39 protein-coding genes, 1 tRNA gene and 1 pseudogene are annotated in these 51,569 nt (G+C 66.0%); 31 read left to right on the top strand and 10 right to left on the bottom strand.

Features of this window, described 5'->3' with window-relative positions:
- Positions 1-167: 167 nt before the first annotated feature.
- Positions 168-3,575, bottom strand: coding sequence for a bifunctional proline dehydrogenase/L-glutamate gamma-semialdehyde dehydrogenase (locus BI49514_RS13900; protein ID WP_101547080.1), 3,408 nt, complete (start codon positions 3,573-3,575; stop codon positions 168-170).
- A gap of 154 nt (positions 3,576-3,729) precedes the next feature.
- On the opposite strand from BI49514_RS13900, the gene BI49514_RS13895 reads away from it, so the two are divergent.
- From BI49514_RS13895 to BI49514_RS13880, 4 genes are all read left to right on the top strand, one after another.
- Complete coding sequence (locus tag BI49514_RS13895; protein WP_101547079.1) at positions 3,730-5,271, top strand: FCD domain-containing protein; 1,542 nt, start codon at positions 3,730-3,732, stop codon at positions 5,269-5,271.
- 51 nt (positions 5,272-5,322) lie between these two features.
- Complete coding sequence (udk, locus tag BI49514_RS13890) at positions 5,323-5,934, top strand: uridine kinase (protein ID WP_101547078.1); 612 nt, start codon at positions 5,323-5,325, stop codon at positions 5,932-5,934.
- Between the two features lie 86 nt (positions 5,935-6,020).
- Entirely contained in the window at positions 6,021-7,616 is a 1,596-nt protein-coding gene (locus BI49514_RS13885) for an HNH endonuclease (RefSeq protein WP_101547077.1), read from the top strand.
- 171 nt (positions 7,617-7,787) lie between these two features.
- Positions 7,788-8,252, top strand: a complete 465-nt coding sequence (locus BI49514_RS13880) for a hypothetical protein (RefSeq protein WP_101547076.1) — start codon at positions 7,788-7,790, stop codon at positions 8,250-8,252.
- Positions 8,253-9,905: 1,653 nt separating this feature from the next.
- Here BI49514_RS13880 and BI49514_RS13865 read toward each other — a convergent pair.
- Entirely contained in the window at positions 9,906-11,840 is a 1,935-nt protein-coding gene (locus tag BI49514_RS13865) for an FAD-dependent monooxygenase (protein ID WP_101547073.1), read from the bottom strand.
- A gap of 259 nt (positions 11,841-12,099) precedes the next feature.
- Here BI49514_RS13865 and BI49514_RS13860 point away from each other — a divergent pair, with 259 nt between their 5' ends.
- From BI49514_RS13860 to BI49514_RS13835, 6 genes are read left to right on the top strand one after another with little or no spacing between them, the layout of a single operon-like run.
- Positions 12,100-13,590 (top strand): fumarylacetoacetate hydrolase family protein, encoded by a 1,491-nt coding sequence (locus BI49514_RS13860; RefSeq protein WP_101547072.1) that lies wholly within the window; start codon positions 12,100-12,102, stop codon positions 13,588-13,590.
- On the top strand, positions 13,587-14,309 hold the full coding sequence (locus BI49514_RS13855; RefSeq protein ID WP_244195012.1) for a GntR family transcriptional regulator: 723 nt from the start codon (positions 13,587-13,589) through the stop codon (positions 14,307-14,309). The genes BI49514_RS13860 and BI49514_RS13855 overlap by 4 nt, the downstream gene beginning before the upstream one ends.
- Complete coding sequence (locus BI49514_RS13850) at positions 14,306-15,811, top strand: aldehyde dehydrogenase (protein ID WP_101547070.1); 1,506 nt, start codon at positions 14,306-14,308, stop codon at positions 15,809-15,811. Before BI49514_RS13855 ends, BI49514_RS13850 begins: the two co-directional genes overlap by 4 nt.
- Before the next feature lie 7 nt (positions 15,812-15,818).
- The gene (gene hpaD / locus BI49514_RS13845; protein ID WP_101547069.1) at positions 15,819-16,955 is read left to right on the top strand and encodes a 3,4-dihydroxyphenylacetate 2,3-dioxygenase; all 1,137 of its coding nucleotides are present in this window, start codon (positions 15,819-15,821) and stop codon (positions 16,953-16,955) included.
- An 11-nt stretch (positions 16,956-16,966) separates the two neighbouring features.
- Positions 16,967-17,752, top strand: coding sequence for a fumarylacetoacetate hydrolase family protein (locus tag BI49514_RS13840; protein ID WP_101547068.1), 786 nt, complete (start codon positions 16,967-16,969; stop codon positions 17,750-17,752).
- Complete coding sequence (locus BI49514_RS13835; RefSeq protein WP_101547067.1) at positions 17,737-18,525, top strand: HpcH/HpaI aldolase family protein; 789 nt, start codon at positions 17,737-17,739, stop codon at positions 18,523-18,525. The genes BI49514_RS13840 and BI49514_RS13835 overlap by 16 nt, the downstream gene beginning before the upstream one ends.
- A 60-nt stretch (positions 18,526-18,585) precedes the next feature.
- Here BI49514_RS13835 and BI49514_RS13830 read toward each other — a convergent pair whose 3' ends face one another.
- Positions 18,586-20,529 carry an LPXTG cell wall anchor domain-containing protein gene (locus BI49514_RS13830; protein ID WP_101547066.1) on the bottom strand — a complete coding sequence of 648 codons (1,944 nt, stop codon included), beginning with the start codon at positions 20,527-20,529 and terminating at the stop codon, positions 18,586-18,588.
- Between the two features lie 661 nt (positions 20,530-21,190).
- Between BI49514_RS13830 and BI49514_RS13825 the strand changes: the two genes are divergently transcribed.
- Together BI49514_RS13825 and BI49514_RS13820 are read left to right on the top strand one after the other, a co-directional pair.
- Complete coding sequence (locus BI49514_RS13825; protein ID WP_244195013.1) at positions 21,191-22,612, top strand: PrsW family intramembrane metalloprotease; 1,422 nt, start codon at positions 21,191-21,193, stop codon at positions 22,610-22,612.
- Positions 22,613-22,621: 9 nt separating this feature from the next.
- Complete coding sequence (locus tag BI49514_RS13820; protein ID WP_101547065.1) at positions 22,622-23,812, top strand: MarP family serine protease; 1,191 nt, start codon at positions 22,622-22,624, stop codon at positions 23,810-23,812.
- Positions 23,813-23,818: 6 nt separating this feature from the next.
- Here BI49514_RS13820 and BI49514_RS13815 read toward each other — a convergent pair whose 3' ends face one another.
- The 3 genes from BI49514_RS13815 to upp all read right to left on the bottom strand — a co-directional run bounded on the left by BI49514_RS13815 (position 23,819) and on the right by upp (position 26,581).
- Positions 23,819-24,760, bottom strand: coding sequence for an endonuclease/exonuclease/phosphatase family protein (locus tag BI49514_RS13815; protein ID WP_101547064.1), 942 nt, complete (start codon positions 24,758-24,760; stop codon positions 23,819-23,821).
- A 75-nt stretch (positions 24,761-24,835) separates the two neighbouring features.
- Entirely contained in the window at positions 24,836-25,654 is an 819-nt protein-coding gene (locus tag BI49514_RS13810) for a winged helix-turn-helix transcriptional regulator (protein ID WP_101547063.1), read from the bottom strand.
- 288 nt (positions 25,655-25,942) lie between these two features.
- Positions 25,943-26,581 (bottom strand): uracil phosphoribosyltransferase, encoded by a 639-nt coding sequence (upp, locus tag BI49514_RS13805; protein WP_101547062.1) that lies wholly within the window; start codon positions 26,579-26,581, stop codon positions 25,943-25,945.
- 73 nt (positions 26,582-26,654) lie between these two features.
- On the opposite strand from upp, the gene BI49514_RS13800 reads away from it, so the two are divergent.
- From BI49514_RS13800 to allB, 12 genes are all read left to right on the top strand, one after another.
- A complete protein-coding gene (locus tag BI49514_RS13800) occupies positions 26,655-27,206 on the top strand; it encodes a tRNA adenosine deaminase-associated protein (protein WP_101547061.1) in 552 nt (183 codons plus the stop codon).
- Positions 27,207-27,238: 32 nt separating this feature from the next.
- Positions 27,239-27,670, top strand: coding sequence for a nucleoside deaminase (locus tag BI49514_RS13795; RefSeq protein WP_101547060.1), 432 nt, complete (start codon positions 27,239-27,241; stop codon positions 27,668-27,670).
- Between the two features lie 63 nt (positions 27,671-27,733).
- Positions 27,734-27,824, top strand: a tRNA-Ser gene (locus BI49514_RS13790).
- 287 nt (positions 27,825-28,111) lie between these two features.
- The gene (locus BI49514_RS13785) at positions 28,112-29,572 is read left to right on the top strand and encodes an NCS2 family permease (protein WP_101547059.1); all 1,461 of its coding nucleotides are present in this window, start codon (positions 28,112-28,114) and stop codon (positions 29,570-29,572) included.
- Positions 29,573-29,767: 195 nt separating this feature from the next.
- Positions 29,768-31,225, top strand: a complete 1,458-nt coding sequence (locus tag BI49514_RS13780; RefSeq protein ID WP_101547058.1) for a xanthine dehydrogenase small subunit — start codon at positions 29,768-29,770, stop codon at positions 31,223-31,225.
- Positions 31,225-33,603, top strand: a complete 2,379-nt coding sequence (gene xdhB / locus BI49514_RS13775) for a xanthine dehydrogenase molybdopterin binding subunit (RefSeq protein ID WP_101547057.1) — start codon at positions 31,225-31,227, stop codon at positions 33,601-33,603. The genes BI49514_RS13780 and xdhB overlap by 1 nt, the downstream gene beginning before the upstream one ends.
- A complete protein-coding gene (gene xdhC, locus BI49514_RS13770; protein ID WP_167443917.1) occupies positions 33,600-34,385 on the top strand; it encodes a xanthine dehydrogenase accessory protein XdhC in 786 nt (261 codons plus the stop codon). The genes xdhB and xdhC overlap by 4 nt, the downstream gene beginning before the upstream one ends.
- Before the next feature lie 32 nt (positions 34,386-34,417).
- The gene (gene guaD / locus BI49514_RS13765) at positions 34,418-35,701 is read left to right on the top strand and encodes a guanine deaminase (protein ID WP_101547056.1); all 1,284 of its coding nucleotides are present in this window, start codon (positions 34,418-34,420) and stop codon (positions 35,699-35,701) included.
- Between the two features lie 166 nt (positions 35,702-35,867).
- A complete protein-coding gene (locus BI49514_RS13760; RefSeq protein WP_101547055.1) occupies positions 35,868-36,692 on the top strand; it encodes a TIM barrel protein in 825 nt (274 codons plus the stop codon).
- A 17-nt stretch (positions 36,693-36,709) separates the two neighbouring features.
- On the top strand, positions 36,710-37,615 hold the full coding sequence (locus tag BI49514_RS13755) for a 2-hydroxy-3-oxopropionate reductase (protein WP_257904133.1): 906 nt from the start codon (positions 36,710-36,712) through the stop codon (positions 37,613-37,615).
- Positions 37,616-37,706: 91 nt separating this feature from the next.
- Positions 37,707-39,500, top strand: coding sequence for a glyoxylate carboligase (gcl, locus tag BI49514_RS13750; protein ID WP_101547053.1), 1,794 nt, complete (start codon positions 37,707-37,709; stop codon positions 39,498-39,500).
- A 111-nt stretch (positions 39,501-39,611) separates the two neighbouring features.
- Positions 39,612-40,967 carry an allantoinase AllB gene (allB, locus tag BI49514_RS13745; RefSeq protein ID WP_101547052.1) on the top strand — a complete coding sequence of 452 codons (1,356 nt, stop codon included), beginning with the start codon at positions 39,612-39,614 and terminating at the stop codon, positions 40,965-40,967.
- Positions 40,968-41,030: 63 nt separating this feature from the next.
- Here allB and BI49514_RS13740 read toward each other — a convergent pair whose 3' ends face one another.
- Together BI49514_RS13740 and BI49514_RS13735 are read right to left on the bottom strand one after the other, a co-directional pair.
- Positions 41,031-41,510 (bottom strand): peroxiredoxin, encoded by a 480-nt coding sequence (locus tag BI49514_RS13740; RefSeq protein WP_101547051.1) that lies wholly within the window; start codon positions 41,508-41,510, stop codon positions 41,031-41,033.
- Positions 41,507-42,700 carry a glycerate kinase gene (locus tag BI49514_RS13735; protein WP_101547050.1) on the bottom strand — a complete coding sequence of 398 codons (1,194 nt, stop codon included), beginning with the start codon at positions 42,698-42,700 and terminating at the stop codon, positions 41,507-41,509. Before BI49514_RS13735 ends, BI49514_RS13740 begins: the two co-directional genes overlap by 4 nt.
- 199 nt (positions 42,701-42,899) lie before the next feature.
- Between BI49514_RS13735 and uraD the strand changes: the two genes are divergently transcribed.
- From uraD to aceE, 4 genes are all read left to right on the top strand, one after another.
- On the top strand, positions 42,900-43,391 hold the full coding sequence (gene uraD / locus BI49514_RS13730; protein ID WP_101547049.1) for a 2-oxo-4-hydroxy-4-carboxy-5-ureidoimidazoline decarboxylase: 492 nt from the start codon (positions 42,900-42,902) through the stop codon (positions 43,389-43,391).
- Positions 43,388-43,711, top strand: a complete 324-nt coding sequence (uraH, locus tag BI49514_RS13725) for a hydroxyisourate hydrolase (RefSeq protein ID WP_062861137.1) — start codon at positions 43,388-43,390, stop codon at positions 43,709-43,711. The genes uraD and uraH overlap by 4 nt, the downstream gene beginning before the upstream one ends.
- A 155-nt stretch (positions 43,712-43,866) precedes the next feature.
- Positions 43,867-44,754 carry a factor-independent urate hydroxylase gene (gene pucL, locus BI49514_RS13720; RefSeq protein ID WP_101547048.1) on the top strand — a complete coding sequence of 296 codons (888 nt, stop codon included), beginning with the start codon at positions 43,867-43,869 and terminating at the stop codon, positions 44,752-44,754.
- 94 nt (positions 44,755-44,848) lie between these two features.
- A complete protein-coding gene (aceE, locus tag BI49514_RS13715) occupies positions 44,849-47,596 on the top strand; it encodes a pyruvate dehydrogenase (acetyl-transferring), homodimeric type (RefSeq protein WP_101547047.1) in 2,748 nt (915 codons plus the stop codon).
- A 19-nt stretch (positions 47,597-47,615) separates the two neighbouring features.
- Here aceE and BI49514_RS13710 read toward each other — a convergent pair whose 3' ends face one another.
- Positions 47,616-48,395, bottom strand: coding sequence for an IclR family transcriptional regulator (locus BI49514_RS13710; protein WP_101547046.1), 780 nt, complete (start codon positions 48,393-48,395; stop codon positions 47,616-47,618).
- Positions 48,396-48,775: 380 nt separating this feature from the next.
- On the opposite strand from BI49514_RS13710, the gene BI49514_RS13705 reads away from it, so the two are divergent.
- Both BI49514_RS13705 and BI49514_RS13700 read left to right on the top strand, forming a co-directional pair.
- Complete coding sequence (locus tag BI49514_RS13705; RefSeq protein WP_101547045.1) at positions 48,776-50,083, top strand: DUF6986 family protein; 1,308 nt, start codon at positions 48,776-48,778, stop codon at positions 50,081-50,083.
- A 33-nt stretch (positions 50,084-50,116) separates the two neighbouring features.
- A complete protein-coding gene (locus BI49514_RS13700) occupies positions 50,117-50,941 on the top strand; it encodes a bifunctional allantoicase/(S)-ureidoglycine aminohydrolase (RefSeq protein ID WP_101547044.1) in 825 nt (274 codons plus the stop codon).
- A gap of 72 nt (positions 50,942-51,013) precedes the next feature.
- On the opposite strand, the pseudogene BI49514_RS13695 reads toward BI49514_RS13700, so the two are convergent.
- Positions 51,014-51,276, bottom strand: a pseudogene (locus tag BI49514_RS13695) (IS30 family transposase); the annotation flags it as partial.
- Between the two features lie 48 nt (positions 51,277-51,324).
- Between BI49514_RS13695 and BI49514_RS17100 the strand changes: the two are divergent.
- Entirely contained in the window at positions 51,325-51,453 is a 129-nt protein-coding gene (locus BI49514_RS17100; RefSeq protein WP_257904134.1) for a hypothetical protein, read from the top strand.
- Positions 51,454-51,569: the final 116 nt, after the last annotated feature.

Raw genomic sequence — 51,569 nt, 5'->3', positions numbered from 1 at the left:
CGAAGAAGTCGAAGAGGGAGCTCAAGCGCAAGCTCAAATGGTATCTCGCGCGTCGAGTTTTCAAGGTTCTCAACGGGCTAGAAACAATTCCCACGTCGGCTTGACAGACATAGAAGGATCGGCCCAGCAACCTGGCGCAAGGTTGCTGGGCCGCCGTCAGGTAGCAATTAGGAGGTGAGGGTGGCGGCGAGCTTGTGGAAGTCACGGCTCGGGTTGCCGAAGCGGTGCAGAGTCATCGACACCGCCTGCTCCTGCACGTAGTACCGCAGCTCCACCCGACCCGAGGTGGTCACCGGCTCATCGATGATCGCGACCTCCGGGCGAGGCGCGGCCGCGGCCAGCAGCTCGTCCTCGAACCGACCGAGGACACGGATGCGGGCACCCACCGTATCGTCATACCGGCCCTGGCCGACCATCTCGGCGAACAGATCCGGCGACTCCGTGCGGGCCGGGACACCGGCGTTCGTCACGGCGATCTTCACCTCGGCGGGCACATCCTCGGCGACGGACAGCTGCACCGTCGACCGCACCGTGGCGGCGGCATGGAGGGAGCGTTCGAGATCGAACAGGCTCGCCTCGGCAGTGACACGCAAGGTGACCGGGCGAGGACGGTAGCGGAAGATGTTCGCCTCCGCGCGCAGTCCCGTGTGGTCCTTCGCGGCACCGAATTCGGCCTCGTACCAGCGCTTGTCATCGGCCTTCGCCGCCTCGAGATCCTGGTTGCCCGTGTCGGTGAAGTGGCCGAAGAGCATAAGGTAGTTCGGGCCGCCCGCCTTCGAACCCAAGCCCACCGAGGATTGCTTCCACCCGCCGAAGGACTGCCGGCGCACGATCGCTCCGGTGATGCCGCGGTTGACGTAGGCGTTGCCGACCTCGACGCGGTCGAGCCAGGTGGCTACCTCCTCGGGGTCGAGGGAATGGATGCCGCCGGTGAGGCCGAAGTCCACGGCGTTCTGGAACTCGATGGCCTCATCGAGATCCTTGGCATGCATGAGACCGAGCACCGGACCGAAGACCTCGGTGAGGTGGAAGAAGGAACCGGGCTTGACTCCGTCCTTGATTCCCGGGCTCCACAGGCGCCCGGTATCGTCGAGCTGCTTGGGCTCGAGCAGCCAGGATTCGCCGGGTTCGAGCGACGTCAGTGCCCGACGCAGCTTGTCCGACGGGTCCTCGGTCAGCGGGCCCATGGTCGATGCGAGGTTCGACGGCCAATCGACGACCATCGACGAGGCGGCATCGACGAGCTGGCGACGGTAGCGCTCGGAACCGTAGGTCGATCCGACCATGATCCCCAACGAGGCGGCCGAACACTTTTGCCCGGCATGTCCGAAGGCCGAGTACACGAGGTCGGCCATGGCGAGATCTCGGTCCGCCGCAGGGGTGATGACCAGGGCGTTCTTGCCCGAGGTCTCCGCATTGACGTGGAGTTCGGGACGGAAGGACTTGAACATCGCCGCGGTCTCCGAGGCACCCGTGAGGATGACCCGGTCGACATCGGGATGCGAGACGAGATGCTGGCCGAGCTCCCGCTCGACCGGTGCGCACAGCTGCAGCACGTCCTTGGGCACTCCGGCCTGCCACAGGCAGTCGATGATGAGCGCCGAACAATGCGGGGTCGGCTTCGACGGCTTATGGATGACAGCGGATCCGGCCGCCAGCGCCGCCACGGTGCCGCCGGTGGGGATCGCCACGGGGAAGTTCCATGGAGGAGTGATGACGACCATCTCATCGGGAGTGAACTCCGCACCCTCGAGGCTCTCGAGCTCGAGTGAGTTCAGCGCGTAGTAGCGGATGAAGTCGATGGCCTCGGACACCTCGGGATCGGACTGCGACGGCATCTTGCCGACCTCGGCGGCCTCGACGGCGATGAACTCGCCGCGACGGGCAGCGAAGATGTCCGCGGCGCGGTGGAGGATCTCGGCGCGACCGGCGGCACCGAGGGCCCGCCAGTCGGCGGCCGCGGCGCGACCGCGGGCAATCATCTCATCGAGTTCATCCGTGGATTCGACCTTGGGCGCGTTCGGGCGGTCGTCGAGGTAGCCGGGGGCGGTCGCCTCGGCGATGATGCTGCGCACCCACTCCTGGTTGGCCGGCAGGGACGGGTCGGTGTCGGGTTCATTGAAGAACTGGGTCGGCACCACGGTCTCGCCGAGTGTTTCGGTTGACCGGTTCTGGTGGCGGTTCGGGGCCGGTGCGGTCTCGCCTTCGGTGTCGAGGATCGATTCGAGCTGGTTGACCGACGCGGTGAACCGGTCGGCTTCGCGCTTGAACACGTCGTTGCCGTTGGCGAGGTCGAAGATTCCGGACATGAAGTTCTCGGACGCAGAGTTCTCTTCAAGCCTGCGCACGAGGTAGGAGATCGCGACGTCGAACTCGTTCGGATGCACGGCCGGAACGTAGAGGAGGAGGTCTCCGACGTCCTCGGTCACGGCGGCGGCCTGCTCGCTGGCCATGCCCTGGAGCATCTCGAACTCGACACGATCGGTCACCGAGCGTTCGACGGAGAGGTGGTGGGCGAAGGCGATGTCGAAGAGGTTGTGGCCGGCCACACCGATGCGCAGGCCCTTCATCCGCTCCGGGGTGAACAGCCAGTGCAGGACCCGCTTGTAGTTCGCATCCGTGGACTGCTTCGAATCGCACGTCGTGGCAGGCCAACCCGCGATCTCGGCATGCACCGTCTCCATCGCGAGGTTCGCGCCCTTGACGAGGCGGACCTTGATCCCGACCCCGCCGTTCTCGACACGGCGGGAAGCGAATTCGCTCAGCCGCTGCACCGCGCCGAGCGCATCGGGCTGGTAGGCCTGGATGACGATTCCGGCCTCGAGATCCTTGAACTCCGGTTCGGAGAGCAGGCGCGTGAATACCGCGATCGTCAGTTCGAGGTCCTGGTACTCCTCCATATCGAGGTTGACGAACTTCGCACCGGTCGGGGCTTTCGCGGCCTGCTGGTAGAGCGGACGGAGGCGGTCGACGACGTAGTCGACGGTCTCGTCGAAGGCCCACATCGAGATCTGCGAGGCCACGGAGGAGACCTTCACCGACACATAGTCGACATCGTCGCGGGCGAGCAGCCGGTGGGTCTGCTCCAGGTGGTTGTCGGCTTCGCCGTCACCGAGCACGGCCTCGCCGAGGAGGTTGATGTTGAGCCGGTGACCGTCGGCGGTGAGCGCGGCGACGGTCTTGCCGAACTGCTTGTCCCGGGCGTCGACGACCATATGCCCGACCATCTGACGCAGACGAGTGCGGGCGGCGGGCACGACGACCTGCGGGGCGATCTTGCCCAGTGCGGCACCGGCCTTGATCTGTGCACGGTCGAGGTACGACATCGTCTCGGGTGCCAGCTTGCCGACCTCGGTCAAGGCGTCGGCGGCGGCGTGGACATCGTCAGTGCGCACGACCCGGTCGACGAACCCGACGGTGAAGTCGAGGCCGTTGTCGTCGGAGAGGACGGCGGAGAGGCGTTCGGCCGCGGGGTTCTTCGCCGTGGTCATCGACGTCGACACTCGCAGCCATCGGCGGACGGTGTCGATCGACTGGGCAGTGAGCGTGGCGAGGTCGGTTTCGGTGTGCAGCAACTGTGCTCCTTCGGTGCTCGGATTCTGTGCTCTCACGTATCGGCGCTGACCGTGGAGTCTGGGTGTGAGATCAGTATGCGCCGCCGTACGGAAGGGGTGAAGAGGTGCCGCGCGTGCATAGGAATGTTTGAGTCAGAAGTCCTAAGATGGGGAGATGTATTCCCCGCAGTTCCGCCGCGACGCCGTGGCCCGGCTGTCGACGTCGACCCTCGCCGAGGTGGCCGCGCTCACGGGCGCATCACCGTCGACCCTGCGTCGCTGGGCAAGCCGATCCGATCTTGAGGATCGTCCCCGCAGCGGCCGTCCGCCGATCCAGGAGACCGCCGACCGAGTCGTCGAAGCGCTCGTGGCGACCGCGGGCGCGAGGATCTCCGGGCGGGACTATTCGACCCGGGCGCTCGCCGAAGCGACGGGGTTGAGCCAGAGTATCGTCTCGCGTTCTGTCCGCGGGCTGACCATCCCCGTCACCGAGGTGGCCGGAGGTTCCGAACTCATCCTCGCAGCCAGCGGATTCCCGCTCGTCATCATAGGAATCCGCAGAATCGATGCAGGTGGGGCAGGTAGCCGTGACGAGTCCGCGACGATCGTGCCGCCTCGGCGGGTCCAACGACGCATCGCCGGAATCACCGCGGCCCTGCGGATTGCGGGAGTCGGGCGCTGGGCACAGCGCTTCGACAGCGAACATCGGCAGGTACCCACTTCCGAACTGCTCGGCCTGCTGGACGGTGACGGTGACTTCCTCGTCTTCGACCCCCTCGGCGAGGTCCCTGACGACCTCTCCGACGGGCCGGGAGCCCGGGCAACGGTGTGCGCGGATTTCGACGATTTCGTCGGCGCACTCAAGAGCCGCCTCGGCGAGTGTCAGGACATTCCCGGGTCCCTGCTCGATCTGCTGGCCGACCGCGTCCGGCACGGACTCGAAGGAGTGCTGTGGCGGGAATCGGCCCCGTACGACCCACAGAGAAGTTCCATGACTTCTGACTCAATGGAGATATCGTCGTGGCTGCCGAAGGAGACGCGATCGATCACCGAACACCTGGCGATCGCACTGCGTGAGGAGATCATCGATTCCGGATACGAACCCGGCGATCGGATCAATCCGCGCCTGCTGTCGCGTCGCATGCAGGTGCCCAGGGCCTCGGTCGACGCGGCGCTGCGACGGATGGTCGATGACAAGGTCCTCGACGGCTCTCGCGGCGGTGCACGGATCCCCTTGATCACGACGGTCGACGTGCTCGACCTCTACGCCGCGCGCATGGCCATCGGTGAGGTCGTGCTCCGGTCCTTGGCCCTGCGTCCGCAGCGCTACCTGGTGCCGGTGCAGCTTGCTCTGCGGCAGGTCGAAGCCTCGGCGCCGACACGCAGCGGAATCGACGTCGAGGACGCCGACCTCCATTTCCAGCAGGAGCTGGCCCGGGCATCGGGACTGCGGGAATCGGCGCGTGCCTTCGAGGCCCTGACTCTGCGGCTGCGTCTGTTCATCTCTATCCTGCAGCTCGACTATTCTCCGGCCAGCGACCGCATCGTCAGCGACGACCGTGCCATGTTCAGCGCGCTGAGCCGGGCAGACGCGAAGACGGCGATCGAGGTCTGGCGCGGCAAGGTCGACAATGCGGTGAGGCATATGGCCGGTCTGCTCGGCAGGCGGCGCTTCGACCAGGAGCTGTGGACTCAGCTGACCCGCAGCCTCGGATGAGCACGCAAGCCGGGAGCCGCCTCGGCGGAGGTCGTGGTCTATATTTGTGCTGTGGAGACTTTGGTTGTGGGCGTGGCCGGCGGAACCGGCAGCGGGAAGACGACGCTGACTCAGGCGCTGTTGGACAAGTGCGAGGGACCGCCGTCGGTGCTCTTCCACGACAACTACTACAAACGGCGCGACGAACTCACGTATGCGGAGCGCGAGAAGGTCAACTACGACGATCTCGACGCCTTCGACAACGACCTCTTCGTCGACCACCTCACTGCGCTGCGGAACTCCGAGGCGGTCGACAGTCCCGTCTACGACTTCTCGATCCACAACCGCAGCGATGAGACGACGCGAGTCGAGCCCGCATCCGTCATCATCGTCGAAGGCATCCTCATCTTCGCCGAACCGCGCATCTGCCGACTGCTCGACATCAAGCTCTTCGTCGACACCGATGCCGATGTGCGCCTGCTGCGCCGGATCAAACGCGATGTCGTCGACCGCGGGCGAACCCTGCAGTCGGTGGAGGACCAATATCTGGGCACGGTCAAGCCGATGCACGAGCTTTACGTCGAGCCGTCGAAGCGCAATGCCGACCTCATCATCCCCGACGGCGGCCACAACATCGTCGCCATGGACATGATCCTCAACCGCATCCAGCGCGGAGTCGGCTGAGCTGGGAACAGTTCCTGACCTGCGCGAACGGTCTTCTTCGGGGGCGGCTGCGAAGTCGTGTCAGTGCCGCTGGGTACCGTCTTGATATGGACGTCGACCCCGCACGGGAACCAGCGCCGGTTCCGGATCCGCTGACCGAGATCACTCGGATCGGTGACTTCCTGCGCGCACTCGACCCGGGCGACACCGAGGCCGAGACGCTGGAGCGGATCACAGCGCTCGAAGAACTCAAGTCTGCTGTCGTCGCCGCACAGGCGAAAGAGGCAGTGGCTTTCGAGACGCTGCGCACCGAGCGGGACCGACTCAACCGGGTGCCCGCGCTCGACTGCGGAAAACGCGCCGGTGACGAGGTCGGGCTGGCGAAGAAGGTCGCGCCCGGATCGGGCCGGAAGTTCCTCAGCACTGCCCGCTCGATCGTCACGGGCATGCCCAATACCTTCAAAGCCCTGGCCGACGGGGAGATCTCCGAGGACAAGGCGCGCATCATGGTCGATGAGACCGCGGTCCTCGTCGCTGCCGATCGGCGCACGGTCGATATGCGGATGAAGCGGAGTCTGGGGCCGTCCGGGCTGCGGAGCCTGCGCGCCGAAGTGCGTGCGCTCAGTGCGGAGATGGACGCCGAGGCGGCCGCGAAGAGGGCAGCGAAAGCGAAGTCCAATCGTCGAGTGAACATGACCGTGATCGATGACGGGATGGCCAGGATCTCCGCGATCCTGCCGCTGACGCAGGCCGTCGCCGCCTATGAGAGCCTCCGGGCCGGCGCTGAGACCATCACTGCTGCCGGTGATGCCGGCGGACGGAACCGCCAGCAGGTCATCGCCGATACGTTCGTCGAACGGCTGAGCGGGCAGGCGAGTGCAACGGCGGTGCCTGCGGAGATCCATCTGCTCGTCGACACCGAATCTCTGCTCTCCGACGGACTCGTTCCGGCCTGGCTTCCAGGGTACGGTCCGCTGCCGGCGAAGACGGCCCGAGAGTTCATCGCCGCGAACGAAGCGCAGATGTTCATCAGCCGGATCTTCACCCGCCCCGAGGATGGGCAGCTGGTGGGAATGGATGCGAAGAGCCGGGAGTTCACCGGCCGACTGCGGCAGATGATCACCTTCCGTGACGATGTCTGCCGGGCCCCGTGGTGCGACGCCCCGATCCGACACGCCGACCACGCGCAGCCTGTCGCCGCAGGCGGAGAAACCACCTGGGAGAACGGCTCCGGGCTGTGTGCGTCCTGCAACTACGCGAAGGAACATCCCGGATGGACGCACCAGGCCACAGCGGACGGGCTGCGCGTCACCACGCCGAGTGGGCGTTCCTATGAGGTGGCCACGCCAGCGGTGGTCCGTCGCATACGGTTCCCGCGCCCCGCATCAGTGTCGGAACCGGGCGGTTCACCGCCGGGATCGGACTGGCAGCAGCTCTTCTCCCGAATCCTCGAACCGGATAGGGAGGAAGCCAGGAGAGCGGCGAGGGAAGACAGCAGGGCAACGGCCGCCGCCGAAGAGGTCGGCACAGACGAACCGCAAGCGGCGGCTCAGCCGGAAGAGCTGCCACCCCGGTACTGCACTCGTGCCGAGAAGATCGCCGACTGGCGCAGACGCAATGCGCACCGGCGCCCGTCCGCGAAGGACTGCGGAGGCAGCATGGTCGAGCATCAGTTGGTGCAGGTGGTTTTCGGGCCCGACTGAGCTGCGTGTCGGATCTGGAACATGGCGGCAACACCTGTCACAGAGATACTGCAGAGAATCGTAGTTATGGACAGGGCGGGTAGGAACGGACGCACACCTCTGACGACTGCGCGGGGGCGCAGTCTCAACCTTGTGGCGCGTGTGCTCCCATCAGGGGCGGTGGCCTGTTGGGTGATCACGATCTTCGTGCCGGTCCTCGACAGCGGAGGACCCGGCTCGATGCGGATCCGTGTGACGTCTCTCGGGTTCTCGCCGATCGACATGAATGACCTCGATGAGGTCTACCTCATGCTCTGGGTCGTCATTCTCACCGGCGCGTTCACTGCCTGGCTGCTGTCCGCATCGAAGTGGTGGTCGATCGCGGCCATCGTTCTGGGCACAGTGCTGGGACTGCGACTCCTGCAGATGGTCGCCGATCCGCCGATCATGATGTGGGACGGGCAGACGGCCGACGGCATGCCCACCGGCGGCATGGAAGTCGCCTATCCTGCGGCAGGCTTCGGCCTGTGGGTGCTGGGAAGCCTTCTGTTCGTCGCCGCCGGCATCTGTGGTCTGGTCGCAGCCGCCCAACAGGACCATTACCGTCGTGAACGGATCAAACGCTGCATGTCGAAGCGCCATGGTCCCGCCGCGTGAGTCTCGGCCCGGGCCGGTGAGAGTCCGCCGGATTTCAGACGGCCGACTGCTTCTGCGATTCGCCCAAGCACTGTCGTGGTCTGCGCTCTGCCTGTGGATCCTCATGCTGTGGGTTCCGGTGGCCGCCAGCCCTGAGGACATCTCCGAAGCGCCGCACCCGCCGCGCATCATCGTCACTGCTCTCGGCGGACCGCCGTTCGACCTCGAGGAGGCACGTGTGTCGATGGTCCTGGTCGCCGTCGGCGTTGTCGTATGTGCGGCTGCTTCATTCCTGATCAGCGGCCGGTCTCGGCCCGATTCGCACCCGTGGCCGGACGTCGTCGGGCGCCTGTGGTCGGTGGGAACTCTCATCCTCGGCGCCTGCGCCTTCCTCGTGTTGGCCGCCTCGTTGGCGAATCTGCCGACGATCATGTGGGACGCCGTCGACGATCGGGGGAGGCCGGTTTTCGGAATGGTCATCGCTCAACCGACGGTCGGTGCAGGGCTGTGGGCTATCGGGGGTCTCTGTCTTCTGGCCGCGGGAGTCTTCGGCCTCCTCGGCGGTCATCGTCGAAGCCGGGTCCGCAGCGATACCGCACACGTTCCCGATGCAACATCCCCCAGTCGCACGGAGCCCAGGGTCACCGCGTGGCCGCGCGGGAACCGAACCCATCGCCTCGCACAGCGGCTGCCGTGGGTCGCCGTCGCCGCCTGGGTGCTGATGATCTGGATCCCGATCTTCGACAGCGGCGATCACGGCGACGAACGCTTCATCGTCACGTCCCTCGGCAGCCTCGAGTTCCTGCCGACACTGCTGCTGGCATGGGCGGTCGTGCTCATCTGTGCCGCAACCGCCAGAGCGTTCAGCCCCTTTTCTCACTGGTCCTTCGTCGCTGGTCTCAGCGGCATCGGGCTCCTGATCATCGAGATCGTCCTCCTCGCACGCCCACCCCGTGAGCGAGTCTGGGTCACGGATTCCGCCGGCGAGGACCGCTCAGCCCTCATCGTCGCCGATCCGTCAGCAGGCCTCCTCCTCTGGACGCTCGGCGGCTGCGCACTCTTCGCAGCAGGAGTGTGTGGGTTCATCAGCGACCGCCGCCGGATCGAACGCACCACTCAGCAGAGGACACCGGGCGAGGCTGCAGAGAGGTCACGCCGACTGCGGCGCCTGGCACGGTTCCTTCCGCTCATCACGCTGACCGCCTGGGTCATCACCCTCTTCATACCCGTCATCGACAGCTTCAACGACAGCGGCCCGCGCATCATCATGACCTCGCTGGGGGGCTGGTCACTCGACTCCACCACTCCTCACGACACGTTCTACCTCGTCCTCTGGGCGCTGATCATCACCATCGCCGTCCTCGGTCTCTTCTTCCCCTCGGCTCGGTGGTGGGCCGCGGCGGCCAATGCTCATCGGAGCCCTCATCGTCGTCCTCCTCATCGGACTCGTCCTCGAGCCGCCGCTGTTGATGTGGGACGGTCAGCTGCCAGACGGCACTCCGACGGGCGGAATGGAGATCGGCTACCCCTCCGTCGGATATGGGCTGTGGCTCGTCGGAGCCGCCGCACTCATCTCAGCTGGGATCTGCGGGCTTCTCGCGCAGACCAAACGCCCCCGGCCAGCAGTCCAGAGACCACCAGTCGAGGGCGTTTGAGCACGGAACCGTTCCGGCATCACTTCACGGGTTCGAAGACTCCTGCGAAGAAGTCGCCGATCTCGGCATGTGCGTCCAACGGGAAGATGCCGGAGACGTACTGGTCGGGGCGGACCACGACGACGGCGCCGTCGCGGCTGATCTCACGGGCCTCGAAGATGTCCTCGTCCGGCAGGGTCGCGTAGATCTTCTCCACGTATTCGAGGTCGTAGGCGCCCACGTGCGGACGGAAGACCTTCGGCACATCGGGAAACGCGAACTCCTTGTGTTCCTGCTGGTAGATGGCGCTGAGCTCGACGAGGGCATCGGGATCCTCGCCCTCCCGGCGGAAGGCGACCAGGGGAGAAGCCGGATCCGATTCGAGCCACGCAGCCAGATCCGCCACCTTCGACTCACCGGCGGAACCGCCAGCGAAGCTGTCGACGACCGGAGCAGCCCGATCGGCGAAGACGTAGACCCGCCAGCGACCGTCGGCGCGGGCCTCGTGACCGAGGTGGATGAAGTTCGCATCGCAGCTGCGCTTGACCCGAGCCGACTTGAACCGCTTGCCGATCGGGAATCCGACCGCGAGCTCCTGATGCGTCGTCGGCGTCGTGATCATCGACTCCGTGTACTCGGTCATGAACCCGGCCGGGAACTCCGCAGTTTTGACGTAGAAGTCCTCGAGGTAGGTCTTGTCCGGCAGCTCCTCCTGCGGAGTCGCCATCAGCGTCGACCATTCCTTGTCGAAGTCGATGAGGTTCTTCGCCGCCACCTGACGCTCGGCCGAATAGGTGCGCAGCAGCTCCGTCGACGACCGGCCCGTGATCACCTGCCCGAGCTTCCACGCGATGTTGAAGCCGTCCTGCATGGACACGTTCATTCCCTGTCCGGCCTTCGCCGAATGCGTATGGCAGGCATCGCCGGTGATGAACACGCGCGGGCACTGCGAATCGGGCGCGGTCTCATCGGTGTCGTCGAAGGCGTCCGTGAGCCGGTGCCCGACCTCGTAGACCGAATGCCACGCCACTTTCTTCACATCAATGCTGTAGGGCGCGATGATCGCATTTGCCCGGGCGATGATGTCATCGATGCTCGTCTGCCGCACCTTGCGCGCATCGTCGGCCGGAACCTCACCGAGATCGACATACATCCGGAACAGATGCCCGCCCTCGCGGGGGATGTGGAGGATGTTGCCGTGCTTCGACGAGATCGCGCACTTCATCCGGATATCGGGGAAATCCGAGTTCGCGAGCACATCCATCACACCCCAGGCATGATTGGCCTGGTCACCGCTCATCGTCCGCCCGATCGACGACCGGACCTTCGACCTGGCCCCATCGCAGCCGACGACGTAGCCGGCGCGGATGGTCCGTTCTTCCCCGGCGCGCTCGCCCGCGGTGTAGCGGACACTCACCGACACCGGATGGTCCTTCGCCGAGGCGGCCGTGCCGTCCGCGTCGACCGTGAGGTCGACGAATTCGATCCCATAGTCGGGCGTGATCTTGCCGGGGGACTGGACGGCGAACTGGGCGAAGTAGTCGAGCACGCGCGCCTGGTTGACGATGAGGTGCGGGAACTCGCTGATCCCATGCTCGTCATCCTTGGGCCGACCGGTGCGGATGATGTGCTCGGGGTGCTCAGGATCCGGATTCCAGAACGCCATCTCCGTGATGTGGTAGCCCTCGCGCATGATCTCCTCGGCGAAGCCGAACGCCTGGAAGGTCTCGACGGAACGCGCCTGGATGCCGTCGGCCTGACCGATGACCAGCCGGGAATCGCGCTTCTCGATCATCCGCGTGTTCACGTGCGGGTACTGCGACAGCTGAGCCGCGGCGATCATTCCCGCGGGACCGCTGCCGACGATGAGCACATCGACCTCATCGGGCAGCTCCTCGCTGCGCTCGATTCCGTACCCAGCGGCCTCTTCGATCCGCGGGTCCACGGACACGTAGCCGTTCTGATGGAAATGCATGTCACCCTCCGGTTGTCGACACGTCGTCGTGATATTCGAATGCTATCAGTTCATATACGATCAAGCGGAACTAGGGGGCGCTGATCGCCATCGTCGCTGATCATCCGCAGCGTCCCGATCGCGATGTCCGAACGCGCCCCCGTGCCTGCTCCCCGCAGTCCTCACTCGGCAGCGATCTCTGTGGCCTGGATTACTTGTTCTCGGGAACCGTATCATATACGATCTGTGGTGAAGCCAATCGAAATGAGGTGTGAGATCGATGTCGACTCCAGCAGGTGTTCCCGACCGTCCGGGCAAGATCATTGCCGTTCATGTGGCCTACGAATCCCGTGCAGCTCAGCGCGGTCGACGCCCCGCCCAGCCGTCCTACTTCCTGAAGGCCGCCAGTTCCGTCGCCGCCTCCGGTCAGACCATCGAACGTCCTGCCGGCACCTCGCTGCTCGCCTTCGAAGGTGAGATCGCCATCGTCATCGGCACCCTCGCCCGCAACGTCACCGAGGCCGATGCGTGGTCCCATGTGGCCGGCGTGACCGCGGCCAACGACTTCGGCCTCTACGACATGAAGATCCCCGACAAGGGATCGAACGTGCGCTCGAAGAGCCGCGACGGCTACACCCCGCTGGGACCCGAACTCATCCCCGCCGCCGAGGCGGCCCCCGACTCCCTGCGCATCCGCACCTGGGTCAACGGCGACGTCGTCCAGGACGACGGCACCCGCGCCGACCAGCTCATCTTCACCCTCCCGCGCATCGTCGCGGACCTCAGCCAGCACCTCACTCTCGAGCCCGGTGACGTCATCCTCACCGGCACCCCGGTCGGATCCTCGGTCGTCGACCCAGGCGACACGGTCGAGGTCGAGGTCACGGCCGCCGCGGCGAACGGTGGGCAGCTGAGTTCCGGACGACTGACCACGACCGTCGTCGACGGCCCCAGCAGTTTCGATGAGAACCTCGGCAGCGTTCCGGCCGTGGATGAAGCGCTCACTGTCGACGCCTGGGGCTCACGCGAAGCCGCCGGACTCGCCCCGGAGGACGGCGCCGCCGACACAGCATCGAAGGCACTCGGCGATGACCTCATCGCCAAACTCACCGACGCTCCGACCGCGGGACTGTCGGCTCAGCTGCGCGCCCGCGGACTCAACAACGTCGTCATCGAAGGCGTCGCCCCGCTTAAGCCCGGCAGCAAGATCGTCGGCACCGCGAAGACGCTGCGCTTCGTGCCCAACCGCGAAGACCTCTTCACATCCCACGGCGGCGGCTTCAACGCCCAGAAGCAGGCATTCGACTCGATCCGCCCCGGCGAGGTCGTCGTCATCGAAGCCCGCGGCGAATCCGGTTCGGGCACCCTCGGCGACATCCTCGCTCTCCGCGCGAAATCACTCGGCGCCACCGGCGTCATCACCGACGGGGGAGTCCGCGACTCCGCCGAGGTGGCCGAGATCCTGCCCGTGTTCGCCACCGCGAAGAACCCGGCCGTGCTCGGCCGCAAGCACGTGCCATGGGAGTCGGACGTGGCTGTGGCCTGCGGAAACGCCACCGTCCTGCCCGGAGACGTCATCGTCGCCGACGACGACGGTGCCATCGTCATCCCTCGTGATCTCGTCGAGGAAGTCGTCGACGCGGCACTGGCCAAGGAGGTCGAGGACGGCTGGGTGGCCGAACAGGTCGCGGCCGGCAACCCGATCGAAGGACTCTTCCCGCCGAAGGGCGAATGGAAGGCGAAATTCGACGAGTGGAAGGCCTCGCAGTGAAGACCGAACAGGCAGGGGCAGGCGGCCCTTCCCTGAGCAAGGCCGAGACCGCCTACCGATGGATCCGCGAACGCGTCGCTGACCAGACCTATCAGCCTGGGCACAAACTCGTGCTCGCGCAGATCGCCCTCGAACTCGACACCTCCGTGGTGCCGGTGCGCGAAGCCATCCGCCGGTTGGAAGCCGATGGTTTCGTGACCTTCGAACGCAACGTCGGCGCCCGCGTCGCCATGGTCGATCCGGGCTCCTACACCCAGTCGATGGAAACGGTCGCGATCCTCGAGGCCGCGGCCGTCGCCCAAGCCCAGGGCCACCTCGGCGCCGATGATCTCGATGCTGCGGAGAAGATCAACGATCGGATGCGCGCCCTGCTCGATGATTTCGAACCGGCCGAATTCACCAGACTCAACCACGAGTTCCACGAAACCCTCTACCGACGCTGCCCGAACGAGCGGCTGTGCACCCTCGTCGAACTCGAATGGGACCGGCTCAACCACCTGCGGGACTCGACGTTCTCCTTCGTTCCCGAACGGGCATTGGAATCGGTGGAAGAGCACTCACGCATCGTCGCCCTCATTCGGGTCCGCGCCTCGGCGCAGGAGATCGAACGGGCCGTGCGCGAGCACCGCTCGGCCACCCTGCGCAGCTTCCAGAACTCCCAGACGCCCATAGCCGCCACCCCGAACGTGCACACAGATTCACGAAAGGACAAGTCATGACACAGTCCACAACCCCACCGGCCGGAATTCCGGAGAAGATCCGCCACTACATCGGCGGGCAGTTCGTCGACTCCATCGACGGAGACGAATTCGACGTCCTCAACCCCGTGACGAACGAACCCTATATCAAGGCCGCCTCGGGCAAGAAGGCCGATATCGAAGCCGCCGTCGCCGCGGCGAAGCAGGCCTTCGACGAAGGCCCGTGGCCGACGATGCTGCCGCGTGAACGCGCCCGGGTGCTCAACAAGATCGCCGATATCGTCGAATCCCGCAAGGACGAACTCGCTGCCATGGAGTCCTTCGACTCCGGTCTGCCGATCACCCAGGCCAAGGGACAGGCGGCGCGCGCGGCAGAGAATTTCCGCTTCTTCGCCGACCTCATCGTCGCCCAGGTCGATGATGCCTTCAAGGTCCCCGGCCGTCAGGCGAACTACGTCAACCGCAAACCGATCGGCGTGGCCGGACTCATCACCCCGTGGAACACCCCGTTCATGCTCGAGTCCTGGAAGCTCGGCCCGGCGATCGCCACGGGCAACACCGTTGTGCTCAAGCCAGCCGAGTTCACCCCGCTGTCAGCCTCGCTGTGGCCGGGCATCTTCGAAGAGGCCGGACTGCCCACCGGTGTGTTCAACATGGTCAACGGCTTCGGCGAAGAGGGCTTCGCCGGCGATTCGCTCGTCAAACACCCGGACGTTCCGCTCATCTCGTTCACCGGCGAGTCGAAGACCGGGCAGACGATCTTCGCTAACGCCGCCCCCTGGCTCAAAGGCCTGTCGATGGAGCTCGGCGGCAAGTCCCCGGCCGTGGTCTTCGCCGATGCGGATCTCGAGGCGGCCGTCAACGCCACGATCTTCGGCTCCTTCTCCCTCAACGGGGAACGCTGCACCGCCGGTTCGCGCATCCTCGTCGAGGATTCGATCTACGACGAATTCGTCGAACGCTACGCTGCCCAGGCGGGGCGCGTGAAGGTCGGTCTGCCCTCGGATCCCACCACCGAGGTGGCTGCGCTCGTCCATCCCGAGCACTATGAGAAGGTCATGTCCTACGTCGAGGTCGGCAAGACCGAGGCCCGCCTTGTCGCCGGCGGCGGACGCCCCGAGGGCTTCGAGACCGGCAATTTCGTCCAGCCGACCGTGTTCGCAGACGTGAAGCCCGACGCCCGGATCTTCCAGGAGGAGATCTTCGGACCCGTCGTCGCCATCACCCCGTTCTCCTCCGACGAGGAGGCCCTGGAGTTGGCGAACAACACGAAGTACGGTCTGGCCGCCTATATCTGGACCTCGGATCTCAAACGCGCCCACAACTTCTCCCAGGCCGTGGAGTCGGGCATGGTGTGGCTGAACTCGAACAACGTCCGCGACCTGCGTACCCCCTTCGGCGGAGTCAAGGCCTCGGGACTCGGCCACGAAGGCGGCTACCGGTCGATCGACTTCTACACGGAACAGCAGTCCGTGCACATCAACCTCGGCGAGGTCCACAATCCCGTCTTCGGAAAGCAATGAGGCAGCCATGACCAAACGCACCGATATGACCCGGACCTCGGCCGGCTATTTCGTCAGCCAGGAGACGGGCATCGCCACCGACAATCCGATCACGACTCCGCAGGCGAGCCCGCCGGACATTCTGCGGTGTGCGTATATGGAGCTCGTCGTCACCGACCTCGCCGCGTCACGTGAGTTCTACGTCGACGTGCTCGGACTCTACGTCACCGAAGAGGACGAGAACACGCTGTACCTGCGGTCGACGGAGGAGTTCATCCACCACAACCTCGTCCTGCGCAAGGGTGAGGTCGCCGCAGTGGCCGCGTTCTCCTACCGGGTGCGCAGCCCCGAAGAGCTCGACAAGGCCGTGGCGTTCTACACCGAACTCGGCTGCGATGTCCGTCGCAACCCCGAGGGCTTCGTCAAAGGCGTGGGCGATTCCGTGCGTGTCGTCGATCCGCTCGGCTTCCCGTACGAGTTCTTCTACCAGTCCGATCATGTCGAACGCATGTCGTGGCGCTACGACCTGCACATCCCCGGCGAGCTCGTCCGCCTCGACCACTTCAACCAGGTCACCCCGGACGTGCCGCGCGCGGTGAAGTACATGCAGGACCTCGGCTTCCGCGTCACGGAGGACATCCAGGATGAGGAAGGCACCGTCTACGCCGCGTGGATGCGCCGCAAACCGACCGTCCATGACACGGCCATGACCGGCGGCGACGGACCGCGCATGCACCATGTCTGCTTCGCCACGCATGAGAAGCACAACATCCTCGCCATCTGCGACAAGCTCGGTGCGATGCGCCGGTCCGACTCGATCGAACGCGGTCCCGGCCGTCATGGAGTCTCGAACGCGTTCTACCTCTACCTGCGCGATCCCGACGGCCACCGCGTCGAGGTCTATACCCAGGACTACTACACCGGCGATCCGGACAACCCGGTCATCACCTGGGACGTCCACGACAATCAGCGTCGCGACTGGTGGGGCAATCCGGTCGTCCCATCCTGGTACACGGATGCCTCGCTCGTCCTCGACCTCGACGGCAACCCGCAGCCCGTGCATGCTCGCACCGATGATTCGGAGATGGCCGTGACGATCGGCGCCGACGGGTTCTCCTACACCCGCGCCGATGAGACTGAGTGCAAGCTGGGCAACCAGCTCTGAAAGGAATCCACATGCTCGATGAGGCAACGATCGCGGCCATCGCCGACGATCTCGCTCAGGCGGAGCGGACAGGCAAGAAGATCGGTCTGCTCACCGCGAAGTATCCGGACATGACGGTCGAGGACTCCTATGCGGTGCAGAACGAATGGCGCCGCCGTGGTGAAGCTGCCGGCCGTCGGCTCTATGGTCACAAGATCGGGCTGACCTCGAAGCCGATGCAGCAGGCCACCGGGATCACCGAACCCGACTACGGCGCGATCTTCGCCGACCAGGTCTATGACACCGGGTCCGTGATCGACCATTCGCAGTATTCGGGCGTGCGCATCGAGGTCGAACTCGCTTTCGTCCTGCGTGAGGAACTGCGCGGACCCGATGTCAGCCTCTTCGACGTGCTGCGAGCAACCGAATACGTCGTCCCCGCACTCGAGGTCCTGTCCTCGCGCATCGAGATGGAGGGACGCACCATCGTCGACACCATCTCGGACAATGCGGCGCTGGGTGCGATGGTCCTCGGCGGCCGACCGGTCGCTGTCGATGCCGTCGACCTGCGTCGGGTGAACGCTCTGCTCTACCGCAATGAGACGATCGAGGACTCCGGAGTCGCTGCCGCCGTGCTCGACCATCCGGCTCGCGGAATCGTGTGGTTGGCGAACAAACTCGCCGAACACGGAGATGTGCTCCGCGCCGGAGAGACCGTGCTCGCCGGATCGTTCACCCGCCCCATGTGGGTGTATCCCGGCGACACCGTCCACGCCGACTACGGAGAGCTGGGAGTCATCACATGCCGTTTCGAGTAGAGCTTCCGCAGACCTTCGCCGACCGTGTGGCCGGCCTCGGCGACGGCGAGCACCTGGCCGGGATGTGGGTGTGCTCGGGTTCGCCCGTGGCCGCCGAGATCGCCGCTGCCTCGGGAATGCAGTGGGTGCTCATCGACGCCGAGCATTCCCCGATCGGACTCGAGACGACGACGAGTCTGCTGCGTGCGATGAACGGCTATCCGGCGACCCCTGTCGTGCGGGTGCCGGTCAACGACACGGTGCTCATCAAGCAGTACCTCGACCTCGGCGCGCAGAATCTGCTCGTGCCGATGGTCGATACGAAATCCGACGCCGAGGCGGCTGTGGCGGCCGTCCATTATCCGCCGAAGGGTGTGCGCGGGGTCGGTTCGGCCCTGGCCAGGGCCTCCCGGTGGAATGCCGTGGACGGGTACCTGGGTCGTGCCGATGAGTTCGTGTCCCTGACCGTGCAGATCGAATCGGCGACCGCGGTGGACAACGCCGCCGAGATCGCCGCGGTCGACGGAATCGACCAGATCTTCGTCGGACCCTCCGACCTGGCCGCATCGATGGGACTGCTCGGCCAGCAGACCCATCCGGATGTCACCGAGGCGGTGACGCAGACGTTCGAGGCGGTGAAGGCCGCCGGCAAACCCGTCGGAGTCAATGCATTCGACCCCGACCAGGCACGGAAGTACCTGGAGGCCGGAGCGTCCTTCGTCCTCGTCGGTGCCGATGTCGGCCTGATGATGAACGGCGCCCGCGCCTGGGCCGAGACCTGGGTTCAGGGCTGAGCACACCTCACCCCCGACCGCGCGTCTGCGGTTGGGGGTGAGGTGTATTCATAGGGTGTTTCACTCCTTGTCACGGCGGCTGCCGGAGATCAGCAGGATCGTTGAGCCGAGTCCGAGGAGGACGATTCCCAGGCCAATGAGCATGCCGTTGCCTGTCGTGCCTGTGCGGGGCAGTTCACCGGATGGTGCCGGGGCCGCCGGAGTCTCGGGCGCCACGGGAGTTTCGGCGACCGGTTCGGCCGGTGGGGACTCGGGCTTCTCCGGGGTTTCGGGAGCCTCGGGCTGTTCCGGCTGTTCCGGCTGTTCCGGGGGAGACGGCGGTGTACTCGGTTCCTCGGGCGGGCTGCTCGGCCTCTCCTCAGGCAGACGGTGCACGGTCTCCGCGGGAACGCCCCAGTCGCTCGTCCACGCCTTGTTGACGTCGCTGCCCTCGATCGTCGTGACATAGGTGACCCAGCCGACAGGCATATCGATCGGCTCGGTGTCGATCTCGACGCGGCCCTTCTCATCAGCGTTGACGGTGAAGTCCTGCACGGACAATTCGGTGCCGTCGGGCTCCTCCGACTGCTTGGGTTCCGTCTCCACGTGGTAGGCGGTGATGGTGAGCACGGCTTCGGAACCCGGTCGCAGACCGGTCACCGCCACCTCGTCGTGGGTTGATGTCCCCTCGAGCACCGCCTCGGTGTCGGCTGTCGGAGTCCACGGGACGAATCCGGTCTCGCGGGGTTGGCCGTGGATTCCCTTCCATTCCTTCGTCGCCTTGTCTCCGGCGATCGTCTCGGTGAAGTACAGCCAACCGCGGAAGTCCTCGGGCACGGTGACCTCGTCGGACGTGTGGGTGCCGTTGCCGACGTTCTTCGAGGTCACGGATCCGATTTCGCGAGCGTCATCGTTCTTGATGCCCTGTCTCGGTGCCGTCGCGGTCTGCCACAGGGTGTGTTCGACGGTGACTGCGTGGTCGCCGATGAGGCCGGAGACGGTGAATTCGTCGGTGACCGTCTCACCCGGTGTCGGTGTCTGGTCGGAGATCTCCGTGGTCACCTTCGGCTGGGAACTCAGTTCCAGTGACGCCTTGTCCGTGACTGAATCGGGGGTGTCCGGGGTGATGACTCGCTGTACCCGCGTGCCGGACGTCGGTTCGAAGACGCGCACGGTCTGCGGGGCGACCTTCGCCGAGGCGGTCACGGACAGAATGCCGGGGGCGCTCGCCTGCAGTGTCATGGCCACGGGTTCCTTCCCAGTGGTCAAGGTCGTCGGGGCTTTCGTCGTGCCGGTGGACTTGAGGGTGACGGGAACGTCGGGGACCTGTGCACCTGAGGCGCTGAGCAGGGAGACCGTCAGCGTCGCCTCATCGGTGGGAGTGCCGAGGACCTTCGGCTTGTCAGTTTTGTCGGAGGCCCAGGAGTCAGGAGAAGAAGCGGACTCCGGGGCGGCATAGGGTTCGAGCACGGGCATGCGCATGACCGGCTCGAGGCTGATGTCGAGGGTGTAGGGGCCCGCCAACTTCTTCGCCTCGGCGAGGATCGTCGAGTGCTTCTTCGCGGCACCGGAGAACTTCTTACCGAGATCGGCCGGCTTCTGTGGCGGCACCTTGTGATCGTGGGGGAGTGCCTTGTCGAGGCGGGCCATCGCGCTCAACGCGGCCTGCACATCTTTCGACGTCGAGCCGGCATATTCGTGCAGTGCCCACGCTGTGCGAGCCGAGGTGACCGTGTCGGCCTTCGCATTCTTGAAGTTCTTCGGCAGCGGAGACTTCTTCCCCGCATCGATGCAGTATGCGGAGGTGTCAGGGAAGGTCCGGTAGGAGCCGTACCAGGTCTTGCCCTGTTTCGCATGGTGCCAGATGCCCGGTCCGTATGCGTTGGGTGCGGTGTGCACCGGAACCTCGCCGAGGCCGACCGGCGGTCCCGCGGCCATGGCCGGTCCCAGCCCGATGAGTGAAGCGATTGTGAGGACGGTGAGCAGCAGCGCGGTGCGCAGCGATGCGAATCTGAGAGTAGTCATGGACCGATTCGACACGGGGAGCCTCTTGTCGCACTAGGGGAGGTTCGAGGGGCTGTGGATACTGCTTTGAGCATCCACAGGATGTGACGTGCGAGTGGGCGAGGTGCTGGTCGATGGAGGGAGGGGAGTAGCCCTGGGGATTGACGGCAGCGCCGGGCGCGTGTGGTGGGCGATGCCGACCGTCGGACGACGGTCGAATGGCCCGTGGAGCTTTCACTGTCGTCTGGTTCCTCCGCCGACATCGAGTCGACGAAACTGCGCCCGTCCACAGTCGAAAATGGTTGAGTGGGGCGTGAGACGTTGTTTGAAGAACGTGGCAGTCGGCTGAAGTGTTGCCGGACGGATACACGACGAGGCCTACTGTGGAGGGCTTCGACTCTAGACTGAGGTGAGCGGAATTTCCCCCATTGCAGAAGGACAGACTATGTCGGCACAGAACGGTCCCGGTTCCCAGAGACCGCAGCCGCCCCAAGTGCAGGGCCCACCGAACCCGAACATGCCCCCTGCGCAGGGACAGATGCCGCAGCAACCGGGCCAGGCCGCTCGGCAGCAGCCGCGTCGTCCGCAGCAGGGTCAGCCGCAGAATCATGATCGGTTCCGGCCTCGGCCGGAGGGATCGCAACAGCCGCGGCCGCAGCAGCCGCCCATGCAGGGACAGCCGATGTCGGCACCCGGCCGACCCATGCAGCCTCAGATGCAGCCGGTTCCCGGCCAGCCCATGCCTGGCCAACCCATGCCTGGCCAGCCGGTGATGTATGCGCCCCCGCCTGCGCAGGCACGCGTCTATGCTCAGCCGCGGTTTGCCCCGACGGTGACCCAGGAGATGCGGAACCGCGCGGGGATGCAGGCACCCCAACAGGTCGTCACCGACACCCCCTGGACCGGCGCAGTGCGGAAGACACAACCGGAGACCGAACCCGACTCGACCGGAAACATCGTCCGGCTCGTCGCCGCGATCCTTGTGCTCGTCGGGCTTGTCATCGGACTGGCACTACTTGCCCTGCTCGGCGGACTGAGCTTCGGCGTCCGCCTCTTCGGTCTCATCGGACTCGCAGCGATACCTCTTCTCGGCATCATCGCCTATGTGCTCTGGCTCGATCGCTGGAGGCCCCAGCCGAAACTGCTCTTGGGCATCTGCCTGCTCTGGGGTGCCGTCGCCTCGGTCATCCTCACCCTCGGCTTCTCACTCGTCGGGGACATCGCGCTCTATATGATCGGCATCAATGGGGTGCCCGACGTCATCGGTGCAGTCATCCAGGCTCCGATCCTCGAGGAATCGACGAAGACCGTCCTCCTCCTCGTCATCGTCCTTGCCGCCCGACGCTATTTCGAAGGGCCCCTCGACGGGCTCGTCTACGGTTCGCTCATCGGTGCGGGCTTCGCCTTCACCGAGAACATCCTCTACCTCGGTCAGGGTTGGAACGACGGCGAGCTTCCGGGACTGGCAGTGACATTTGCCATGCGCTGCCTCGGATCGCCGCTGCTCCACACGGCGTTCTCAACTTGCGCTGGTGTGTCGATCGGCCTCGCCGCCCGCAAATGGCCGTGGTGGTCACTCATCCTCATGTGGCTGCCCGGACTTGCGCTCGGCATGATCCTGCACGGCTTCTGGAACGCCTCGATGACGTTCCTTGGTGTCCTCGGCCAAGCAACCCGCGACGTGATGGGCGGAATGCTCCCGCAGATCATCGGCCTCATCGTCCTCAGCGCCATCCTCTCCGCCGCCTGGGTCGCGCTCGGCCTCATCCTGCGCCGCAGCGAACGCATGCACACTCAGAACATGCTCGGCGACTATGCGAACACCGGTTGGCTCACCCACGCCGAGGTCGACATGCTCGGCACCTGGAAGGGCCGGAAGAACGGACGCGACTGGGCGAAGTCATTCCCCGGCGGCAAGGAGGAGATGAAGACCATGATCCGCACCTCCGGCAAACTGTCGACGACGCGGATGCGCGTGCTCGCCGGAATCGGCGGAGAACAGGAACGCAAGATCGAACGGGCCGAACTCCAGCAGTTCGCCGACGCTCGCGAACGTCTGCTCGCGGCCTCCAAACAGACCGCTCCCCAACAGTCGATGCGGTAAGTTCCAGCGGTGACGATCTTCGACATCCTCCTCATCGTCCTCGGTATCGGGGCGCTCTTCGCCGGGTTCCGCCAGGGCATCATCACCGCCCTCGGAACCGCGGCCGGCTTCATCGTCGGCTGGATCCTCGGGCGCCTGCTCTCCCCGCTCGTCGAATCGCTGAGCACCGGCACTGATGTCATGGACAACCAAGGCGTACTCATGCTGCTGGCCTCGATGCCGTTGGTCCTCAGCGTGCTCTTCGCCTTCGCCGGCAGCGGCATCGGGGCGTGGATCAAGCACAATATGGACTCCGACCTCGGCCAGGGCATCGACGCCGTCGGCGGCACCATCACCGCCGGAATCGTCTATGTCCTCGTCATCTGGCTCGCCGCAGGATTCATCCGCACCACCCCGCTCGTCGAACCCAATCGCTGGGTCGCCGACTCCTCCGTCATCGCCGCGATCGACCGCACCATACCCTACTCCTCACAGAACGCCCTGGGCGGACTGGCGAAGGGACTGAGCACCTCCGGGTTCCCCCAGGTGTTCTCGGGACAGCCGGAACAGATCCGCGGAGTCGGAGAACCCGACGGAGGCATGGTCGAGGTCGGTCGCAGCGTCGAGGACTCTGTCGTCAAGATCACGACGACGGCCACCAGCTGCGCCACCGGTTCGGAAGGCTCCGGCTTCGTCTACGAGGACGGACTCGTCGCCACCAACGCCCACGTCGTGGCCGGATCCACGGAGTTGGCCGTACAGGTCGGCGGCAAGGGCAGGCCCTACCGCGCCGAGGTGGTCGAATTCGACGCCGAAGCCGATGTGGCCGTGCTCCGGGTCCAGGGTCTCGACGCTCCCGCCCTCGACTTCGGCAACGGGCTCGGACCGGGCGACGACTCCGTCGTCGTCGGATTCCCGGCGAACGGTCCCTATACGATCTCACCGACTCGAGTACGAGAGAAGATCAACGCCCGCGGACTCGACATCTACGACTCGCAGTCGGTCGTCCGGGAAGTCTATGCCCTGCGCGGAATCGTCAGGGAAGGCAACTCGGGAGGCCCGCTCATCGACGCCGACGGAAACGTCGTCGGCATGGTCTTCGCCCGCTCCGCCACCGATGACGAAACCGGCTACGCCCTCACTCGAGCCGAGATCGCCGACGTACTCGACGCCGGTGCCGCCGAGCGCACACCGCAGCCGACCGGTCAGTGCACGAACTGACCTCGACTACTTGAGGTCGAGTCCGGCGAGGACGGCGCGGTGGTCGCTCGATCCGCGTTCGAGCACCTCGTCGGAGGTGGCGTCGAAACCACGGTAGAGAACATGGTCGAGCCGGGTGACGGGGAACTGGGAGGGCCAGGTGAAGCCGAAACCGCCTCGGGCCGCTTCCCGGGTATCCTCCAGCGGCGGCACCAAGGTCTCCATATTGTTGTCCGTCGTCGCCGTGTTGAAGTCGCCGGCGACGACGACATGTTCGGCACCATCGGTCTCCACCGTCGTGGCCAGGCGGCGCAGAGCGGCATTGCGCATCGATTCGTGGCCGGGGCGCACCGAAGGCATATGCACGGCGTAGAAGCGGATGTCACCGTGATCGGTCGAGATCGTGGTCGCGAACGCGCGCGGCCACTGCAGGCCGAGGTCGACCTCCTCGGGCTCCGACATCGGCCACTTCGACCACACGCCGATGGTGTCGACGACCTGCGAATGCTCGAACGAGGAGTCGAGCTCCTTGTGGATGATCTTGCCGGACAGGGATTCGAGTTCCTGGATCGTGACGATGTCCGGATCACGGTCGACGATGTTCTGCGCGGCAGCCGTGGGCTGCGGCATCCTCGCCCCCACATTGTGGGTGGCCACCGTCAGGTCCGGGTCACCGGAATCCTCGTTCGGCAGCAGGGCAGGTCCGAACATTCCCGTCCACACGAGAGCGGGCACGAGGAATCCGATGGCCGAGAGCCACGAGAAGCGGATGACGAACATGAGCAGCACGAGCGCGAGGAAGATTCCCGTCCACGGCAGCACCGATTCGAGGATGAGCGCGATGCCCATCCGCGTCGGCAGCAGATCGTGGAGAAGCAGGAATGCCGCATAGAGGATCCCGAAGATCAATGCGGTGATGCCCTTCGCGGGGCTGTGCCTTCTGCGCGGTGAGGAATATGCCTGGTTCATCGATCAACGATCTTAACCGGGAAGTCTGGCCCCACGCTGGAAGCGACTTGCGACGCGGCTCACAGCCGCGCGACGTCAGCGACGCGCAGTCGCGCTCCACACCGTCACATCGGGGTGGGTGTCGTAGCGATACCCCGAACCCCTCATCGTGCGCACCACTGAGGCATATTCGCCGAGGCGGCGCCGCAGTCGGCGGATGTGGACGTCCACGGTGCGTTCGTCGGGAACTTCATCGCCGGACCATACCGCGGTGATGAGGTCCTCACGGGGCAGGGTCTCATCGGCATGGGAGACGAGGGTGGCGAGCAGGTCGAATTCCTTCGTGGTGACATCGACGAGGTCGCCGTCGATGCGGACCTCGCGGCGGGGGATGTCGATGCGCAGACGTTCGCCGGTGGCCTGGGTGTAGGCGTCGCCGGCCCGTCCGCCGAAACCGCGAGGTGCGGGAGCCGCCGGAGCGGCCTCCTCGCGCAGGGCCGGCGGGTGGATGCGGTTTGGAATGCGCGAACGCACGGGGCCGTGTGTCGCCGCCGGTGCACCGGTCGCGGCGGGGGAGCCGTTGGCCACGGCTCGCACGGCGTCGATATCGCTGCCGCGGCCTTCCGGTGCCAAGGCGATGACGGCCTGGGTCTCGGCCTGGCTGGCGAGTTCCTTGGCGTAGGCCTGCAGCTCAGCGGCGATTGCGGAGAGGTTCGTGCCGTCGGCCGCGGCCTTGGTCTCATCGAGTCCGATGTAGACGATGATTCCGCGGGCGGCCTTCGGTGACGGGACGACACCGGCGGGTCCGTAGGTGTGCGGTGGGTTCTGTGGGTCGACTGCGCTCAACCTGGCTCCTGCACGTCGAGTGGCCACTGCACTGCGGGGGTGGACGTAGGCGGGTTCTGGATTCGGCATTGCTGTCCTTTGCTTTCGACCATGAGGTCGATATGACTGGAGGAGTCCGCTGCTTGAGTGAACTCGTTCGAGGCCGGACAGCGGGAGTACGATCACCGACCACGAACGCAGGGCATACACATATGTGCGCCCGGCATTCGCATCTGATGGATCGTCGAAGTCATGACTTCATTATTTGTCACATAACTTCGGCCGCGCAAAGGAAAACCCGAAAATGAGACGACTGTGACGAAATATGACGCCACAGTCGCCGCGGATGGCGACCGAAATCGTCATCCGCGGGTGCCGTCAGTCGACGATTCCGTACATCCGGTCCCCGGCGTCGCCGAGTCCGGGCACGATGTAGCCCTTCTCGTTGAGCTTCTCATCCAGTGCCGCCGTGTACACCTTCACCTCGGCGGAATCGCTGTAGTCGCGTTCGATGCGCTGGACGCCCTCGGGGGCGGAGACGAGGCACACGGCGGTGACGTCGCGAGCTCCGCGAGCGAGCAGGAAGTCGATGGCCATGGCCAGGGTGCCGCCGGTGGCGAGCATCGGATCGACGACGAAGATCTGCCTGCCGGTGAGATCATCGGGCAGGCGATCGGCATAGGCGCTGGGCTCGAAGGTCGTCTCGTCGCGGACCATTCCGAGGAATCCCACCTCGGCGGTGGGGAGGATGCGCAGCATTCCGTCGAGCATGCCGAGCCCGGCGCGCAGGATCGGGACCACGACGGGGCGGGGTTCGGCGATGCGGGTGCCGATGGTCGTCGTCACCGGAGTCGAAATCTCCTTGTCCTCGACGGACACCGATCGCGTCGCCTCATAGGCCAGCAGCATGACGAGCTCTTCGGTGAGCTGTCGGAAGCGAGCGGAATCCGTGTTCACATCGCGCAGAGCGGTGAGTTTGTGGGCGATGAGCGGGTGGTCGGCTACGTGAAGATGCATACCTCAAATGGTACGGGAGAAGTTCGGGTCCCCGGCAGTGGTCAACGCGGGGCGAAGCGTTCACAATGGAGGCATGTCGTACTTCACTGAGATCCTGGCCGATTCCGGCGATGGCTTCCGTGCCCTCGATGTCGACGTCCGTGACGCGAACGACCTCGACGACCTCGTCGATATGATGCGTTCGGCAGCCGGCGATGACGGAGAGGCCGTGGCCGTCATCGAACACGAAGACGAATGGTTCGGGCTTGTGCGCCTGTGCCGGAACAACGAAGTCAAGGTCTTCCTCTCCGATCTCGCTGCGGCCGAAGCGAGCCCGTTCGCGGAGATCTTCGCCGACTTCCTCGACTCCCGGCCCGACGCCTATGACGCCGAACCCGAAGAGGACTTCGGCGCCGAGGAGGACGAGACCGCTGTCGACGAGGAGGACGACGAAGACGAGGTCGAAATGCTCGAGTTCGACGCCGATGCCGAATGGGGCGGAGACGCCGACATCTACTCCGACCGCGGAGTTCCGGCCGCCACCCTGATCGACCAGGTCGAAAGCTATCGATCCGACCCGGCCCGGGTCGTCGCCCATGTCGGTGAGACCGTCGGCTTCGCCGATCAGCTCGAGGCCGCACGCTGACCGCTGCGTCCGTGACCCGGTTCGACGAATGGATGGCGCATGCCCTCGCCGAGGCGGCGCTGGCGCCGGCTCATGACGACGTTCCCGTCGGGGCTGTGGTCATCGACAGTGACGGAGTGATCATCGGGCGCGGTCACAATCGACGCGAGGTCGATGCCGACCCGCTCGGCCACGCGGAACTCATGGCGATCTCAGCCGCCGCCTCGGCGAGGGGCGAGTGGCGCCTGGACGGCTGCACCCTCGTCGTCAATCTGGAACCGTGCGCCATGTGCGCCGGAACCCTCGTCGGCTGCCGCATCGACCGGGTCGTCTTCGGGGCCTATGACGACAAGGCCGGGGCGGTCGGATCGGTCTGGGACCTGCTGCGCGACCGCGCTGCACTCCACCATCCGGAGGTCACCTCGGGCGTCCGAGCGGAGGAGAGCCGGGCCCTGCTGAGGGAGTTCTTCGCGGCCAGACGCTGACGTGTCCCAGCTCACGGCGGACCGATTTGGACGCAGAAAGTCCACCGCTGTACAGTTGTCGGCGGTGGCGTGTCCGAGCGGCCGAAGGTGCAACACTCGAAATGTTGTGTAGGGCAACCCCCTACCGTGGGTTCAAATCCCACCGCCACCGCCAAGGGAAGCCCCTGATCAGACGTTTCTGGTCAGGGGTTTCGTCTGTCTCGTCGATGGATGGCATCGGCGCGGGCAGAGGTGTGATGATTGACGCACCAGGGTCGAGCGGCGAGACTTGCTCGGTGAAACAGAAAGAGTTTTCCGGGATATGGAATTACTTTTCGGTATCCCGGTCCGGTATCCGGAGCTGAAGACTCGACTGTTTCATTGCGCATGTTCAAGGCGCAGGGCCGACGACGATGATGTCGCCGGCTGACCAAATCGAACAATCTGAGGTGGTCCAAGAAAATGGCTGACAACGACCAAGCGGTGCAGACCGCATCTTCGAGACCGGGGCTTCTCGACAAATTCTTCGAAATCACCCATCGAGGCTCGACGATCAAGCAGGAGATCCGCGGCGGCATCGTCGCCTTCGTCGCGATGGCCTATATCGTCGTCCTCAATCCGCTCATCCTCGGCGGTTCCCAGGACATCGCCGGAGACAGCCTCGACTTCGCCCAGCTGACCGCGGTCACCGGGCTCGTCGCCGGCGTCATCACGATTCTCTTCGGCGTCGTCGCCCGACTTCCCTTCGGTCTGGCCGCAGGCCTGGGCATGAACAGCTTCCTCGCAGTCTCCGTCGTCCAGGAGGTCACCTGGGCCGATGCGATGGGTCTGGTGGTCATCAACGGCGTCATCATCGTCCTCCTCGGTGCCACGGGCATCCGCACCGCGATCTTCAACGCCGTCCCACATGCGCTGAAGATCGCCATCACTGTGGGCATCGGACTCTTCATCGCCTTCATCGGCTTCGTCAACGCCGGGTTCGTCACCCGCACCCCGGCCGGCCCACCCGTCCAGCTGGGTCAGGACGGATCGATCGGCTCCCTGCCGACGCTGGTCTTCGTCTTCGCGCTCGTCCTCATCGGCATCCTCGTGGCGCGGAGGATTCCCGGCGGCATCCTCATCGGCATCATCGTGGCCACGATCGCCGCGATCATCATCCAGGCGTTCGCGAAGCTCGGCACCGTCGGCGACCCGGTCAATCCGGACCCGCTGGGCTGGAACCTCTCCGCGCCGGAATTCCCGAAACAGGTCATCGCCCTTCCCGACTTCGGTCTCATCGGCGCCTTCGACCTCGTCGGCGGCTTCCAGCACATCGGAGTCCTCGCGGCCACGATGCTCGTGTTCACCCTCGTGTTCACGAACTTCTTCGACGCTATGGGCTCGATGACCGGTCTGGCCCGCAGCGCCGGGCTGCAGACCGAGGACGGAATGTTCCCGCGCATCCGCGGAGCCTTCATCGTCGAAGGTCTCGGCGCGGTCTTCGGCGGCGGTGCCTCCGCATCGTCGAACACGGTCTTCGTCGACTCCGCAGCCGGAATCGCCGAAGGCGCGCGCACGGGTCTGGCCGCCTGCATCACCGGTGTGCTGTTCCTGCTGTCGATGTTCTTCTCACCGCTCATCGCCGTCATCCCGATGGAAGCCGGAGCCGCGGCCCTCGTCGTCGTCGGCGCCATGATGGTCACGCAGATCCGTGAGATCGACATGACCGACTTCCGCACCTCGCTGCCGGTCTTCCTCACCATGGTGACGATGCCGCTGACCTATTCGATCGCCAACGGCATCGGCGTCGGATTCATCTCCTGGGCGCTCATCCACGCCATGAGCAACCGTGCCCGCCAGGTCCACTGGCTGCTGTGGGTGGTCTCGGCCGGATTCGTCCTGTACTTCGTTCGCGGCCCGATTTCGGCTATCTTGGGGGCATGAGAACAATGGTTGGACACTCAGCTTGGGGAAAGGGTCAGATCGCCCACGGGGCTTGACCTACGGGGACGTCCAGTCCTCTCTTCCGCGTTCTTCTGCGCTGTTCGCATGGATAACCAGAGGCTCGAAGAACGAAGCAAATTGTTCCAACCATGCACTGTGCGCCTCAGTGGAGAGGCGCGGGAGGTGTGAAGTGCGATGTCCGCAGCGACAACGGACCAGTCAACTGCCGAAGTGACAATCAACGGGACCGTCCGCGAGTTCGACGGCCCACCCCATACGAATGCGCTGGACTTCCTGCGCGGTCAGGGTCTGACCGGAGCGAAGGAAGGCTGCGCCGAAGGCGAATGCGGGGCCTGCGCGATCATGGTCGCCCGCCCCGATGAATCCGGCGGAACCCGCTGGACCTCAGTGAACTCCTGCCTGCTGCCGGCAGCAGCCCTCGACGGCGGAGAGGTCGTGACCTCCGAAGGTCTGGCCGACGGAGACTCCGTCCACCCCGTCCAGGAAGAGATGGCCGTGCGCGGCGGATCCCAGTGCGGATACTGCACCCCCGGCTTCATCTCCTCGATGGCCGCCGAATACTACCGGCCCGAACGCTGCGAGGACGGCTTCGACCTCCACGCCCTGTCGGGCAACCTGTGCCGCTGCACCGGCTACCGCCCCATCCGCGATGCCGCGAATGCGCTGGGACAGCCCGCCGCCGACGATGCGCTGGCCGCCCGCCGTGACCGCCCTGCCCCGTCGGCTCGAGCCATCGACTACCAGCGAGCCGACACCGCCACCGGGAAGATCGGACGCTACCGTCGTCCCGCCACCCTCGCCGAGGCGACCTCCATCCTCAGCCACGATCCCGAGGCCACCGTCGTGGCCGGGGCCACCGACTGGGGCATCGACGTCAACATCAAGGGAGCACGGGCCAAGAACATCCTCGCCGTCGACCGTCTCGAGGAGATGCGCGGAATCCGCCGCACCGAATCGTTCGTCGAACTCGGCGCGTCCCACACCCTGTCCGAACTCGAACGTGAGCTCGCCGGATACATTCCGCTGCTGGGCAAGCTGTTCCCACAGTTCGCCTCCCGCCTCATCCGCAACGGGGCGACCATCGGCGGCAACCTCGGCACCGGTTCGCCCATCGGCGACACCCCGCCGGCGCTGCTGGCCCTCGAAGCCGAACTCGTGCTCACCTCCGTGCGCGGGGCGCGAACCGTGGCACTGGCCGACTACTTCACCGGATATCGGCAGACGGTCAGAGAAGCAGATGAACTCATCACCGCCATCCGCATCCCGCTGCCGCTGTCTCCGCTGACGTCGTTCCAGAAGATCGCCAAACGCCGCTTCGACGACATCTCCTCGGTCGCGATCGGCTACGCCGTCGACATCCGGGACGGAATGATCGCCAAGGCTCGGATCGGCCTCGGCGGAGTCGCAGCCACCCCGCTGCGCGCCACCGCCACCGAAGCCCTCCTCGAGGGTCGGCCTTGGACCGTGGAGACTGTGCATGCGGTGGCCGAGACCCTCGCCGCCGAAGGCACCCCGATGGACGACCACCGGGCGAGTGCGAAATACCGGACCGCGATGCTGCGGTCCTCCCTCGAACGCTTCTACGCCGAGCAGCTCGGCCACCCGGCCGTGACCAGCAAGGAGGTCCAGTGATGAGCCAGCTCTCCCAGCGCCCCGCCGACCCGGTCGTCGGCGAACGCCACCACCACGAAAGCGCCTTCGGTCACGTCACCGGAACCGCGCTCTACACCGATGACCTCGTCGGACGTCTCACCGGGGTCCTCCACGCCTTCCCCGTGCAGTCGACGACCGCGCACGGCCGCCTCGGCGCCATCGATATCGAACCCGCCTACGCGGTGCCCGGAGTCGTCAAGGTCATCACCGCCGCCGATATCCCCGGCGTCAACGATCAGGGCGTCAAGCATGATGAGCCGATGCTGCCGGTCGACGAGATCATGTTCTTCGGCCAGCCCCTGGCCTGGGTCCTCGCCGAGGATCTCGAAGCCGCGAGGGAAGGCGCTGCGGCCGTCACCGCCGAGGTCGAGGAGCTGCCGTCACTGGTGACCGTGCGGGATGCCATCGCTGCCGACAGCTACCACGGCAAGCCCCTGTCGATCGACAAGGGCGAGGTCGACTCCGCGTTCGCCGATGCCGCTCATGTCTTCGAAGGCGAATTCGAGTTCGCAGGCCAGGAGCACTTCTACCTCGAGACGCAGGCCTGCCTGGCCCATGTGGACGAGAACGAACAGGTCTTCATCCAGTCCTCGACCCAGCACCCCACCGAAACTCAGGACATCGTCTCCCATGTCCTCGGAGTTCCCGCCCACGAGGTGACCGTGCAGTGCCTGCGCATGGGCGGCGGCTTCGGCGGCAAGGAGATGCAGCCCCACGGCTTCGCGGCGCTGGCCGCGCTCGGTGCGAAGCTCACGGGCAGGCCGGTGCGGCTGCGCCTCGACCGCACCCGAGATATCACCATGACAGGCAAACGCCACGGCTTCCACTCGTCGTGGAAGATCGGATTCACCGAGGAGGGGAAGATCCTCGCCCTCGACGCGACCTTGACCGCCGACGGCGGGTGGAGCCTCGACCTGTCCGAACCGGTGCTCACCCGCGCCATGTGCCATATCGACAACGCCTACTGGGTGCCGAACATCCGGGTCACCGGCCGCATCGCCAAATGCAACAAGACCTCGCAGACGGCGTTCCGCGGATTCGGCGGCCCACAGGGCATGCTCGTTATGGAAGACATCATCGGCCGTGTCGCCCCGCAGCTGGGGCTGTCCGCCCGCGAGCTGCGCCGCCGGAACTTCTACGCGCAAGGTCAGGACACCCCCTACTATCAGCCGGTGCGTCATCCCGAGCGGATCGGGGCGTGCTGGGACCAGCTCATCTCCCAATCCGATCTGGAGGCCCGCGAGGCTGAGATCGAGGCATTCAACCTGAGCCACGAGCACATCAAACGCGGTCTGGCGATCACCCCGGTGAAGTTCGGGATCTCGTTCAACCTCACCTCCTTCAACCAGGGCGGGGCGCTCGTGCTCGTGTACAAGGACGGATCCGTCCTCGTCACCCACGGCGGCACCGAAATGGGGCAGGGGCTGCATCAGAAGATGCTGCAGGTCGCGGCCACCACCCTCGGCGTGCCCCTGTCGACGGTGCGACTGGCGCCGACGCGCACGGACAAGGTGCCCAACACCTCGGCGACGGCGGCAAGCTCCGGATCCGACCTCAACGGCGGAGCGGTGAAGAACGCCTGCGACCAGATCCTCGATCGGCTGCGGCAGGTGGCCGCCGGCATCCTCGGGGCACCCGCCCATGAGGTGGAGATCTCGCGGGGAATCGTCTCCGCGCTGTCGTCTGCGAAGACGGTGACCTGGGAAGAGCTCATCAACACCGCGTACTTCCAGCGCATCCAGCTCTCGGCCTCCGGCTTCTACCGCACCGAGGGACTGCACTGGAACCTCTCGCAGATGCGCGGCGAACCGTTCAAGTACTTCTCCTACGGGGCCGCGGTGTCCGAAGTCGAAGTCAACCGCTTCGACGGCTCCTACACCCTGCGCCGCGTCGACATCGTCCACGACGTGGGAGACTCCCTGTCACCGCTGCTCGACCTCGGACAGATCGAGGGGGGCTTCATCCAAGGCGCCGGCTGGCTGACCCTGGAGGACCTGCGCTGGGACGAATCGGACAAGCCGAGCCGCGGCCGCCTGGCCACTCAGGCGGCGAGCACATACAAGATTCCGAGCTTCTCCGAAGTCCCCGAGGTCTTCAATGTCGCCTTCCTCGACAAAGCGCATGAAGAGGGAGCCGTGTACGGGTCGAAGGCCGTGGGCGAACCCCCGCTCATGCTCGCCTTCTCCGTCCGCGAAGCCCTGCGCGAGGCCGTCGGTGCCTTCGCACGACCCGGCCACAGCGTCGACCTCGCGTCCCCGGCCACACCGGAAGCGGTGTTCTGGGCGATCGAAGAAGCCCGCGGGCAGGACTCGGGGGCGGCCGCCTCGGCGAGGGAAGGACAACGAGTTCCGTCATGACCTGGATGGACACCGCAGCCGAGCTTCGCGCAGCTCGGCTGCCGGCTGTCCTCGTCACTCTCGCCGCGGTGCGCGGGCATGCCCCGCGCGAGGCGGGAGCGAAGATGATCGCCACCGCTGATGACCTGTTCGGGACCATCGGCGGGGGCAATCTCGAGATGACGGCCCTCACCCGTGCCCGGGAACTGCTCGCCGAGGGGCAGACGGCTCCGGAGATGCTCACCCTGCGGCTCAATGACAAGGCTCCGGCCAAATACGGTCGCCAATGCTGCGGCGGAGAGGTCACCATGCTCTTCGAACCCCTGCCCGTGCCCGCATCGGTGGCGATCTTCGGCATCGGCAACATCGGACTCGAGCTCACTCGGATCCTCGCCCGCCACGAACTTGACCTGACCGTGTCCGATTCGCGGCCCGAACAGCTCGAGGCGATCGATGAGTTGGAGGAGCCGGTGGCGCGGATCCGCCGCGAATTCGCTGTCGTCGGGGAAGAGGTGATCACGGAGCTGCCGGCCGGCGCGCATGTGGTCATCATGACCCATGACCATGCCGAGGACCTGCACCTGTGCTCTGCGGCGCTGACCCGCGGCGACCTGGGATCCGTCGGGCTCATCGGTTCGAATGCGAAATGGCAGCGCTTCCGCAAGAACCTCGCCTCCGAAGGCTTCGCACCCGAGGCCATCGACACCATCCGGTGCCCCATCGGACTGCCCGACCTGCCCGGCAAAGCACCCGCGACGATCGCCGTGAGCGTCGCCGCGGACCTGCTCGGCCGCATGGCCTGATTCTCACCACCACTGACTCTAGGAGAACCACTGTGGTCATCTACCGTGCCCGCGTCTTCGATACGCCGGACAACCCATTCACCGGCGGCCGGCTGCGTTCGGCGGCCGATGTCGCCCTCGTCGTCGACGACGGGCTCATCACCTCCCGCACCGACTTCGATTCCGCCCGGGCAGCGCATCCCGAGGCCGAGGTCGTCGACCTCCGCGACGGTGTGCTCATCCCCGGACTCATCGACACGCACGTCCACCTGCCCCAGGTCAGGGCCATCGGCCATCTCGGGCGGCCGCTGCTCGACTGGCTCGACCAGTGCGCCCTGCCCGAGGAGGAGAAACTCGGGGACCCCGCCTACGCGAAGGCGGTGCCCGGCGAATTCCTTACGGGCCTGATCTCGGCGGGGACCACCTCGGCGATGGTCTTCGGTTCGCACTTCGCTGGAGCCATGGACATCTTCTTCGCCGCCGCTTCAGCATCGGGGCTGCGGATCACCTCCGGGCTGGTGACGAGCGACCGGAACCTGCCCGATGCGCTGCTCACCGACGTGGAGCGCTCGACCGAGGAGAGCCAAGCGCTCATCGACCGGTGGCACGGCAAGGGACGACTGCGCTACGCGGTGACCCCGCGATTCTCGTTCTCCGCGGGACCGGAGCTGCTGGCTGCCGGTGGCCGCCTCGTGGAGGCGAACCAGGGCATCTGGGTGACCTCGCACCTGAACGAGAACGTCGATGAGGTCGCCGGGGTCGCGCAGATCCACCCGGAGGCTCGTGATTATCTCGATACGTACGACCGGGCGGGACTCGTCGGTCGGCGCACCGTGCTCGCGCACAACGTCCACCCGCAGGACCAGGAACTGGCACGGATGGCCGAAGCCGGGTCGGTGGTCGCACACTGCCCGACCTCGAACTCGGCCCTGGCCAGCGGCTTCTTCCCGCTGCGTCGGCATATCGAGGCCGGCGTCCGGGTGGCTCTGGGCACCGATGTCGGTGCGGGCACGGGCTTCAACCTGCTCAAGGAGGGCGTGCAGTCATACTTCATGCAGCAGCTCGATCCGGCCGGGGGAGTGGCCTTGACCTCCGCGCATCTGCTGCACCTGGCAACGTCTGCAGGCGCCGAAGCGCTCGAGCTCGATGAGGTCGGGGTGCTGAGTCCGGGCAAGCGCTTCGACGCCGTGCTCATCCGCCCGGCCGAGGGGCAGCCCTTGGACGTCGGCATCAGCCACGCCGCCGACGACGAGGATGCCTTGGCGAAGATCTTCGCCATGGGCACCCCGTGCGACATCGCAGACGTCTGGGTCGACGGCGTCTCCCTCCGCCCTTAATTGCTACGTGACGGCGGCCCACTCCACGCGAGGTTGCTGGGCCGCCGTCAGGTAGCAATTAGGGGAAAGTCTTGACGGGACCTCCGCGGGCGACTTAAGCTGATTTCACGAAATGGAAAAATACTTCCATAATACGGAAAACGGCGGCAACTCAAAGGAGAGCTCCATGTCCCAGAGCTTCACCTCACCTGGCAGCTACGTCCTCAACTGCTCCACCCTGCTCACCGAACTGCACGTTCTCGAGCGCGCCCAGGCTGCGAAGGACGCCGGATTCGACGAGGTCGAATTCTGGTGGCCCTTCGACGGGAACCCGAGCCCATCCTCGGCGGAGGTCGATGAGTTCGTCGCCTCTCTCGAATCCGCAGGCGTCGCGCTCAAGGGCCTGAACTTCTGGGCCGGGAACATGGCAGCCGGCGATCGCGGAATGGTCTCGATCATCGGCGCCGAAGAGGACTTCGCGAAGAACGTCGACATCGTCGCCGACATCGGCCGTCGCACCGGCTGCCGCGCCTTCAACGCCCTCTACGGGCAGCGCACCGACGGCCAGGACCCGGCCGCTCAGGACGCCACCGCCGCCGCCAACCTCGCGATGGCCGCCGGCAAGGTCGCCGAAATCGGCGGGACCGTCCTCATCGAGCCCGTCTCCGGAGCTGAAGGCTACCCGCTCAAGCGCTACGCCGACGCCGCCGAGGTGGTCGCCCAGGTCCGCGCCGACGGACCCGAGAACATCGCCGTGCTCGCCGACTTCTACCACATGCACGTCAACGGCGACGACGTCGCCGCCGTCATCGAGGCCGAAGCCGCGAGCTTCGGCCACATCCAGATGGCCGACGCCGACGGACGCGGGGCACCGGGGACCGGGTCGCTGCCGTTGCGTCAGTGGATCGACCGCGCCTACGACCTCGGCTACACCGGCGCCGTGGCACTCGAATACAAACAGGACCGCGCCACCGCCTTCGACTGGCTCGACCGCGCCGCCCAGACCGCCTGAACACCACAACCGACGACTTGAAGGAAACCCCCACCATGTCCAAGACCATCGCTTTCTTCGGACTCGGAATCATGGGCCTGCCCATGGCCAAGAACCTCGTCAACGCCGGATTCCACGTCCGCGGCTTCAACCGCACGCCGGCCAAGGCCGACGCCCTCGCCGAAGCGGGTGGCAGTGCCGCCGCCACCGTCGCCGAGGCGGTGGACGGGGCCGATGTCATCATCACCATGGTTCCCGACTCGCCCGACGTCGAAGCCGTGCTCACCGGCGACGACGGAATCCTCGCCCACACGTCCTCCGGGGCCACTTGGATAGACTTCTCCACCATCCGCCCCGATGTTGCGAAGGCCCTGGCCGAGCAGGCCAAGGCCGCCGGTATAAAACCGCTCGACGCCCCCGTCTCCGGCGGGGAGCCCGGAGCCATCGACGGTGTCCTCTCCGTCATGGTCGGCGGCGACCAGGCCGACTTCGACGCCGTCTCCGATGTCTTCGAAGCCGTCGGGAAGACCATCGTCCTCGTCGGTCCCTCGGGAGCCGGCCAGACCGTCAAGGCCGCGAACCAGCTCATGGTCGCCGGCAATATCGGTCTTCTCGCCGAGGCCGTCGTCTTCCTCAAGGCCTATGGAGTCGAAACGGGAGCAGCCCTGCAGGTACTCGGCGGCGGGCTGGCCGGATCCAAGGTGCTCGATCAGAAGGGCCAGAAGATGCTCGACCGCTCCTTCGACCCCGGATTCCGGCTCGAACTCCACCACAAGGACATGGGCATCGTCACCGCCGCCGCCCGTGAGGCAGGAGTGGCGATCCCACTCGGCACGACGGTCGCCCAGCTCGTCGCTGCAACAGTGCAACAGGGCAACGGAGGTCTCGATCACTCGGGTCTCTTCACCGTCATCGAAGCCCTCTCCGGCAAGAACGAGAACTGAACGACCGCCTCGGCGCCGCTGATCCCACCACTCAACCCCGAACGGAGCCGGCGACAGCGTCGTCGCCGGCTCACGAACAAAGGACACACCCATGACACGCATGCGCGCAGTCGACGCCGTTGTGCTCATCCTCGAGAAGGAAGGCGCCACCGAAACCTTCGGGCTGCCGGGAGCGGCGATCAACCCGCTGTATTCGGCGATGAAGGCCCATGGCGGAATCCGCCACACCCTGGCCCGCCACGTCGAAGGGGCCTCGCATATGGCCGACGGGTACACCCGCTCGGCACCGGGCAACATCGGAGTCTGCCTGGGCACCTCCGGACCGGCCGGCACGGACATGATCACCGGCCTCTACGCCGCGGCCGCCGACTCCCAGCCGATCCTGTGCATCACCGGCCAAGCCCCCGTCGCCGTGCTCGACAAGGAGGACTTCCAGGCCGTCGACATCGCCTCGATCGCGGCACCGGTGACGAAGATGGCCAAGGCGGTGCTCGAAGCCGGCCAGGTGCCCGGCGTCTTCCAGACCGCGTTCCAGCTCATGCGCTCGGCCCGACCTGGACCTGTGCTCATCGACCTGCCCATCGACGTGCAGCAGACCGAGATCGAATTCGACATCGACGCCTACGAACCGCTGACCCCGGCAAAGCCCGCGGCCACCTCGGGGCAGGCGGAGAAGATCCTCGACCTCATCGCCGAGGCGGAGCACCCGATCATCATCGCAGGCGGGGGAGTCATCAATGCCGATGCCGCCGACCGCGTCGTCGAATTCGCCGAACTCACGTCCATTCCGGTCTCACCGACCCTCATGGGCTGGGGTGCGATCCCGGACGACCACCCGTTGGCCGCGGGCATGGTCGGCATCCAGACGCATGTGCGCTACGGCAACGCGACCTTCCTCGAATCCGACCTCGTCATCGGCATCGGCAACCGCTGGGCCAACCGCCACACCGGTGACCTCGACGTGTACCGGAAGGGTCGGAAATTCGTCCACATCGACATCGAACCCACCCAGATCGGACGCGTCTTCGCCCCTGACTTCGGTGTCGCCTCGGACGCGGGAGCCGCACTCGATGCGCTGCTGGCAGCTGTACGGTCTCGGGCGGGAGGGCTGCCGGACTTCACCGGTTGGGCCGGCGAATGCACGGCACGGAAGTCGACCGAGCACAGGAAGACGAACTTCACCGAGGTGCCGATCAAACCGCAACGCGTCTACCAGGAGATGAACCAAGCCTTCGGCCGCGACGTCACCTATGTCTCGACGATCGGGCTCAGCCAGATCGCCGGCGCCCAGATGCTCCACGTCTACCGGCCCCGGCACTGGATCAACGCGGGACAGGCCGGACCCCTGGGCTGGACCGGACCGGCCGCGCTCGGTGTGGCCAAGGGCAAACCCGGCGAGACCGTGGTGGGGCTGTCGGGAGACTACGACTTCCAGTTCATGCTCGAAGAGCTTGCGGTCGGAGCCCAGCATCGGATCCCGTACGTCCACGTCGTCGTCAACAACTCCTACCTGGGGCTCATCCGGCAGTCCCAGCGCGGATTCGAGATGGACTACGAAGTCTCGCTGGCCTTCGAGAACATCAACGCCGCCGGCTCCGCATCGTCCGGATACGGCGTCGACCATGTGGCCGTGGCCCAGGGACTCGGCTGCAAGGCGCTGCGGGTCGAGGACCCCGAACTCATCGGGGAGGGCCTCCGAGTGGCCAAGGAGCTCATGGACGAACACCAGGTGCCGGTGGTTGTCGAGGTCATCCTCGAACGCGTCACGAACATCTCGATGGGTGCAGCTCTCGACCAGATCAACGAATTCGAGACCCTTGCCCAGACTCCGGCCGACGCTCCGACGGCGCTGAGCCCGATGGGCGAACTGGCCGCGGCGAAATAGGCTGGGCCGAACCGATTGCGGGCTGGGCCGAATCGCCCGAGCCGAGTAGGCTAGAACGGTATACCGAAACTTCATTCACCGGCCTTCCGGGGCGGGCGACCGAGGAGGAACATGAGCAACGACGCCGACTTCGACCTGATCATCCACGCCGCGAAGGCCCTGCTGCCCGAAGGCATCGAACCGGTGACGGTCGGGGTCAGGGACGGGAAGATCGCCGCGATCTCCCGCGGTGGACAGGATCTGGGCACGGCCGCCTCGGCGGAGGTGAAAGTCATCGAGATCGCGGATGATCAGGTGCTGCTGCCCGGTCTCGTCGACTCCCACGTCCACGTCAACGATCCCGGTCGCGCCGAATGGGAGGGCTTCGCCAGCGCCACCCGCGCGGCCGCGGCCGGGGGAGTGACGACGATCGTCGACATGCCGCTGAACTCGCTGCCACCGACGGTCGACGTCGCAGCCCTGGAGACGAAACGGGCGGTCGCCGAGCCCAAGGCCTTCGTCGACGTCGGCTTCTGGGGCGGGGCGATCCCCGGCAACACCGCGGATCTGCGGCCCCTGCACGAAGCCGGCGTCTACGGGTTCAAATGCTTCCTCGAGGACTCCGGCGTCGAGGAATTCCCACCGCTGGAACCGGCGGAGATGACGGCGGACATGGCCGAGATCGCCTCCTTCGACGGAATGCTCATCGTCCACGCCGAGGATCACGAGGTGATGACCTCGGCGCCGAAGAACTCGGGGCCGAAGTTCGCTGACTTCCTCGCCACGCGCCCCCGCGAGGCCGAGAACGTCGCGATCGCCCGCGTCATCGACGCAGCCCGGGAGACCGGGGCCAGGGCGCATATCCTCCACCTGTCCTCGGCGGATGCGCTCGACCAGATCGCCGCGGCCAAGGCTGAGGGCATCAAGCTGACCGTCGAGACCTGCCCGCACTACCTCGTCTTCACCGCCGAGGAGATCCCGGATGGGGCGACGACGCACAAGTGCTGCCCGCCGATCCGCGAGGAATCGAACCGTGAGGCGCTGTGGCAGGGCCTCGTCGACGGCACGATCGACTGCATCGTCTCCGATCATTCGCCGTCGACGGCCGAGCTCAAGCTTCTCGACACGGGCGACTTCGGTGCCGCGTGGGGTGGGATCTCGTCGCTGCAGCTGGGGCTCTCCCTCGTGTGGACCGAAGCCGCGAAGCGCGGAATCGACCTCGCCGAGGTGGTCCGCTGGATGTCTGCGGCACCTGCGGCCGTGGCCCGGGTCGAGGGCAAGGGAGCGATCGCCGAGGGCAATGACGCGGACTTCGCCGTGTTCGCCCCCGACGAGGAGTGGACGGTGCGGGCGACGGAGCTCTGGCATCGCAACCAGATCAGCGCGTATGACACCCGCACCGTCCGCGGTCGGGTCACGCAGACGGTGTTGCGCGGGGCCCCGGTCGACTTCGAGACCCCCGCCGGCCGCCTCCTCACCGCCCGCTGACCAATTACTACCTGACGGCGGCCCAGCAACCTCGCGCTGGACTGGGCCCCCGTCAGGTAGCAATCAGGGGAGGAGGTGGGTGCGGAGGCGGGCGACGTGGGCGCGGGCGTCGACGTTGTACTCGGCGTGGCTCAGCGCGCCGTCGGCGCCGATGGCGAAGGTCGAGCGCTGGGTGCCCTGGAACGTGTGCTCGCCGACCGTCTTCTGCCCATAGCTGCCAAAGGCCTTCGCCACCGCGGCCCCGGGATCGGAGAGCAGCGAGAAGGTCAGTCCCTCCTCGGCGGCGAATTCCTTGAGCGATTCGGTGTCATCCGGGGAGACCCCGAGGACCTCGAAGCCGGCGGCCGCCAGCGCCGAGAGGTTGTCCCGGAAGTCGCAGGCCTCCGTCGTGCAGCCCGGCGATGCGGCCTTCGGGTAGAAGTAGAGGATGACGCTGCGGCCGGCATAGTCGGCCTTCGACACCGTCCGCTCCTCGGCGTCGGTGAGCGTGAAGTCGGGAGCGATGTATCCGACGGTGAGCCGAATCTGAGTGGTCGTGGTCATGGTGCGTCCTTTCGTCGTTGAAATGGTGCGTCCGGCGCCGCGCTGAGTGCGCACGCCTGCGCGGCCGTGTCCTCGATGAGCGCTTCGGCGCGCTCGGACAAGGAGGTGAGGTCCGCCGGTCCCGGTGCGATCGACAGCGCCGCCGTGATCCCGGCTTCCCGACATTCCGCGGCGGTCAGGCCGACCCGACCGGCGATGACGATCACCCTCGCCGAGGCGGGGGCATGGTCCCGCACGGCCGCGACGACCTTCCCGCCCAGGGATTGGGAATCGAAGGATCCCTCTCCCGTGAGCACGAGATCGGCGTCGGCCAGGGCCTCGGACAGTCCCACGGCCTCGGCGACCATCGTCGATCCGGGAACCACCTCGGCGCCGAGCAGCGTCGTCAGTGCCAGCGGGATCCCGCCGGCTGCCCCGAATCCCGGAGTCGCCGCCAGAGCCTCGGCCTCTTCAGAGGTGCCGGTGAGCACCTCGGCCACGTGACCGAGCCCGGAGTCGAGCACGGCCACCGAGTCCGCGTCCGCCCCTTTCTGCGGACCGAAGACCGCAGCGGCCCCGCGGGGCCCGGTGAGCGGATTGTCGACGTCGACCGCGATGCGCCACCGCACGGCCGCCGCCCGCCGGTCCAGCCCTGAAGTGTCGATCGCAGCGATCGCGGCCAGGCCGCCTCCGCCCGGCGCGACCGGCTGACCTGCAGGGTCGGTGAAGCGGGCGCCGAGGGCTGCCAGGATTCCGGTCCCGCCGTCCGTGCTCGCCGAGCCGCCGATGCACAGCAGGATCTCCTCGACGCCGAGGTCGAGCGCTGCGGCCGCGATGAGCCCGACGCCGAAGGTATCGGCGCGTTCGGGCTGCAGCTCCACGTCCGAGACCTGCGGCAGGCCGTTGGCCTGGGCCGCTTCGATGACCGCGGTCTTTCTGTCAGGGGAGAGGCCGAAGTCCGCCGAGGCGGCCCTGCCCAGGGCATCGACCGTGTCCACTGTGCGCGGCTGAGTTCCCCACACGGCGAGCAGGGCGTCGAGCGTGCCCTCCCCGCCGTCGGCGAAGGGCAGTTCGGTGACTCGTGCGCCGGGGAAGACTGCCCGAGCTCCGCGGGCCATGGCGGCCGCGGCGGCAGGAGCGGAGGCCGAGCCCTTGAATGAGTCAGGGGCGCAGACGATTGACGGGGTCTGAACTGTCGTTGTCAGGCTCATGCACTCATTCAACCTCATCGTCGATGGCCGGGTGTGCGGCGGTCGCCACACGAACTGTATCCACCATAAGGAAGAACGTTTCCACAAAAATGTGTGAGCAATTTGACATTGCCGATCACGCCCAGCAGACTCGGAGCAGTTGTTCGGAAATGGTATTCCGAACGGTGAAAGTCATTCAGTGCCTGCCAAGGAGGTCACCGTGGACCTGGCCGAGTTCAATCGACTCCCGGCCGATGACGCCCGCGGAGTTCTGCGTCCCTGCCTCGATGTCGACCGGTGGATCGACGCGATCGTCGATGCCCGCCCCCTGACCGACCTCGACTCCGCGACGGCCGCGTCCCGATCCGCTGCACCGCTGACCACCGCCGAGATCGACGCGGCCATGTCCCACCATCCGCGCATCGGTGAGAAGGCGAAGGGCGAGAGCGCCGAGGCGGCCCACTCGAGCCGTGAACAGGCCGGACTCGGCACCCTGGAAGCAGATGTGCAGTCCCAGCTGGCCGAGGGCAACGCCGCCTACGAGGCCCGCTTCGACCGCGTCTTCCTCATCCGCGCCGCCGGGCGCACGCCCGGGGAGGTCCTCTCCGCACTGCAGCGCCGCATGGACAACACCGCCGAGGAAGAGACCGCCGAGGTCGGGCAGCAGCTCATCCAGATCGCCGAACTGAGACTCGAAGGAATCCTCTCATGAGCTTCATCACCGCCCACGCCCTCGACTCGATGGTCGGCACCCCGGCCGCCGACCTCGAGGTCACGCTCTACTCCGGTGACGAGGTCATCGTCTCGGCCCGCACCGACGACAACGGGAGGGTCTCCGACTTCGGTCCCGATCACCTCGAGCCGGGGGACTACCGGATCGTCTTCGGCACCGGCGACTACTTCGCGGCCCGGGAGATCGATCACTTCCACCCCGTCGTCACCATCGACTTCACCGTCCAAGCCGGCCAGGAGCACTATCACATTCCGCTGCTGCTCAGCCCCTTCGCCTACAGCACCTACCGCGGCAGCTGAGCCGCGCCCACAACCGCTATCAGGGGAAGCAGGCCCCCTGCAGGATCTCCATCCTCAACAAACCGCCGAAGCCGACCGGTCCCATCCGGCAGGCCTCGCCAATCGAATGGTCACGGTGTGCGCAGGCTCGCACGCCGACGAACTGGAGGAAGAAAATGAGCAGCAAGGTCCGACTGACATCGAACCAGTACGGCAAGGCGGAGAACCGACTCATGCGGGTCTACCGCGATTCCGATCGCCACGAGATCCGCGATCTCAACGTCACCTCGCAGCTGTGGGGCGACTTCGAGACCGCTCACACCGAAGGCAGCAACGAACACGTCGTCGCCACCGACACCCAGAAGAACACGGTCTTCGCGAAGGCCAAGGAGCTGGGCGTGAGCTCGCCCGAACAGTTCCTCATGGGTCTGGCCGACCACTTCACGTCAAGCTTCGACTGGGTCACCGGCGGACGCTGGGAAGCCGAAGAATACGGCTGGGACCGGATCAACGACCACAAGCACTCGTTCTTCAAGTCCGCACCCGAGGTCCGCACCGTCATCTTCACCCGTGACGGCGACAAGGACACGCTGATCTCCGGCTTCAACGGACTCACCGTGCTCAAGACCACGGAATCGGGATTCGTCGGCTATCCGAAGGATAAGTACACGACTCTGCCGGAGACCGAGGACCGGATCCTGGCCACCGATATCGCCACCCGCTGGATCTACAACACCACCGACCTCGACTTCGAGGCCGTGTACACCAAGGTCAAGGAGATCATCCTCGAATCCTTCACCGACCACTTCTCCCACGCCCTGCAGCACACGCTGTACCAGATGGGCGAGAAGGTCATCGAGGCTGTGCCGGAGATCGACGAGATCCGCTTCTCCTGCCCGAACAAGCACCACTTCCTCTATGACATCGAACGTTTCGGACTCGAGAATCCGAACGAGGTCTTCATCGTCGCCGACCGCCCCTACGGCCTCATCGAAGCCACCTTCACCCGTGAAGGCGTCGACGAGAACAAGGACGCATGGGCACAGGTCGCCGGCTTCTGCTGAGATCTGAACATCACCTGCTGAGACAGGCTTTCCATCTCCGGGCTCCCGGGGTACTGTTCCGGGAGCCCGGACCCCGTGAGAAGGAAACCTCGATATGACACAGGACACAACCTCGACGAGTCCGAGGGGAATCACCGACGAAGAGGTCGCTGAATGGATCGAGTCCTGGGAAGGGCTCGTCGACGCGCGCGGAACCCAGCGCGCGGCCGAGATCATGGAGGCGCTGCGTGCACGCGCGGCCACGAACTCCGTCGCCCAGCCCAAGGTCACCACCACTGACTACGTCAACACGATCCCCGTCGACCAGGAGCCGTTCTATCCCGGCGAGGAGAAGGTCGAACGCCGCTTCCGCCGATGGCTGCGCTGGAACGCCGCCATGCTCGTCCACCGGGCACAGCGGCCCGAGATCTCCGTGGGCGGACACATCTCCACCTACGCGGGTGCGGCCACGCTCTACGAAATCGGATTCAACAACTTCTTCCGCGGCCAGGACCATCCCGGCGGCGGCGATCAGGTCTTCTTCCAGGGCCATGCCTCACCGGGGATGTACGCTCGAGCGTTCCTCGAGGGCCGCCTGACCGAGGCCGACCTCGACGGGTTCCGGCAGGAGGTCTCACGCGCCCCGCACGGACTGAGCTCGTATCCGCACCCGCGGCTGATGCCGGAATTCTGGCAGTTCCCGACCGTGTCGATGGGTCTGGGCCCGATCAACGCGATCTATCAGGCGCAGATGAACCGCTACCTCCACAACCGCGGCATCTCCGACACCTCGGACCAGCGGGTCTGGGCGTTCCTCGGCGACGGCGAGATGGACGAACCCGAATCGCGCGGTGCCCTGCAGCTGGCCGCGAACGAAGGACTGGACAACCTCACCTTCGTCATCAACTGCAACCTCCAGCGCCTCGACGGACCCGTGCGCGGAAACGGCAAGATCGTCCAGGAGCTCGAAGCGACCTTCACCGGCGCCGGCTGGGACGTCATCAAGGTGCTGTGGGGCCGCGAATGGGACGACCTGCTGGCCAAGGACCGCACCGGTGACCTCGTGAAGATCATGAACGAGACCCTCGACGGGGACTACCAGACCTTCAAGGCCGAATCCGGCGGCTTCATCCGCGACAACTTCTTCGGTCGGACCCCCGCGACGAAGGGGCTCGTCGACCATCTGACCGATGACGACATCTGGAACCTCAAGCGCGGCGGCCACGACTACCACAAGGTCTTCGCCGCCTACCAGAAGGCCGTGAACACCAAGGGCAAACCCACCGTCATCCTCGTCCAGACCGTCAAGGGCTACGGACTGGGCACGACGTTCGAGTCCCGCAACGCCACCCACCAGATGAAGAAGTTCACCGCCGAAGACGTCAAGGCGTTCCGCGATCGGATGGACATCCCGATCAGCGACAAGGTCATCGACGAAGACCCGTACGCGGTGCCCTACTACCATCCGGGTAAGGACTCCGAGGAGATCCAGTACATGCTCGACCGCCGGCGTCAGCTCGGCGGATTCCTGCCGGCACGCAAACCCGAGCACAACAAGATCACCCTGCCCGCGCCCAGCGACAAGGCGTTCGCACAGACGAAGAAGGGCTCGGGGCAGCAGATGGCCGCCTCGACGATGGCCTTCGTCCGGCTGCTCAAGGACCTCATGCGAGAGAAGGGGCTGGGCGAGCGGATCGTGCCTATCATCCCCGATGAGGCCCGCACCTTCGGCATCGACGCGTTCTTCCCGACCGCGAAGATCTACAACCCGAACGGCCAGAACTACCTCGCCGTCGACCGCGAGATGTTCCTCTCCTACAAGGAGGCGACCAGCGGTCAGCTCCTCCACGTGGGCATCAACGAGGCCGGTGCCGCCGCCGGGTTCACCGCAGCCGGAACCGCGTACTCCACCCACGGCGAACCGATGATCCCGATCTACGTGTTCTACTCGATGTTCGGGTTCCAGCGCACCGGCGACGCCTTCTGGGCCGCCGGCGACCAGATGACCCGCGGGTTCATCATCGGCGCCACCGCCGGACGGACGACCCTGACCGGAGAAGGGCTGCAGCACGCCGACGGGCATTCCCCGGTGCTCGCGGCCACGAACCCGGCCGTGCGCGTCTATGATCCTGCCTACGGCTACGAGATCGGGCATATCGTCCGCGACGGTCTGCACCGCATGTACGGCGAGCACGACCTCGGCGAGGACGAGCGCAACGTCATGTACTACCTCACCGTGTACAACGAGCCGATGCTCCAGCCCGCCGAACCCGAGGACGTCGACGTCGAAGGCATCCTCAAGGGGATCCACCGCGTCGCCGAGGCGGCACCGGGCGACCGTCCGCAAGCGCAGCTGCTCGCCTCCGGTGTGGCAGTGCCCTGGGCGCTCGAAGCCCGGGACCTGCTCTCAGCCGACTGGGGCGTCGACGCCGCCGTGTGGTCGGTGACTTCGTGGGCGCAGCTGCGCCGCGACGGTCTCGAATGCGAAGCCGCGGAACTCAACGCGGCCGCAGGCGACGACGAGGCCGCGGATCGCGTGCCCTATGTGCGACAGAAGCTGGAAGGTCGGCCGGGGCCGATCGTGGCCACGAGCGATTTCGACTCGACCCAGCCGGATCTCATCCGGCCGTTCCTCGACCATGATTTCGCGACGCTGGGCGCCGATGGGTTCGGCTTCTCCGACACCCGTGCCGCCGCTCGCCGGCACTTCAAGATCGACGCGCACTCGATGGTCGTGCGCACCCTGCAGCTGCTCGCCAAGCGCGGTGAGATCGACGGGTCCGTCCCCGCCGAGGCGGCTCGACGTTATCGTCTCAACGACGTCAACGCCGGCACCTCGGGAACGGCCGGCGGAGACTCCTGACCCGATCGGAGAACTGAAGTCAGCGGCCGCTCTGCATCTCTGCGGAGATGCGGGCGGCCGCGTCTTTGAGCAGCGGGACCGCGCGATCGGCGAACGACTGGTCGACGCGGCTGATCGGCCCCGATACGGAGATCGCCAAGGGAGCGGGGGAGTCGGGGATGGCCATGGCGAAGCAGCGCACTCCGAGCTCCTGCTCCTGTTCGTCGATGGCATAGCCGCGTTCGCGGATGCGCTCGAGCTCGGCCTCGAGACCGTCGATCGTCCCGATGCTGTATTCCGTGGGGGTGGGCATGCCCGCGGTGGTCGCGATATGCCTCACCTGCTCGGAGTCGAGGCCCGCGAGGATGGCCTTGCCGACCCCCGTGGCGTGCATATGGGCGCGGCGTCCCACCTCGGTGAACATCCTCATTTGTCGATCCGACGCGACCTGATCGACGTAGACGACCATGTCTCCGTCCATCGTTGCCACATTCGCCGACTCCCCGAGTTCGGCGACGAGCTCGCGCAGATAGGGCCGCGCAATCGCGCCGAGCTGCGAGCCGGCGATATCGCCGAGGCGGACCAGCCCGGGTCCGAGCGCATAGCCGCGATCGGGCAGCTGTCGGACCACACCGAGGTTGACCAGGGTGTTGAGCAGACGGTGGATCGTCGGCAGCGGCAGATTGACGTCCGCGGCGATATGGCTCAGCGTTGCCGAGCCCGCGGAGTTCGCAATGCACTCCAGCAGTCCGAATGCACGTTCGACGGACTGTACGCCGCCCTTGGACTGGCGGATCGCCGGGGTGTCCTTGCTGCTCATCGATGTTCCTTAATCTGTGGGAGTCTCGGCAGTGAAACTGCGTTCAGTCTAGTCCTCAAATGGAAGAAACTTTCCGAATTCACTGACACCAACTAGTATTTCCGCTAGGCAAAAGTTTTTATCCATAATACGAAAACTCGATATGAAGGAGGATGTTGCCCATGGTCGCCACCAGCCCCGGATACTCCATCCCCGGCTGCGTCATCCCCTCCGTCTTCGACCCGGAAGTCGCGAAGAAGGTCGCCGAGGCGGTCGCCGAGTTCTCGTCCTGAAACCCCAGAGAGCCTCCGTGCCAGGCGGTGGTGAATGAGAGACAATGAGGCCAGGCCCGGCACCGCCGCCTCGCCGTCGAACCCCGTGCAGAGAAAGAGAATGTGAAAGTGGAACGATCAACACTGGCCGATATCGACTCACTGCTGGGGGACACGGACGAGCTTCTGGCGACCGCATACCCCGGGGAACGCGACGTCCGCCAACCCGTCCACACCGTCTACGTCCCCGGTCACCGCACGAGCGCGGACCTGCCGTATCAGTGGGGACAGCAGGCGCTCGAGTGCGTCGAGGCCCATGGCGGAATGCTGCAGCTGGCCGAACGCGTCATCACCGCCGCCCGGAAGGAATCCGGTCCCGCGATCCCCGGTCAGGGGGCCAGCATCCACCAGGTGGCCAGGGAGGCCGAACTCCTCGCCGAGGCGGTCACCGCAAAGCTCGAACGCGAACCGATCGAGGACCTGCGTCTGGACTTCGAAGACGGATTCGGCGATCAGGGCGATGAGACCGAGGACCGGTGGGTCGTCCAGGCCGCCCGCGATGCGGTGGCCGGTCGCACCGAGAAGGGCGCCCCCGGCTTCGTCGGCATCCGGTTCAAATGCATGGAGAAGGCGACCCGGGAGCGCGGCCTGCGCACCCTCGATCTGTTCCTGTCGGAGCTCATCAAGGCTGGCGGCCGACTGCCGGAGAACCTCGTACTCACCCTCCCGAAGGTCAGCACCGTCGATCAGGTGAGGGCGATGGTGCTCGCCGCGCGGGCGCTGGAAGCCGAGCACAGCCTCGGCGAGGGGACGATCACGTTCGAGATCCAGGTCGAGACCCCGCAGATCGTCCTCGCCGCCGACGGCACCGTGCCACTGGCGGCGTCCCTGCAGGCCGGGGCCGGACGCGTGACTTCGCTGCACTACGGAACGTATGACTATTCGGCGTCGATGGGCGTGGCCGCGGCCTACCAGGCGATGGACCATCCGGTCGCGGACTTCGCGAAGAACCAGATGATGCTCGCCGTCGCCGGCACCGGAGTCCACCTCTCCGACGGGTCGACGAACATCCTCCCGCTCGGCGAACCCGCAGAGGTCCACCATGCGTGGGCGCTGCACGCCGGCCTCGTCCGCCGCCACCTCAAGCGGGGGATCTACCAGGGCTGGGACCTGCACCCGCACCAGCTGCCGACTCGGTTCTTGGCGACCTTCGCCTTCTACCGCGAAGGCGGGGCACGGGCGGCTCAGCGCCTGCACGACTACGTGTTCAAGGCAGATTCGACTGTCCTCGACGAACCCGCCACCGCAAAGGCGCTCGCCCGCTACCTCGACCGGGGGCTCGTCTGCGGCGCCCACACCGAGGAGTTCGTGACCTCGCGGACGAACCTCAGCCTCCCCCAACTCGGGCAGCTCGCCCGCACCGGCTCGCTCGACTGAGCAGACGACCACCGACCGAAGGAGACCCCGCACATGACGACGACCGACCCGTACACCTACTGGGCCCCGACCGGCGGCCACCCGCCGCAGTCCGATCTGCTCACCGACCGCGCGTTGGTGACCGAGGCCTATACGGTCATCCCGCGCGGAGTGATGCGCGATATCGTCACTTCGAATCTGCCCGAGTGGACCGGGACCCGGTCGTGGGTGCTGAGCAAGCCCGTGGCCGGGGGAGCGGTGACGTTCTCGCAGACGATCCTCGAAGTCGCACCCGGCGGCGGCTCGCAGGCGCCGGAACCGCAGCCCGAGGTCGAAGGGTTCCTCTTCGTCATGGCCGGAACGCTCGAGGTCACCCATGAGGGCACCGCGCATACGCTGACTCCGGGTGGGTTCGCGTTCCTGCCCGCCGGATCGACGTGGTCGGCGACGTCCACCGGCGCCGAGGCGGCCCGCTTCCACTGGGTGCGCAAACGCTACCAGCCCGTGGCGGGACTGACTCCTGAGGCGAAGTTCGGCAACGAAGCCGATGTCGAACCGTCGCCGATGCCCGGAACCGACGGACGCTGGCGCACGACCCGCCCGCTCGACCCGGACGACCTCGCCTACGACATGCACGTCAACATCGTCACCTTCGAAGCCGGAGCGGTCATCCCGTTCGCGGAGACCCACGAGATGGAGCACGGCCTCTACGTGCTCGAGGGCAAGGCCGTCTACCGTCTCAACGGCGACTGGGTCGAGGTGCAGGAGGGCGACTTCATCTCCATGCGCGCCTTCTGCCCGCAGGCCTGCTATGCCGGAGGGCCCGGACGCTTCCGCTACCTGCTGTACAAGGACGTCAACCGCCAGGTCGAACTCTGAGAGACTCGAGCCTGACAGAGACAGAAGCGGCCCGCCGGAAGTGGGCGGTTTCAATGGGTTGTCGCAACACAGCTATTGATTGATAGCAATTAGATCACGTAAACGCTCGGCTGGGGTATCCCAGCCGAGCGTTTACGTGGGCGACCGTTGAGCTCCTGTGCAACATGTTCCAGATCGACGGGACCATGGACACTGAGGTCGGTACCCTTCGGGAAATACTGCCGGAGCAATCCGTTGGTATTCTCGTTGCTGCCCCGTTGCCACGGGCTCGCGGGATCACAGAAGTAGACAGCCATATCCGACGCCAGACTGAACTGCTTGTGCCGAGCTGAGTCGCCCCGGGGATAATAGAGGCAGGGAGATTGGAAGAAGGAGATTCTCTCTTGCCAGTGAAATACACCGACGAACTCAAGGCTCGTGCCGTCGAGCTCGTCATCCATGCCCAGGCCGACCCCGACACCGCGAACGGAGCGATCACCCGTGTTGCGAACGAACTCGGTCGGGACTGCTGAAGGTTTGGTTGACTCCTGGGTTTATGCCGCCAGGGCGACGGCCTTTTGGTGAACAAGCTCGTATTCAACCGGGGTCAGTTTACCCAAACGTCGCTGTCGACGCTTCCGGTGATAGG

Origin of the sequence: Brevibacterium iodinum ATCC 49514, assembly GCF_900169265.1 — a bacterium.
GTDB lineage: Bacteria > Actinomycetota > Actinomycetes > Actinomycetales > Brevibacteriaceae > Brevibacterium > Brevibacterium iodinum.
This window is presented reverse-complemented; position numbering and strand designations above follow the sequence as displayed.

Bases quoted from the DNA above. Each gene is read 5' to 3' on its own strand.
- uraH (WP_062861137.1), top strand. From the start codon at position 43,388: ATGAGCTTCATCACCGCCCACGCCCTCGACTCGATGGTCGGCACCCCG.
- pucL (WP_101547048.1), top strand. From the start codon at position 43,867: ATGAGCAGCAAGGTCCGACTGACATCGAACCAGTACGGCAAGGCGGAG.
- BI49514_RS13815 (WP_101547064.1), bottom strand. From the start codon at position 24,760: ATGAACCAGGCATATTCCTCACCGCGCAGAAGGCACAGCCCCGCGAAG.
- BI49514_RS13785 (WP_101547059.1), top strand. From the start codon at position 28,112: ATGGCTGACAACGACCAAGCGGTGCAGACCGCATCTTCGAGACCGGGG.
- aceE (WP_101547047.1), top strand. From the start codon at position 44,849: ATGACACAGGACACAACCTCGACGAGTCCGAGGGGAATCACCGACGAA.
- BI49514_RS13865 (WP_101547073.1), bottom strand. From the start codon at position 11,840: ATGCATTTCCATCAGAACGGCTACGTGTCCGTGGACCCGCGGATCGAA.
- hpaD (WP_101547069.1), top strand. From the start codon at position 15,819: ATGACCAAACGCACCGATATGACCCGGACCTCGGCCGGCTATTTCGTC.
- BI49514_RS13780 (WP_101547058.1), top strand. From the start codon at position 29,768: ATGTCCGCAGCGACAACGGACCAGTCAACTGCCGAAGTGACAATCAAC.
- BI49514_RS13735 (WP_101547050.1), bottom strand. From the start codon at position 42,700: ATGAGCCTGACAACGACAGTTCAGACCCCGTCAATCGTCTGCGCCCCT.
- BI49514_RS13810 (WP_101547063.1), bottom strand. From the start codon at position 25,654: ATGCCGAATCCAGAACCCGCCTACGTCCACCCCCGCAGTGCAGTGGCC.
- upp (WP_101547062.1), bottom strand. From the start codon at position 26,581: ATGCATCTTCACGTAGCCGACCACCCGCTCATCGCCCACAAACTCACC.
- allB (WP_101547052.1), top strand. From the start codon at position 39,612: ATGAGCAACGACGCCGACTTCGACCTGATCATCCACGCCGCGAAGGCC.
- xdhC (WP_167443917.1), top strand. From the start codon at position 33,600: ATGACCTGGATGGACACCGCAGCCGAGCTTCGCGCAGCTCGGCTGCCG.
- BI49514_RS13835 (WP_101547067.1), top strand. From the start codon at position 17,737: ATGCCGTTTCGAGTAGAGCTTCCGCAGACCTTCGCCGACCGTGTGGCC.
- BI49514_RS13840 (WP_101547068.1), top strand. From the start codon at position 16,967: ATGCTCGATGAGGCAACGATCGCGGCCATCGCCGACGATCTCGCTCAG.
- BI49514_RS13710 (WP_101547046.1), bottom strand. From the start codon at position 48,395: ATGAGCAGCAAGGACACCCCGGCGATCCGCCAGTCCAAGGGCGGCGTA.
- BI49514_RS13885 (WP_101547077.1), top strand. From the start codon at position 6,021: ATGGACGTCGACCCCGCACGGGAACCAGCGCCGGTTCCGGATCCGCTG.
- BI49514_RS13895 (WP_101547079.1), top strand. From the start codon at position 3,730: ATGTATTCCCCGCAGTTCCGCCGCGACGCCGTGGCCCGGCTGTCGACG.
- BI49514_RS13700 (WP_101547044.1), top strand. From the start codon at position 50,117: ATGACGACGACCGACCCGTACACCTACTGGGCCCCGACCGGCGGCCAC.
- BI49514_RS13740 (WP_101547051.1), bottom strand. From the start codon at position 41,510: ATGACCACGACCACTCAGATTCGGCTCACCGTCGGATACATCGCTCCC.
- BI49514_RS13860 (WP_101547072.1), top strand. From the start codon at position 12,100: ATGTCGACTCCAGCAGGTGTTCCCGACCGTCCGGGCAAGATCATTGCC.
- BI49514_RS13800 (WP_101547061.1), top strand. From the start codon at position 26,655: ATGTCGTACTTCACTGAGATCCTGGCCGATTCCGGCGATGGCTTCCGT.
- BI49514_RS13795 (WP_101547060.1), top strand. From the start codon at position 27,239: ATGGCGCATGCCCTCGCCGAGGCGGCGCTGGCGCCGGCTCATGACGAC.
- BI49514_RS13830 (WP_101547066.1), bottom strand. From the start codon at position 20,529: ATGACTACTCTCAGATTCGCATCGCTGCGCACCGCGCTGCTGCTCACC.
- xdhB (WP_101547057.1), top strand. From the start codon at position 31,225: ATGAGCCAGCTCTCCCAGCGCCCCGCCGACCCGGTCGTCGGCGAACGC.
- gcl (WP_101547053.1), top strand. From the start codon at position 37,707: ATGACACGCATGCGCGCAGTCGACGCCGTTGTGCTCATCCTCGAGAAG.
- BI49514_RS13760 (WP_101547055.1), top strand. From the start codon at position 35,868: ATGTCCCAGAGCTTCACCTCACCTGGCAGCTACGTCCTCAACTGCTCC.
- BI49514_RS13850 (WP_101547070.1), top strand. From the start codon at position 14,306: ATGACACAGTCCACAACCCCACCGGCCGGAATTCCGGAGAAGATCCGC.
- BI49514_RS13825 (WP_244195013.1), top strand. From the start codon at position 21,191: ATGTCGGCACCCGGCCGACCCATGCAGCCTCAGATGCAGCCGGTTCCC.